Source organism: Polaromonas sp. YR568 (genome assembly GCF_943369415.1).
Taxonomy (GTDB): domain Bacteria; phylum Pseudomonadota; class Gammaproteobacteria; order Burkholderiales; family Burkholderiaceae_C; genus Polaromonas.
This window is the reverse complement of record NZ_CALRNF020000011.1, coordinates 1-53,984: the sequence shown is the minus strand read 5'-3', so window position 1 is coordinate 53,984 and position 53,984 is coordinate 1. Positions and strand designations below refer to the sequence as shown.

General features: G+C 64.7%; 58 protein-coding genes and 1 tRNA gene (1 of these 59 running past the window's edge). 29 read left to right on the top strand and 30 right to left on the bottom strand.

The annotated features are described in order from the left end of the window. On the top strand, nt 1–800 hold the 3' portion of the coding sequence (locus tag ACLV74_RS09345; protein WP_411879114.1) for an L-lactate dehydrogenase. 349 nt of this gene lie to the left of the window's left edge; the window shows 800 of its 1,149 coding nt (coding positions 350–1,149); the start codon falls outside the window, past its left edge; it ends in the stop codon at nt 798–800. Between the two features lie 18 nt (nt 801–818). Here ACLV74_RS09345 and ACLV74_RS09340 read toward each other — a convergent pair whose 3' ends face one another. Beyond that, nucleotides 819–1,826, bottom strand: a complete 1,008-nt coding sequence (locus tag ACLV74_RS09340; RefSeq protein ID WP_411879113.1) for an AraC family transcriptional regulator — start codon at nt 1,824–1,826, stop codon at nt 819–821. Between the two features lie 147 nt (nt 1,827–1,973). On the opposite strand from ACLV74_RS09340, the gene ACLV74_RS09335 reads away from it, so the two are divergent. Next, the gene (locus ACLV74_RS09335; protein ID WP_411879112.1) at nt 1,974–2,819 is read left to right on the top strand and encodes a class I SAM-dependent methyltransferase; all 846 of its coding nucleotides are present in this window, start codon (nt 1,974–1,976) and stop codon (nt 2,817–2,819) included. Between the two features lie 275 nt (nt 2,820–3,094). Here the strand turns inward: ACLV74_RS09335 and ACLV74_RS09330 are convergent, their stop codons facing one another. Further along, a complete protein-coding gene (locus tag ACLV74_RS09330) occupies nt 3,095–3,502 on the bottom strand; it encodes a DUF3224 domain-containing protein (protein ID WP_411879111.1) in 408 nt (135 codons plus the stop codon). 82 nt (nt 3,503–3,584) lie between these two features. Next, nucleotides 3,585–4,487 carry a c-type cytochrome gene (locus tag ACLV74_RS09325; protein WP_411879110.1) on the bottom strand — a complete coding sequence of 301 codons (903 nt, stop codon included), beginning with the start codon at nt 4,485–4,487 and terminating at the stop codon, nt 3,585–3,587. Nucleotides 4,488–4,841: 354 nt separating this feature from the next. Here ACLV74_RS09325 and ACLV74_RS09320 point away from each other — a divergent pair, with 354 nt between their 5' ends. Next, nucleotides 4,842–6,032: a Y-family DNA polymerase gene (locus tag ACLV74_RS09320; RefSeq protein WP_411879168.1), complete on the top strand. Its 1,191-nt coding sequence runs from the start codon at nt 4,842–4,844 to the stop codon at nt 6,030–6,032. 85 nt (nt 6,033–6,117) lie between these two features. Next, nucleotides 6,118–7,449 (top strand): DNA topoisomerase IB, encoded by a 1,332-nt coding sequence (locus tag ACLV74_RS09315; RefSeq protein WP_411879109.1) that lies wholly within the window; start codon nt 6,118–6,120, stop codon nt 7,447–7,449. Between the two features lie 9 nt (nt 7,450–7,458). Here ACLV74_RS09315 and ACLV74_RS09310 read toward each other — a convergent pair whose 3' ends face one another. Then, nucleotides 7,459–8,340, bottom strand: coding sequence for a LysR family transcriptional regulator (locus tag ACLV74_RS09310; RefSeq protein WP_411879108.1), 882 nt, complete (start codon nt 8,338–8,340; stop codon nt 7,459–7,461). 120 nt (nt 8,341–8,460) lie between these two features. Here ACLV74_RS09310 and ACLV74_RS09305 point away from each other — a divergent pair, with 120 nt between their 5' ends. The 5 genes from ACLV74_RS09305 to ACLV74_RS09285 all read left to right on the top strand — a co-directional run bounded on the left by ACLV74_RS09305 (nt 8,461) and on the right by ACLV74_RS09285 (nt 11,538). Then, complete coding sequence (locus ACLV74_RS09305; RefSeq protein WP_411879107.1) at nt 8,461–9,147, top strand: Bax inhibitor-1/YccA family protein; 687 nt, start codon at nt 8,461–8,463, stop codon at nt 9,145–9,147. A 15-nt stretch (nt 9,148–9,162) separates the two neighbouring features. Beyond that, on the top strand, nt 9,163–9,438 hold the full coding sequence (locus tag ACLV74_RS09300) for a zf-TFIIB domain-containing protein (protein WP_411879106.1): 276 nt from the start codon (nt 9,163–9,165) through the stop codon (nt 9,436–9,438). 56 nt (nt 9,439–9,494) lie between these two features. Continuing rightward, nucleotides 9,495–9,923, top strand: a complete 429-nt coding sequence (locus ACLV74_RS09295) for an ABC transporter substrate-binding protein (protein ID WP_411879105.1) — start codon at nt 9,495–9,497, stop codon at nt 9,921–9,923. Nucleotides 9,924–10,107: 184 nt separating this feature from the next. After that, nucleotides 10,108–10,821: a phytanoyl-CoA dioxygenase family protein gene (locus tag ACLV74_RS09290; RefSeq protein ID WP_411879104.1), complete on the top strand. Its 714-nt coding sequence runs from the start codon at nt 10,108–10,110 to the stop codon at nt 10,819–10,821. 21 nt (nt 10,822–10,842) lie between these two features. After that, nucleotides 10,843–11,538 (top strand): class I SAM-dependent methyltransferase, encoded by a 696-nt coding sequence (locus ACLV74_RS09285; RefSeq protein WP_411879103.1) that lies wholly within the window; start codon nt 10,843–10,845, stop codon nt 11,536–11,538. Nucleotides 11,539–11,592: 54 nt separating this feature from the next. Here the strand turns inward: ACLV74_RS09285 and ACLV74_RS09280 are convergent, their stop codons facing one another. Further along, nucleotides 11,593–12,030 (bottom strand): c-type cytochrome, encoded by a 438-nt coding sequence (locus tag ACLV74_RS09280; RefSeq protein WP_411879102.1) that lies wholly within the window; start codon nt 12,028–12,030, stop codon nt 11,593–11,595. A gap of 234 nt (nt 12,031–12,264) precedes the next feature. Here ACLV74_RS09280 and ACLV74_RS09275 point away from each other — a divergent pair, with 234 nt between their 5' ends. Genes ACLV74_RS09275 through ACLV74_RS09265 form a run of 3 tightly spaced genes read left to right on the top strand, consistent with a single transcriptional unit; the run spans nt 12,265 to nt 14,341 of the window. Next, nucleotides 12,265–13,185 carry a DUF3034 family protein gene (locus ACLV74_RS09275; protein ID WP_411879101.1) on the top strand — a complete coding sequence of 307 codons (921 nt, stop codon included), beginning with the start codon at nt 12,265–12,267 and terminating at the stop codon, nt 13,183–13,185. Nucleotides 13,186–13,214: 29 nt separating this feature from the next. Next, nucleotides 13,215–13,676 carry a group I truncated hemoglobin gene (locus tag ACLV74_RS09270; RefSeq protein WP_411879100.1) on the top strand — a complete coding sequence of 154 codons (462 nt, stop codon included), beginning with the start codon at nt 13,215–13,217 and terminating at the stop codon, nt 13,674–13,676. Beyond that, nucleotides 13,673–14,341: a plastocyanin gene (locus ACLV74_RS09265; RefSeq protein ID WP_411879099.1), complete on the top strand. Its 669-nt coding sequence runs from the start codon at nt 13,673–13,675 to the stop codon at nt 14,339–14,341. Before ACLV74_RS09270 ends, ACLV74_RS09265 begins: the two co-directional genes overlap by 4 nt. Nucleotides 14,342–14,362: 21 nt before the next feature. Here the strand turns inward: ACLV74_RS09265 and ACLV74_RS09260 are convergent, their stop codons facing one another. Further along, nucleotides 14,363–14,971: a hypothetical protein gene (locus tag ACLV74_RS09260; protein ID WP_411879098.1), complete on the bottom strand. Its 609-nt coding sequence runs from the start codon at nt 14,969–14,971 to the stop codon at nt 14,363–14,365. Nucleotides 14,972–14,986: 15 nt separating this feature from the next. Next, nucleotides 14,987–15,559 carry a DUF3455 domain-containing protein gene (locus tag ACLV74_RS09255; RefSeq protein WP_411879097.1) on the bottom strand — a complete coding sequence of 191 codons (573 nt, stop codon included), beginning with the start codon at nt 15,557–15,559 and terminating at the stop codon, nt 14,987–14,989. A 285-nt stretch (nt 15,560–15,844) separates the two neighbouring features. Between ACLV74_RS09255 and ACLV74_RS09250 the strand changes: the two genes are divergently transcribed. The 7 genes from ACLV74_RS09250 to ACLV74_RS09220 all read left to right on the top strand — a co-directional run bounded on the left by ACLV74_RS09250 (nt 15,845) and on the right by ACLV74_RS09220 (nt 20,751). Continuing rightward, a complete protein-coding gene (locus ACLV74_RS09250; RefSeq protein ID WP_411879096.1) occupies nt 15,845–16,474 on the top strand; it encodes an RNA polymerase sigma factor in 630 nt (209 codons plus the stop codon). Nucleotides 16,475–16,553: 79 nt separating this feature from the next. Then, nucleotides 16,554–17,297, top strand: coding sequence for an anti-sigma factor domain-containing protein (locus tag ACLV74_RS09245; RefSeq protein ID WP_411879095.1), 744 nt, complete (start codon nt 16,554–16,556; stop codon nt 17,295–17,297). A 37-nt stretch (nt 17,298–17,334) separates the two neighbouring features. Then, nucleotides 17,335–18,087: an alpha/beta hydrolase gene (locus ACLV74_RS09240; RefSeq protein ID WP_411879094.1), complete on the top strand. Its 753-nt coding sequence runs from the start codon at nt 17,335–17,337 to the stop codon at nt 18,085–18,087. A 350-nt stretch (nt 18,088–18,437) separates the two neighbouring features. Beyond that, complete coding sequence (locus ACLV74_RS09235) at nt 18,438–18,908, top strand: tetratricopeptide repeat protein (protein ID WP_411879093.1); 471 nt, start codon at nt 18,438–18,440, stop codon at nt 18,906–18,908. 151 nt (nt 18,909–19,059) lie between these two features. Further along, nucleotides 19,060–19,437: a DUF6632 domain-containing protein gene (locus ACLV74_RS09230; protein ID WP_411879092.1), complete on the top strand. Its 378-nt coding sequence runs from the start codon at nt 19,060–19,062 to the stop codon at nt 19,435–19,437. A 118-nt stretch (nt 19,438–19,555) separates the two neighbouring features. Then, complete coding sequence (locus ACLV74_RS09225) at nt 19,556–19,885, top strand: hypothetical protein (RefSeq protein ID WP_411879091.1); 330 nt, start codon at nt 19,556–19,558, stop codon at nt 19,883–19,885. Between the two features lie 14 nt (nt 19,886–19,899). Then, nucleotides 19,900–20,751 carry an enoyl-CoA hydratase-related protein gene (locus tag ACLV74_RS09220; protein WP_411879090.1) on the top strand — a complete coding sequence of 284 codons (852 nt, stop codon included), beginning with the start codon at nt 19,900–19,902 and terminating at the stop codon, nt 20,749–20,751. 11 nt (nt 20,752–20,762) lie between these two features. On the opposite strand, the gene queF is transcribed toward ACLV74_RS09220, so the two are convergent. The 7 genes from queF to ACLV74_RS09185 all read right to left on the bottom strand — a co-directional run bounded on the left by queF (nt 20,763) and on the right by ACLV74_RS09185 (nt 27,067). After that, nucleotides 20,763–21,590, bottom strand: coding sequence for an NADPH-dependent 7-cyano-7-deazaguanine reductase QueF (gene queF / locus ACLV74_RS09215; RefSeq protein WP_411879089.1), 828 nt, complete (start codon nt 21,588–21,590; stop codon nt 20,763–20,765). A 233-nt stretch (nt 21,591–21,823) separates the two neighbouring features. Beyond that, on the bottom strand, nt 21,824–22,720 hold the full coding sequence (locus ACLV74_RS09210) for an alpha/beta fold hydrolase (protein WP_411879088.1): 897 nt from the start codon (nt 22,718–22,720) through the stop codon (nt 21,824–21,826). A 122-nt stretch (nt 22,721–22,842) separates the two neighbouring features. Continuing rightward, nucleotides 22,843–23,667 carry a 2OG-Fe(II) oxygenase gene (locus tag ACLV74_RS09205; protein WP_411879087.1) on the bottom strand — a complete coding sequence of 275 codons (825 nt, stop codon included), beginning with the start codon at nt 23,665–23,667 and terminating at the stop codon, nt 22,843–22,845. A 22-nt stretch (nt 23,668–23,689) separates the two neighbouring features. Then, complete coding sequence (gene yaaA, locus ACLV74_RS09200) at nt 23,690–24,466, bottom strand: peroxide stress protein YaaA (RefSeq protein WP_411879086.1); 777 nt, start codon at nt 24,464–24,466, stop codon at nt 23,690–23,692. Between the two features lie 78 nt (nt 24,467–24,544). After that, on the bottom strand, nt 24,545–25,135 hold the full coding sequence (locus ACLV74_RS09195; protein WP_411879085.1) for a DUF3501 family protein: 591 nt from the start codon (nt 25,133–25,135) through the stop codon (nt 24,545–24,547). A 17-nt stretch (nt 25,136–25,152) separates the two neighbouring features. Further along, nucleotides 25,153–26,502: a (Fe-S)-binding protein gene (locus tag ACLV74_RS09190; RefSeq protein WP_411879084.1), complete on the bottom strand. Its 1,350-nt coding sequence runs from the start codon at nt 26,500–26,502 to the stop codon at nt 25,153–25,155. Between the two features lie 142 nt (nt 26,503–26,644). Beyond that, nucleotides 26,645–27,067, bottom strand: coding sequence for a rubrerythrin family protein (locus ACLV74_RS09185; RefSeq protein WP_411879083.1), 423 nt, complete (start codon nt 27,065–27,067; stop codon nt 26,645–26,647). 299 nt (nt 27,068–27,366) lie between these two features. Between ACLV74_RS09185 and ACLV74_RS09180 the strand changes: the two genes are divergently transcribed. From ACLV74_RS09180 to ACLV74_RS09170, 3 genes are all read left to right on the top strand, one after another. Next, a complete protein-coding gene (locus ACLV74_RS09180) occupies nt 27,367–29,151 on the top strand; it encodes an FAD-dependent monooxygenase (RefSeq protein WP_411879082.1) in 1,785 nt (594 codons plus the stop codon). Continuing rightward, nucleotides 29,148–29,348, top strand: a complete 201-nt coding sequence (locus ACLV74_RS09175) for a DUF2783 domain-containing protein (protein ID WP_411879081.1) — start codon at nt 29,148–29,150, stop codon at nt 29,346–29,348. The genes ACLV74_RS09180 and ACLV74_RS09175 overlap by 4 nt, the downstream gene beginning before the upstream one ends. A 223-nt stretch (nt 29,349–29,571) precedes the next feature. After that, nucleotides 29,572–32,520 (top strand): valine--tRNA ligase, encoded by a 2,949-nt coding sequence (locus ACLV74_RS09170; protein ID WP_411879080.1) that lies wholly within the window; start codon nt 29,572–29,574, stop codon nt 32,518–32,520. Between the two features lie 58 nt (nt 32,521–32,578). Here the strand turns inward: ACLV74_RS09170 and ACLV74_RS09165 are convergent, their stop codons facing one another. Then, a complete protein-coding gene (locus ACLV74_RS09165) occupies nt 32,579–33,595 on the bottom strand; it encodes an NAD(P)-dependent oxidoreductase (protein WP_411879079.1) in 1,017 nt (338 codons plus the stop codon). 125 nt (nt 33,596–33,720) lie between these two features. Between ACLV74_RS09165 and galU the strand changes: the two genes are divergently transcribed. Continuing rightward, on the top strand, nt 33,721–34,638 hold the full coding sequence (galU, locus tag ACLV74_RS09160; protein WP_411879078.1) for a UTP--glucose-1-phosphate uridylyltransferase GalU: 918 nt from the start codon (nt 33,721–33,723) through the stop codon (nt 34,636–34,638). Between the two features lie 10 nt (nt 34,639–34,648). Here the strand turns inward: galU and ACLV74_RS09155 are convergent, their stop codons facing one another. The 3 genes from ACLV74_RS09155 to cysM form a co-directional block, all read right to left on the bottom strand. After that, nucleotides 34,649–34,876, bottom strand: a complete 228-nt coding sequence (locus ACLV74_RS09155; protein WP_411879077.1) for a sulfurtransferase TusA family protein — start codon at nt 34,874–34,876, stop codon at nt 34,649–34,651. 86 nt (nt 34,877–34,962) lie between these two features. Further along, nucleotides 34,963–35,496, bottom strand: coding sequence for an NUDIX hydrolase (locus ACLV74_RS09150; RefSeq protein WP_411879076.1), 534 nt, complete (start codon nt 35,494–35,496; stop codon nt 34,963–34,965). Nucleotides 35,497–35,584: 88 nt separating this feature from the next. After that, nucleotides 35,585–36,487: a cysteine synthase CysM gene (gene cysM / locus ACLV74_RS09145; RefSeq protein ID WP_411879075.1), complete on the bottom strand. Its 903-nt coding sequence runs from the start codon at nt 36,485–36,487 to the stop codon at nt 35,585–35,587. 39 nt (nt 36,488–36,526) lie between these two features. Between cysM and ACLV74_RS09140 the strand changes: the two genes are divergently transcribed. Together ACLV74_RS09140 and ACLV74_RS09135 are read left to right on the top strand one after the other, a co-directional pair. Further along, nucleotides 36,527–36,611: transfer RNA gene (locus ACLV74_RS09140), tRNA-Leu, on the top strand. Between the two features lie 203 nt (nt 36,612–36,814). Then, nucleotides 36,815–37,861: a S1C family serine protease gene (locus ACLV74_RS09135; protein WP_411879074.1), complete on the top strand. Its 1,047-nt coding sequence runs from the start codon at nt 36,815–36,817 to the stop codon at nt 37,859–37,861. A 6-nt stretch (nt 37,862–37,867) separates the two neighbouring features. Here the strand turns inward: ACLV74_RS09135 and ACLV74_RS09130 are convergent, their stop codons facing one another. Further along, the gene (locus ACLV74_RS09130; RefSeq protein ID WP_411879073.1) at nt 37,868–39,457 is read right to left on the bottom strand and encodes a methyl-accepting chemotaxis protein; all 1,590 of its coding nucleotides are present in this window, start codon (nt 39,455–39,457) and stop codon (nt 37,868–37,870) included. Nucleotides 39,458–39,616: 159 nt separating this feature from the next. Next, nucleotides 39,617–40,543, bottom strand: a complete 927-nt coding sequence (locus ACLV74_RS09125; protein WP_411879072.1) for an NAD-dependent epimerase/dehydratase family protein — start codon at nt 40,541–40,543, stop codon at nt 39,617–39,619. A gap of 60 nt (nt 40,544–40,603) precedes the next feature. Here ACLV74_RS09125 and ACLV74_RS09120 point away from each other — a divergent pair, with 60 nt between their 5' ends. Together ACLV74_RS09120 and ACLV74_RS09115 are read left to right on the top strand one after the other, a co-directional pair. Further along, a complete protein-coding gene (locus ACLV74_RS09120) occupies nt 40,604–41,656 on the top strand; it encodes a CDP-6-deoxy-delta-3,4-glucoseen reductase (protein ID WP_411879071.1) in 1,053 nt (350 codons plus the stop codon). A 159-nt stretch (nt 41,657–41,815) separates the two neighbouring features. After that, nucleotides 41,816–42,823, top strand: a complete 1,008-nt coding sequence (locus ACLV74_RS09115; RefSeq protein WP_411879070.1) for a Bug family tripartite tricarboxylate transporter substrate binding protein — start codon at nt 41,816–41,818, stop codon at nt 42,821–42,823. Between the two features lie 88 nt (nt 42,824–42,911). Here the strand turns inward: ACLV74_RS09115 and ACLV74_RS09110 are convergent, their stop codons facing one another. From ACLV74_RS09110 to ACLV74_RS09090, 5 genes are all read right to left on the bottom strand, one after another. After that, nucleotides 42,912–43,286, bottom strand: coding sequence for a DUF2845 domain-containing protein (locus ACLV74_RS09110; protein ID WP_411879069.1), 375 nt, complete (start codon nt 43,284–43,286; stop codon nt 42,912–42,914). Between the two features lie 164 nt (nt 43,287–43,450). Next, on the bottom strand, nt 43,451–44,170 hold the full coding sequence (locus ACLV74_RS09105) for an ABC transporter ATP-binding protein (RefSeq protein ID WP_411879068.1): 720 nt from the start codon (nt 44,168–44,170) through the stop codon (nt 43,451–43,453). A 14-nt stretch (nt 44,171–44,184) separates the two neighbouring features. After that, complete coding sequence (locus ACLV74_RS09100) at nt 44,185–44,952, bottom strand: ABC transporter ATP-binding protein (protein WP_411879067.1); 768 nt, start codon at nt 44,950–44,952, stop codon at nt 44,185–44,187. A gap of 11 nt (nt 44,953–44,963) precedes the next feature. Continuing rightward, on the bottom strand, nt 44,964–46,082 hold the full coding sequence (locus tag ACLV74_RS09095; protein ID WP_411879066.1) for an ABC transporter permease subunit: 1,119 nt from the start codon (nt 46,080–46,082) through the stop codon (nt 44,964–44,966). Nucleotides 46,083–46,114: 32 nt separating this feature from the next. Further along, nucleotides 46,115–47,044, bottom strand: coding sequence for a branched-chain amino acid ABC transporter permease (locus ACLV74_RS09090; RefSeq protein ID WP_411879065.1), 930 nt, complete (start codon nt 47,042–47,044; stop codon nt 46,115–46,117). Between the two features lie 372 nt (nt 47,045–47,416). On the opposite strand from ACLV74_RS09090, the gene ACLV74_RS09085 reads away from it, so the two are divergent. Beyond that, a complete protein-coding gene (locus tag ACLV74_RS09085; protein WP_411879064.1) occupies nt 47,417–48,310 on the top strand; it encodes a LysR family transcriptional regulator in 894 nt (297 codons plus the stop codon). Between the two features lie 15 nt (nt 48,311–48,325). Here the strand turns inward: ACLV74_RS09085 and ACLV74_RS09080 are convergent, their stop codons facing one another. The 3 genes from ACLV74_RS09080 to ACLV74_RS09070 form a co-directional block, all read right to left on the bottom strand. Next, the gene (locus ACLV74_RS09080; protein WP_411879063.1) at nt 48,326–49,339 is read right to left on the bottom strand and encodes an asparaginase; all 1,014 of its coding nucleotides are present in this window, start codon (nt 49,337–49,339) and stop codon (nt 48,326–48,328) included. Between the two features lie 132 nt (nt 49,340–49,471). Beyond that, complete coding sequence (locus ACLV74_RS09075; RefSeq protein ID WP_411879062.1) at nt 49,472–50,611, bottom strand: branched-chain amino acid ABC transporter substrate-binding protein; 1,140 nt, start codon at nt 50,609–50,611, stop codon at nt 49,472–49,474. Between the two features lie 182 nt (nt 50,612–50,793). Continuing rightward, nucleotides 50,794–52,095: a replication-associated recombination protein A gene (locus ACLV74_RS09070; protein ID WP_411879061.1), complete on the bottom strand. Its 1,302-nt coding sequence runs from the start codon at nt 52,093–52,095 to the stop codon at nt 50,794–50,796. Between the two features lie 132 nt (nt 52,096–52,227). Here ACLV74_RS09070 and ACLV74_RS09065 point away from each other — a divergent pair, with 132 nt between their 5' ends. Continuing rightward, nucleotides 52,228–52,608 (top strand): nuclear transport factor 2 family protein, encoded by a 381-nt coding sequence (locus tag ACLV74_RS09065; RefSeq protein WP_411879060.1) that lies wholly within the window; start codon nt 52,228–52,230, stop codon nt 52,606–52,608. Nucleotides 52,609–52,615: 7 nt separating this feature from the next. Here the strand turns inward: ACLV74_RS09065 and lolA are convergent, their stop codons facing one another. Together lolA and ACLV74_RS09055 are read right to left on the bottom strand one after the other, a co-directional pair. Beyond that, entirely contained in the window at nt 52,616–53,269 is a 654-nt protein-coding gene (gene lolA / locus ACLV74_RS09060; RefSeq protein WP_411879059.1) for an outer membrane lipoprotein chaperone LolA, read from the bottom strand. A gap of 5 nt (nt 53,270–53,274) precedes the next feature. After that, nucleotides 53,275–53,984, bottom strand: a 710-nt coding sequence (locus ACLV74_RS09055) for a DNA translocase FtsK (protein WP_411879058.1), incomplete at its 5' end; no start/stop codon positions are given.

The window sequence follows — 53,984 nt, the reverse complement described above, 5'->3', positions numbered from 1 at the left end:
TGGCCGCCGGCACGGACCGCCACCCCTTCTGGTTCCAGCTCTATGTGATGAAGGACCGCGCCTTCATTGAAGCCCTGATAGAGCGCGCGAGGGCGGCCAATTGCTCGGCGCTGGTGCTCACGCTGGATTTGCAGATCCTCGGCCAGCGCCACAAGGACCTCAAAAACGGCCTGAGCGCACCGCCCAAGCCCACGCTGGCCACCATCCTCAATCTCATGACCAAACCGCGCTGGGGCCTGGGCATGCTTGCTACCCGCCGCCACGGCTTCGGCAACATCGTCGGCCACGTCAAGGGCGTGGAGAACATGGGCTCGCTCTCCGAATGGACGGCCAAGCAGTTCGACCCGGCGCTCAGCTGGGGCGACGTGGAATGGATCAAGAAGCGCTGGGGCGGCAAGCTGATCCTCAAGGGCATCCAGGACGTGGAAGACGCCAAACTCGCCGTCAATTCAGGCGCGGATGCGCTGGTCGTCTCCAACCACGGCGGCCGCCAGCTCGACGGCGCGATGTCCTCCATTTCGTCCCTGCCCGGGATCGTCGCGGCCGTCGGCAACCAGATCGAGGTGCACATGGACGGCGGCATACGCTCCGGCCAGGATGCGCTCAAAGCCGTGGCCCTGGGCGCCAAAGGCACTTACATAGGCCGCGCCTTCCTCTATGGCCTGGGCGCCATGGGCGAACAAGGCGTGACCAAGGCGCTGGAGATCATCCACAAGGAGCTGGACCTGACCATGGCCTTTTGCGGGCGCACCGACATCAAGTCGGTGGATACCAGTATTTTTGTGCCGGGGACTTACTGAGCCTCAACAGGCAGCCTCTCAGGCCGCCTGCAGCTGCGCCCGCCGCCAGGCCCCGGGCGGCATCTCCGTCGCGCGTTTGAAGGCGCGTGAGAACGCCGCCTCCGAGTCGTAACCCACTTCAAGCGCCACCGCCGCTACGCTCAGGCGGCCTTCGCGCAGCAGGCGGGCGCCGCACTGCATGCGCCAGTTGGTCAGGTACTGCATGGGTGCCAGGCCGGTCAGCGTGACGAAGCGTTCGTGCAGGGCCGAACGTGACAGTCCCACGCGGCTGCCCAGTTCTTCCAGCGTCCAGGCCTGGGCGGGGTCACCGTGCATCAGCGTGATCGCGCGGCCGACCTGGCGGTCGCGCAGCGCGCCCAGCCAGCCTTGCGCATCGGGCGGCAACGATTCCAGGTAGCGGCGCGCGCCGTCGACGAAGACCATCTCGCTGACCCGCTGCAACAGCGCCGCGCCGCCGGCACGCCGTTCACCGGATTCGAAAGCCGCCTGTTCCAGCATGGGCGCCACCCAGGCGCCGACGCCGCCTGCCGGCAAGTGCAGCAGCCTGGGCAGCGCGTTGATCAGCGGGTTGAAGGGCTTCAAATCGCAGGCGATGAAGCCGCACAGGATCACCGTGGTGGCGTCCTCGGGCGGCAGGCCCAGGCCCGCCTCGAACATGCCGCCGCGGTAGGTGATGGGGATGGGCTTGGGGTCGTCACGCATGCGAAACAGCCAGTCGCCGCCATCGTCGATGGGAGCCAGGCCCGGCGCGCTGGACACCACGTGCGCATCGCCGTGGGGCAGCATCACGATGTCGCCTTCTTTCAGCCGCAGCGGTGCTTCGCCGTCAACGGCGACCCAGCCCTCGCCTTTGGCGAACAGGTGGTACTCGATGACGTGCTCGGCGCCCGGCATCACGGCGGGCGCCAGCTCGCTTGAATGCGGCGCCTGCGCCGCCCATTGGTCGCGGCAGCTCACGTGAAAGAAAACCGAGCCGCGCAACCGCACGCTGCGCAGCACGTCGGAAAGGGGGTCAAGCCGGCTCATGGCGTTGCCTGAACCGCCCGGGCCGCAACGGCGGACTTTCGGTCAAGCCACGGCGACAGCGGGTAAAGCGCCAAAAAGCGCGAGTCGCGACCATTGGGATACCGGCAAACGCTATGCCGGCATTCACTCCATCCAAAGGTATCCAACATGACATCCATCACCGCCACCCCTGAAAAAACAGCAGCCGCCGCGCCGGACTATGCCGCGATCAAACAGCGCCAGCAGGCCACCTGGGCCAGCGGCGACTACACCATCGTCGGCACCACGCTGCAAATTGTCGGCGAGACGCTTGCCGAAGCCGTCGACCTGCGCTCCGGCGAACGCGTGCTCGACGTCGCCGCAGGCAATGGTAACGCCACGCTGGCCGCGGCGCGCCGCTTCGCCGAGGTGACCTCGACCGACTACGTGCAGGCCCTGCTGGACAAGGGCTGCGGCCGCGCCGCCGCCGAAGGCCTGGACGTGCGCTTCGAGGTCGCCGACGCCGAGGCCCTGCCCTACGAGGCCGGCAGCTTTGACGTCGCGCTGTCGACTTTCGGCGTGATGTTCGCGCCCGACCACGCCAGCGCCGCGCGCGAGATGCTGCGCGTGGTGCGCCCGGGCGGGCGCATCGGTATGGCCAACTGGACGCCGGAAGGTTTTATCGGCCGCCTGTTCAAGATCATCGGCACGCACGTGGCGCCGCCGGCGGGTGTGCGCTCACCGGCGCTGTGGGGCACCGAGGCCCACCTGGTCTCGCTGTTCGGCCCGAGGGCCGGCAACATCAAGGTGGAGCGCAAGCTGTTCTCCTTCCGCTACCGCTCGGCCGCACACTTCTTGCAGGTGTTCCGCGACTTCTACGGCCCGACGCACAAGGCCTTCGGCGCACTGGATGCGGGCGGGCAGGCGGCGCTCGAGCGCGACATCCTGGCGCTGCTCAATGAACTGGACATCGGCAAGGGCCGCGGCCTCGTTGTGCCCAGCGAGTACGCCGAAACCGTGATCACCGTGGGCTGAGCGGGAAGGAGCGCCCGTGCCGACCGAAGCCGAAGCCAACAGGCGGCCGGTGCAGGCGATCTTCACCGGGCTGGAAGCCGGCCAGGGCGCCCTCTTCGCGGCCACCCTGGCCGGCGAGGTCGTCATGCGCGTCACGGGGAACTACAGCAGGTCACACACTTTCACAGCCAAGGAGGCCGTGATGCGTGAGCTTTACGGACCGATTTGCGCGGCAGGATTGTCGAGATGCGCGAGTATTGCGACTCGGTGCTCTGCGAGCCGCGGCTGGGGTTGTTTCAGGCGGGCGGGGACGCAATCTCGTAGTCCATCACATACGAATGCTTGCCATCGGCGATCTGGATGCCCAGCGTGCCGGTCAGGCCCGTCAATTCACCCGTGCCTGAATCGGGCACCACGCTGACGCTCAGCTGCGGCACGCCGCGGTTCATGGTGCCGCTGTGCTGCAGCACAAAGCTGCCGCTTTTGCCGTGCAGCGTGCCGGTCACGCGTTCCATCGCGACGTAGCCGGCCGAGCCTTTGACGGCGGTGCCGGCACTGAGCATTTCGCCCTTGCTGGTGGCCTGCAGGCCGCCGCTGAAGGTCTTGTTGATGGTGAGGCGGCCCATCAGCGGGCCGGCGTCCCTGTCGGCCAGGGGCAGGGGCTGTGGATTGACTTCGAAAGTTCCGGTTGCGCGGGATGGCATGACGTCACCTTTCAATCAGTTGGGGGACCAAGCCGGCCATGATGCCAGAGCGCGGGCACCCCGGGGCGCCGTTCACGCCCGCTTAGCGCTGCCCGAAAGGCCGGGCCGGCACCGTCTGCAGATACGCGTGCAGCGCCTGCGCATCGACGTCGTTGAGCGCGCGCAGCGACTCGAAAGGCATCACGCTGATCGCCGTGCCGTCGGGGCGCTTGCCGCTGCGCAGCATGGCGACAAAAGCACTCGCGTCCTTGTAGCGCGGCATGACGCTGCCCTCGCCCGGGGTCAGGTTGGCGGCGGGCGCCCAGTCGGGCGGGCCGCCGGGGATCTTGCCGCCGGCCAGGCCCGCGCCGTGGCAGCCTATGCACATGTTGGCCACGTAAGCGCCGTGCGCCGCCGTCACGCCTTCGGCAATCGGTTTGGCGGGCGGCAGCGTGTGGTCGATTTTTTGCGCGGCGTCCTTGATCGCATCAAAGGCATAGAGCACCTTCACCGGCACCGGCAAATCCAGCACGGCGGCGCCGCCCATTTTGGGCGGCAGGGCCTTGACGTAGGCGACAAGCGCGCCCAGGTCTTCGTCGGTCAGGCGGTTGTAGTCCTCGCTGGGCATGATGAACACCGGCCGGGCGTCAGGCTTGACGCCGTGACGCACCGTGCGTACCCAGTCTTCGGGCGTGTAGCGCGCCACCACATTGCCTTCACCTGGGGTAATGTTGGGGCCGGCCAGGCGCATGCCTTTGCCGTCGTTCATGAATTCGCGGCCGGCGCCGTTGGCGCCATGGCAGTCGGCACAGCCGCGCGAGTTGTAGAGGTAGGCGCCGCGCTCCAGCGCCTGGGCCGTAGCCGGGATGGCCACCGGCTGCACGCTGAGCCTGATCTGCCGCTGGCCTTTGCGCTCGGCCATCTGGCTGCCGATCACGGCCGTGGCTGCCAGCAGCAGCGCCAATGCGCCCGCCGCGCCGGCGCTCCATTTCACCCATCGCTTCATGGCATCTTTCCTTGTGATTGATTCAGGGGACTGCCCGCCTGCAAGGGTCCGCGCGGACGTGCTTTTGGGGCAAGGCGAAATTCTAGAAGTGCCGGGCCAGTTTGGCCGCCGCCTTTCGGGTGAATAGTTCACAAGGGGCCCCGCAAACGGCGTGAATATTTCCGTCCAGCACCTCGAACACCGGAGCGTCCGTCAGGCCTTGTTTTCAATCTGCGTACATCCGCGCCATCTGCGGATAAATCCAAATAGGGCCAAATCGGGTCTAGGCGGTGTGTTGCGAATTGCTATGCTTGCCGGGTGAGCGCCCCGCCCCTTTCCCCAGCCCCCAAAATCCGCCGCATTGCCCACCTCGACATGGACGCGTTCTTCGCGTCGGTTGAGTTGCTGCGCTATCCACAGCTCAAGGGCCTGCCCGTAGTCATAGGCGGCGGCTGGCGCAAGGTCGATGAGGAGTTGCGGGCAGCCCAGGGCGAACGCGCGCTGCGCTTCATCCCGGTCGAAAGTTTTCCGCTGCTGAAAGACTATGTGGGCCGCGGCGTGATCACCACGGCCACCTATGCGGCGCGGCAGTTCGGCGTGGGTTCGGCCATGGGCATGATGAAGGCCGCCAAACTCTGCCCGCAGGCCATCGTGCTGCCGGTGGATTTTTCGGAAATCCGCAAATACTCGCAGCTCTTCAAAAGCACCATCACCGACATCGCGCCGCTGATGCAGGACCGCGGCGTGGACGAGGTCTACATCGATTTCACCGACGTGCCCGGCGGCCAGCGCGAAGGCGGGCGCGTGCTGGCGCGGCTGATCCAGAAGGCGATTTTTGACAAGACCGGCCTGACCTGCTCGGTCGGCGTGGCGCCCAACAAGCTGCTGGCCAAGATGGCCAGCGAGTTCAACAAGCCCAACGGGATTTCCATCGTCCACGAATCCGACCTGCAGGAAAAAATCTGGCCGCTGCATGTGCGCAAGATCAACGGCATAGGCCCCAAGGCCGGCGAGAAACTCGCGAAGCTGCATGTGCACACGATAGGCGAGCTGGCCGCGCAGGACCCGGGCTGGCTGGTGGACAACTTCGGCAAGGCCACGGGCGCCTGGATGCATGAGGCCGCCTGGGGCCGCGACGACAGGCCGGTGGTGACCGAGAGCGAGCCCGTCAGCATGAGCCGTGAAACCACCTTTGACCGCGACCTGCACGCGGTGCGCCACAAGGCCGAACTGGGCGCCATCTTCACCGACCTGTGCGTGCGGCTGGGCGAAGACCTGCAGCGCAAGGGCTACGTCGCCAAAACCATAGGCATCAAGCTGCGCTACGACGACTTCAAGATCGCCACGCGCGACCAGACCTCGGACAGCTACACCGACGACGGCGCCACCATACGCCGCGTGGCCGGCCAATGCCTCAAGCGCGTGCCGCTGGACAAAAAGCTGCGCCTGCTGGGCGTGCGCGCGGCCACACTGGCGCGGGCTGATGAAGTGCCGCTGCCTGATGAGAAACGGGCCTCGAGCTCGCCTGAGAACGCCGAGCCGAACACCACCGACCAGTTGTTCTAGAAAACGCGCGGCACGACATGCGCCCGCCGCGCAAAGCGGCAGGGTCCTACAGACCCGCCGGCTCGGCCTTCGCACAATGCAAGCCATGTTTTCAGGCCCAACGCCCTCTTCGTCAGAGACCACCAGCGCCCGCACATCCGCGCGCAGCGGCAAACCCCCGGTCATCAAAGCCGATGCGGCGCCCGACCTGAAAGGCTCAGGCCTGGTCTATGTCAGCGACGACACGCCGGGCCTCACGCGCGTCAAAAGCGGCAGCGGCTTTCGCTACCGCGACGCTTCGGGCAAGCCGATCAAGGACCCCGACGAAATCCGCCGCATCAACAAGCTCGCGATTCCACCGGCCTATACGCGGGTCTGGATCTGCCCCCGGGCCAACGGCCACCTGCAGGCCACGGGCTACGACGCGCGCGGCCGCAAGCAATACCGCTACCACGCCGATTGGCAGGCGCTGCGCGGCGACAGCAAGTTCGAAAGGCTGCAGGCCTTCGGCAAGGCCTTGCCGCGCATACGCGCCCGCGTGGCGCGCGACCTGGCGCCGCATCGCAACAAGCCCGTCAGCCGCAGCCTGGTGCTGGCCACGCTGGTACGCCTGCTGGACACGACCTTTGTGCGTGTCGGCAATGACGAGTACGCGCGCGACAACGGCTCCTACGGCCTGACCACGCTGCGCAACCCGCACGCCGGCGTGCGCGGCAAAACCCTGCAGCTGCGCTTTCGCGGAAAAAGCGGCGTGATGCAGGACCTCAAAGTCGACGACCCGAAAGTGGCGGCCGTGGTGCGGCGCTGCCAGCAGTTGCCGGGGCAGTTGCTGTTCCAGTATGAAGACGAGGCCGGCGGGCTGCGCGCGGTGGGTTCGGGCGACGTCAACGACTATCTTGCAGAGATAACGGCTCCATCCACAAGAAGCAGACATGCGTCGACACAAGTTCCCCATCAAACAGGGGCCGCGGAACTGGCTTTGCCAGGCCGCAGGCGCGGCGGCCCCCTCGGGGGGCAGGACGCTACACGCAGTGAGCAACCGTGGGGGCAACATTTCACCGCCAAGGACTTCCGCACCTGGCACGGCACGGTGCAGGCGCTGGAGCTTACGCGCCTGGCCTGCGGCGGCAATGGCGATACGGCTGTAGCCGCAAGCGGCTACAGCGCCAAGGCGGTGCTGCAGGAAGTCGCGCGGCTGCTGGGCAACACGCCGGCCGTCTGCAAAAAATCCTATATCCACCCCGCCGTGCTGGAACTGGGCGGCCACCTGGCGCAAGACGCGCAGGCCATGGCGGCGCTGTGGCCGCAGCTCGAATCAGGCAAAAAACTGCGCCGCCTGTATGCCGCCGAGCACCGGTTGCTGGTTTTGCTGGAGAGCCGGCGCCGCGCGCTGAAGGCCGGGAAAAACCCGCCGAAGAAGCCGCGCAAGAAGGACTGATCCCGAAGTTCAGCGCTGGTTTAGCAGGCTCTGGACGACCAGGTGTTTGACTTTGCGCTCCGTGCTGATGGCGAAGTAGTGCTCGTCCACCCCTTCACAGGCGCCCAGCAGCCTGACCTGATGGCGCTGCAGCAGGTCGTCCTGCACCGACAGCGCGGCGGGAAACACACCCAGGCCGCTGCCGCCGAAGGTTTCCAGCAGGGCGCTGTCTTCAAATTCACCGACCACCCGCGGGTGCAGCCCATGCTGGATCAGCCACTGGTCCAGGGGCCCGCGAACGATGGAGTGGGTGGTGGGCAGCAGCACCGGCACCTTGTCCAGCGACGCCGGGAAACCTTTGCGCGCCGCCGCCCACCAGTGCTGCGAGGCATACCAGCCCATTCCTGAAGCACCCAAAGAATGGTTGTGCACCTTCAGGTGCGGATTGAACGGCGCGGGGTGGTCGGAAAGCACGACATCCAGCTTGTGTATGGCCAGATCGGCCAGCAGGTCGGCCATTTCACCTTCGTGGCACACGAGCCTGAGGTCGGGCGTTCCCAGCACCGGCTGGAGCAGGCGCTGCACCACCAGCTTGGGCAGGCCGTCCGCAATACCCACCGTCAACCGGACCGATTTGGCCTGGGCGGCGCCGCGCGCCAGTTCGGGAAGCGCCTCGCCCAGCTGGAAGATGTGTTCCGCTTCTTGCAGCGCAATCACCCCGGCTTCGGTCAGCGCCAGCCCGCGCCCGGCGGGCTTGAGGAGCTGGCACCCTAGATCCCGCTCCAGTTCCCGGACTTGCGCGCTCACGGTCTGGACCGCCATGCCCAGCCGCGCGGCGGCGTGCGACATGCCGCCTTCTTTCGCAACCACCCAGAAGTAGTAGAGGTGCCGGTAGTTGAATGCGAGGCTCATGGTCAGGTTTTACGGGATGATTATTCATCCATTGTCTGCTTTTTTATTCAGCATTGAAGCCCTATTCTTTGTAGTCATTGCGTGCAGGGCTCCTCCTTCCGCATTCCCGAAAGGCAAACCATGAACCGACCTCTTGTTGTTCCCTCTCCCTCGTCCTCCGGCGGCCCAGGCTGGGCCGCCGGCATTGCACAGCACAAGGTGCTTCGCAACACCTATGCCTTGCTGTCCATGACGCTGCTGTTCAGCGCCGCCATGGCCGCGCTGGGCGTCATGCTCAAGCTGCCTGCGCCGGGATTCATCATTACTTTGGCCGGCTATTTTGGTTTGCTGTTCCTCATCCACAAGGTGCAGAACAGCGGATGGGCTGTCCCGGCGGTCTTCGCCCTCACCGGCTTCATGGGTTACACGCTGGGCCCCTTGCTGTCCCTGCACCTGTCCCTGCCGGGCGGCGCGCAGGCCATCACGCTGGCACTGGGCACGACGGGCGTGACCTTCCTGGCTCTGTCGGGCTGGGTATTGGCAACGCGGCGCGACTTCAGTTTTATGGGCGGCTTCCTGTTCGCCGGCATGGTGATCGCGATTCTGGCCGGCGTGGCGGCGATGTTCCTGCAACTGCCCGCGCTGGCGCTGGCCGTGTCTGCCATGGTCGCCTTGCTGTCGGCGGGAATGATCCTGTTCGAAACCAGCCGCATCGTGAACGGCGGTGAAACCAACTACGTGATGGCCACGGTGAGCCTCTTTGTTTCGCTGTTCAACCTGTTCACCAGCCTGCTGAGCCTGTTCGGCTTTGGCGGCAGCAACGACTAAGCCAGGGAGAAACCCATGAAGTGTCCCCATTGCAATGACGTCACCCTGGTCATGACCGAACGCCAGGGCGTCGAAATCGACTACTGCCCCCAATGCCGCGGTGTGTGGCTGGACCGCGGCGAGCTGGACAAGCTCATCGCGCGCGACGCGGCCCCCGCGCCGGCACCGGCACCACAGCCCGTGTACCCGCAAGCCGCGCGCCGTCCCGATTTTGAGGATTCGGACTACCGCCACAACACGGGCCACGGCAGGCGCAAGCCCAAATCGTGGCTCAGCGAGATATTCGACTGAGGCAGGCATCCACCCCGGGCCACCCACTTTTATCCATTTTTATTGCAAGGAATTCCATGAGCACTTCTTTTCGTACCTCCGCCGCCGCCGTGATCGCCGTGACCATCGCCTCCATGACCGCACCTTCGCTGGTACACGCCAAGCGCATGGGCGGGGGCGGCAGGTCCATGCCTCCGGCCCGAACCAGCACGGCTCCAGCCGCGCCGCCAGCGGCCAAGGCGCCGGCCGCACCCGCAACCAGCGCGGCGCCTGCCGCAACCGCGCCCGCGGCTCGCGGCCCCGGCTTGATGGGCACCATGGGCGCCGTAGCCGTGGGTGCCGTCGCAGGCACCATGGCAGGCAATGCGCTGGCTGGCAACCCGTCTTCGGAGAAGGAAACCAAGGCCAAGGAAGCGGAGAAAGCGGAAAAGGAAGCCCAGGAACTGCAACACAAAGCCGACGAGGCCAAGCGCAAGGCAGAAGCCGCACGCGCGGCGGCGAAGTAGTTACACGGCCCCGCCAACAAGGCCCTGGTCCAGCGCCTCACCCGCGGTGAGATACCAGCCCTTGTTGCAGACCCTGTTGCCGACGTCCTGCGCTGTCAACACTGTACCTTGCAGGAGGACGATGGCTTGCGGGCTGGATTTTCTCTGTCTGCGGACACCGCCACGATCTGGAATACTGCCAGCCATGCACCACCCGCCCCTGCAATCGTCCCAGGTCGACTTGTTCCATACGCAAGGCTGCCTGCAACTGAAAGGGTTTCATCCCCGGGGGCGGATGGGCGAGATTGAAAAAGCGGTGCTCGATGAGCTGAAGCGCCTGAGGATCTGGGTGTCCGGAAAAAGCCTGTCCAGTTCCGTGCGTGAGCTCCCGCCCTTCCAGCAAATTGCCAGGCTTTCCACGCTGGTGAAGGTCCCGGGTTTGCACGCCGCAGTGATGACACCCCAGCTTTCTTCCATCATCGCCTTTCTGGCCGGCCGCGCGCCTTCCCCTGTCCTCGCCACCCAGGGCAGCCAGTTCCTGCTGTCTCTTCCGCACCAGGGCCGCTGGGCACTGGAGGGCTTGAACTGGCATGTGGACGTCGCTTCCGGGGCGCACGACCAACTTCCGGGCATCCAGGCCTTCGTCCTGGTCGCGGACGTCGCGCCCCGCGGCGGCGCAACGCTGGCCCTGGCGGGCTCACACCGCGCCGGCACGCGGCTGGCGCCGCTTCGCGGGTTGCTGAAAAAATCGGGCAACCTGGAAGCCGGCCTTGGCGCACTGGGCATCAGCGTTGTCGAGATGTCGGGCCAGGCCGGAGACGTCTTCCTGATGGACATGCGGCTCCTGCATACGCCGTCCATCAACGCCACGAAGCACATCCGGATGATGGCGACGGCCCGCTTCTTTTTGCGGTCCTGAAAGCCGGCGTAGACTGCCCGCATGCCTGAATCCAGCGAAGACTTCTCAGCCCCTTTCCACGATCCCGCCGCGGTTGCGGCTTATGCCGACAGGGCCAGCCGCCTGGTCCCGGGCCTGGCGGACCTGCAGAGGATGGCGGCCTTGCTGGTCGCTGAGCGGGCGCCGGAACAGGCGGAGGTTCTTGTCATCGGCGCGGGCGGCGGTGTCGAGTTGAAAGTGTTCGCGCAGCGGTATCCGCAATGGCGCTTTGTCGGTGTCGACCCTTCAAAGGAAATGTTGGACCTGGCGCAGGCGACGCTGGGCCCGCTGGCCTCGCGCGCGCAGCTTCACCACGGCTACGTCGACACGGCGCCCGACCGGCCTTTCGATGCGGCGACCTGCCTGCTGACCATGCACTTCCTGACCCCGGCGGAACGGCGGCACACCCTGGCGGAAATCCGCCGCCGCCTGAAACCCGGCGCGCCCTTTGTGATGGCCCACCTGAGTTTTCCGCAGGCCGCGGAAGAGCGGGAGGCCTGGCTCTCACGTTACGCGGCGTTTGCCGTTTCTTCGGGTGTCGATGCCGCGGACGCGCGCAACGCGGCCACGATGATAGGCTCGCGCCTGCCGCTGCTGGGGCCCGAGGAAGAGGAAGCCCTGCTGAAGGAGGCCGGCTTCACGCATGTGGGCGTGTTCTACACCGGCCTGGCGTTCCGGGGCTGGGTGGCACGCGCCTGATGCCAAAACCCGGCACGGCCCGACGGACATTCCGGGCAAGCGGCCGGGAACGGCCTACTTGAGCGTGGCCAGGTAGGCGATCAGGTCCGCCCGCTCCTGCGCGTCATCCACCTGGAAACCCATGCGCTGGCCGGCCACCAGCTCTTCCGGGTCCTGCAGCCAGGCATTGAGGGTTTGCGGCGTCCAGCGCAGGCGCGAGCGCGCCAGCTCGTCCGAATACTTGTAGCCCGGCAGGCTGCCGACGCGCCGGCCCATCACGCCGCGGTGGGCCGGGCCGATCTTGTTGCCGTCGACCGCGTGGCAGGCGGTGCAGCGGGCCTGGTACAGGGCGGCGCCGCGCGCCGTGTCGCCCGGCGGCGGGCTGGTCCATTCGCGCGCCGGCGCGGCCTGGGCCTGCGCGGCGCAAGCGCCTGCACCGGCCGCGGCCACGACGAGCGCCGCCACCATGTTCAAAACCATTGCGCGGCGCGCGGCCGGGGGGTGATGAGGCATTCGGCAATCCTGACTTGGGGGTTGATGGGGGCCGGATGCACAAGCCATCCGTCTTTGCCGTGATACGCCCCAGGACCGGATCCGGATTCAATTTCCCGCTTTTGTGTGCGATTTGCCCGCTAGCGCCGCGATTTTTTCAAAGAGTTGAATCCACTGCGCACCAGGCCGGCGTATTTCACACCGGTAGCCGCCGATTTCACGGCGCGCCTTTTTTCCGCAACCCACAGGAACACCATGCGCAACATCCTCTCCACCCCGCTGGCCGCAGGCGCCCTCGCCCTGTTGTGCGCGGGCGCACAGGCCGACACCGGCAAGCTGCTGCTCACGGGCGGCGTCAGCAGCATAGAAGGCGCGGCCGGCGGCGGCCTGACGCCCTGGGCCGTCATCGGCAGCAACGCCACTGCGGACGAAATCGGCGGCTCCGCTTACCTGACGAACGCCGGCACCCGCGACTACGGCCTGAACATCTACGGCGCCGCGCTGGGCATCCATGACCGCTACGAGCTGTCCATCGCGCAGCAGGACTTCAACACGCGGGACACCGGCACGGCGCTGGGCCTGCCGGGCCTGCACCTGAAGCAGACCATCGTGGGCGCCAAGGTTCGCGTGCTCGGCGATGCCGTGCTCGACAGCGACACGCTGATGCCGCAAGTGGCCGTCGGCGTGCAGTACAAGACGCTGGGCTCGACGGGCCTTGACGGTACGCTGGCCGCGCTGGGCGCCAAGCGCAAGGGCGTGGACGTGTATGTGAGCGCCACCAAACTCTTCCTGGGGCAGAGCCTGCTGGTCAACGCCACGCTGCGCGCGACCAAGGCCAACCAGAACGGCCTGCTGGGCTACGGCGCCACGCTGGGCGGCAATGAAAACCGCTACAGCCTGCAGCCGGAGTTTTCGGTGGCTTACCTGCTCAGCAAGAACGTCGCCGTGGGCGCCGAATACCGCTTCATGCGCAACAAGCTGGAAGGCGCCGGCCGCGCCGCGGGCCTGGGCAACGGCCTGCGCTCGGAAGACTGGAAGGACATCTTCATCGCCTGGGCGCCGACCAAGAACGTCTCGCTGACGCTGGCCTATGTGGACCTGGGCGTGATCGTGCCCGCCACCACGGCAAGCCGCAAGCAGACCGGTTATTACGTTTCGGCCCAGGTGGCTTTCTGAAATTTCCCTTTTTCATCCAAGGAACACCCATGAACAAAATACTGATGCGCCTGTTGCTGGCCGGCTGCGGCCTGCTGGCAGGCAACGCCTTCGCGCAAAGCGCGGCCCCGCAAAACGACCAGCTCTACAAGGCCTTCGGCGAAAAGCCCGGCTTGGTGGCGCTGATGGACGACTTCATGGTCCGCCTGCTGGCCGACCCGCGCACCGGCCCGCACTTCAAACCCTCCAACCAGCAGCGCGTGAAGGAGCAACTGGTGGAGCAGCTTTGCGCCCTGAGCGGCGGCCCCTGCGTCTACAAGGGCGCGGACATGAAGAGCGCGCACGCCAACCTGGAGATCAAGAAGTCCGACTTCCATGCGCTGGTGGAAGTGCTGCAGCAAAGCATGGACGCCAAGGGCATCCCCTTTCGCAAGCAGAACGAGATGCTGGCGCTGCTGGCGCCCATGAACCGCGACATCGTCACGCCCCCGGAAAGCGCGGCCAAACCATGAGCAAACTCGCACAACATCTCGCCCTGCCCGCGCTGCTGGCCTTCTGTGCCGCGGCGCAGGCCGGCAACCTGGTGGTGTCGGTGCTCGACAAGGACGGCAAGCCGGTGCAGGACGCCGTGGTGGTGGTGACGCCGGCCAGCAAGGGCGCCACACCCCGGAATCCGCTGCCCATGCAAGCCACCATCAACCAGGAAAAGATGCAGTTCATCCCGGCCGTGACGGTGGTGCCCGTGGGCGCGAAGCTGAGCTTCATCAACAACGACCCCTGGGACCACCACGTGCGCAGCTCGCCGGCCGGCATGGGCCAGTTCAGCGCGACGAACGCCGGCTTCGAGCTGCGGCTGGAAGGCAAACCCGAGGGCAAACCGGGCAAGGCCAGCGAGGTGACGCTGGACAAGGCCGGCGTGCTGGGCGCGACCCTGCTGGGCTGCTTTATCCACGGCTCGATGCGCGGCTACATCTACGCCAGCGAATCGCCCTGGGCCGCCAAAACCGGTTCGGAAGGCATCGCGACCTTTGAAGACCTGCCCGAGGGCGCGGCGCAGGTGAAGGTCTGGCAGGCGGACCAGCTGATCGACATCGCGCCGCAGCAGGTTACGGTGGGCGCGGTGCTGGCGAAGAACGTGATGCAGCTGACGGTGGTGCCGCGGCGGCGCCGGTCTTGAGCACGCGGCCGGCGCCCGCTCTCAGCGCCGGCTGTCGTCTTTGAGCGAATCAGCTTCCAGCGGTGCGAGGTCCGATGAATAGACACGGTCGCCGACCCGCATCGCCTGGCCTTTTTCCCAGGCGGCCTCAAACGCGGCGAGTTCTTCGGCGGTCGCGCGCTCGTGGCGGCGGCGCGGCGGCTCGGGGGGCGGCGCCATGCTGTCGCCCTCGCTGCCAGGGCCGGGCACGGAATCAGGCCGGCTGACCTCGAAGCCGCGTATCTGTTCGTTGACCTGCCAATACACACCGCCCACCAGGAGGTGGTAGCGCACGGCGGCATTTTTCGCGATGGCCGCGCCCAACACGGCGAGCTGCTCGGGCCGGCCTTCGCGGTTATGCAGGAAGTCCGTGGAAAGGTCCATCAGCACCAGGTAGCGGTGGCCGCGTTTGTCGCTGCGCACCACGCGGAATTTGTAGCTCGCCGACAAAATGCCGTGGGCCTGCATGGTGACCTTGATGGCCTCGAACAGCATTTCGCGCCTGAACTCCATGCGCTCGTCGAGGTTCATCTTGACCGGGCCCGTCTCAGGCCCCGTCGCATCGTGCCTGGGGCTCTTGCTGGTGTTGAAAAGGTTTTTGAGCACGGACATCTCGGGCCTCGCTTTTCAGCCTTTGTTGGCGGTGAAGAACACGTAGTCGGCGGTATAGCCTTCCTTGACGCGTTTGCCGGCATCGGCCCGCACTGCGCAACCGGCGGCGGGCGCATTGCCGCCTTCGGTGTTCAGGCGCTGCACGCTGGTGACGGCGGCCATCCTGCCGGGCGCGCCGGCGGATTTGGCCGTCAGCAGCAGCAGCGGGATATCGGCGGGGCGTTCGCCGTCGGCGCGGGCCTTCACGGTGCCCACGGTGCGGCTGCCGTCCAGCGCCGCCCAATGCGGGCCGGCGCCGTGCGTGCCGACTTTTTCGTTCCGCGGGTTGAACAGGTCCGCCTCGGGCGCGACAAACACCCAGGCCCAGCCGCCCTTGTCGGCGGCGCGGCATTCATAAATCTGCGAGCCGACGGCATGCCAGGTGAAGGCCACGCCTTCGCTGTCGGCGGGCTTGAGATTGGCGGGCACGGGTTTGGCATTGACAGGCGCCGTGGGGCCGGAAGCACAGGCGCCCAGCAGCGCGGCGCACAGGACGGCGGCAAGGCCGGTGTGGGCCCGTGGTGAGATGGTGCGTGCAGTGGGTGTCATGGAGATCTCCTGGGGAGGAGCCCTGCAAATATTGACAGGGCTGCGGGTTAAAAGAAAGTAAAAATGTCCCAAGCGGGTGTAGGCCGGCGCGGCGTGAGGCCTGCCTGGGACAAACGCCTCGGGTTTCAAATCGGATGCAGGCCAGTCAAAAAAACGGCCTGTCCGGCATGCCCGCCGAGGGCCCATAAACGCCGCAAACGGAAAATCGGATGCAGGTTTTTTGGGAAAAAATGCCATTCCCGCGATGGTTTGCCGCCCGGGCGTTACTCCCTATACTCAGCCGCTATGAAGCCGGCCCCCGATACGGACAACCACAGCCTGCAAGCCCTTATCACCGGCGCGGCGCGGGGCGACCACGCCTGCTTTGCCGATATCTATGAACGCACCCACACGCATCTGTTTGGCGTCGCCGTTCGTATATTGGGACAAGGACAGGCGGCCGAAGACGTGCTGCAAGAGGCGTATGTGAGTATCTGGAAAAACGCAGCCGGCTACCGCAGCGAGGTGGACGGCCAATCCATTCAAGCCATGACGTGGCTGATCGCCATCGTCCGCAACAAGGCGCTGGACGCCTACCGCGCGCGCGCGCGCCGCAAGGAAAGCGGGTTGCCCAATTCAGGTGAACTCGGCGAGATCGGCGGGGTGGACGAAGAAGACACAGAAAGCAGCGCCGCGCCCGCGCCCAGCGCCATGCAGATGCTGGAGCAGGCCACCCAGGCCCTGCATATAGAAGGCTGCATGAACACACTGGACGGCAGCTACCGGCAAAGCCTGGCGCTGGCCTATTACCAGGGCCTCTCGCACACCGAGGTGGCCGCTCAGATGGGCGCGCCGCTGGGTTCGGTGAAAGCCTGGATACGCCGGGGGCTCGAAAAGCTCAAGGGCTGCCTGGCCGCGCAAGGGGTGGTGGCATGAGCGCCGCCGGACCGCTCCAAGGCGCGAAGGCCCCCCGGGGGGGCAGCGCAGCGGCTTTGCCGCAAGCGTGGGGGCAGTCATGAGGTATACCAGTCCCGACCTGCTGGAGCACCTGGCCTCCGCTTACGTACTGGGCACGCTGGGAAACGGCGCGCGCCGCCGCTTTGAACGCCTGCAGCGCGACCGCGCCGACGTGCGCGCGCGCGTCGCGCAGTGGGAGGCGCGCCTGGGCCAGCTGGCCGTGTCGGTGCCCGCGCACAAGCCTTCGCCCAGAGTGTGGGCCGCGATTGCGGCGCGCACGCAGCCCTCGGGGATGCAGCATCCGCAGCAGGCAAGAGCCGCTTGGCTGGGTTGGCTCAAGCCGGCGGGTTTTGGGTTTGGCGGCGTGGCGGCGGGTGTGGTCGCGGCGAGCGCCCTGTTTGTCGCCCTGCCCACCCTGTTCATGTCGAGCGACCAGATCGCGATGCGCTCGGGCGAAAGGCTGCCGCAAAGTTATGTGGGCCTGCTTACAGACGCCCAGGGCAACGGCAAGCTGCTGGTCAGCTCGCTGCGCCACGGCAAGACCATGACGGTCAAGGTCATAGGGCCGATCACGCCGCCCGCCACCGGACAGCTGGTGCTGTGGGCCGTGCCGGCCAACGGCCCGGCCTTCCCGTTGGGCGCGGTGCCCACCAGCGGCTCGGCGGTCTCCATGCTGCCCGACACCTCGGAAAAACTGCTGTCCAAAGTCACCAAACTGGTGGTGACGCTGGAAACCGAAGCCAACCCCGCCAAGCCCGGTGAGACCGTGGTGTTCAGCGGCAACTGTGCCAAGCTGTGGTGAACCTTCTCCTTATGTCTATCCATCCATGGCGCGTACCGTGACGGTTTTTCTGGCGGTCCTGCTGCTGGCCTACCTGGCCCTCTGCGCGGCGCTGTTTGCCTGGCAACGTTCGATGATTTATTTTCCCCAACCACGCCTCGAAGGCGGCCCGGCCAGCACGCTGAACCTCAAAGTCGGCGACGCGGAACTTGTGCTCACCGCGCGGCAGACAGCCGGGCCCAAAGCCATCATTTATTTCGGCGGAAATGCCGAGGATGTCTCGGCCAACCTGCCGTCTTTCTCGCAAGCCTTTCCGGGCCATGCCATTTACCTGCTTCACTACCGAGGCTACGGCGGCAGCACCGGCAGCCCCACCGAAGCGGCGCTGCACAGCGACGCACTGGCTGTGTTCGACCACGTCAGCAAAACCCATTCGGACATCGCCGTGGTCGGAAAAAGCCTGGGCTCGGGCGTGGCTGTCCGGGTGGCCAGCCAGCGGCCGGTGTCGCGCCTGATCCTGGTAACGCCCTACAACAGCATCCAGGACCTGGCAGCCCAGCGCTTTCCTTACTTCCCGGTTTCATGGCTGCTGGTCGACAAGTTCGAATCCTGGAAATACGCGTCCCAGGTCACAGCGCTCACGCTGCTGATCGCCGCCGAGCACGACGAGGTCATCCCGGCGGCCAGCACCGGCCAGTTGTATGCGCGCTTCAAGCCCGGCACGGCCGCGCTCAAGATGCTGCCGGGGACTTCCCACAACACGGTGTCGCAGCACCCGCAGTACCTGGCGCTGTTTCAAGCGGTGCTGTGAGTTGTCCATTACAAATAAAAACGAATTCCCCCGCATCCGGTTTCCCTGTCACGCCGTTTGTATAGAACCTGTTCACGACCTAAATGGAGCCGCGCAAGCCCCGTCTCGGGATGGGATGCTAGGCGCGGTGCGCCAGCCCATAGCACCGCTATGGGCCAGCATCGCAACACCGCAGACCGCCCGAGAAGGCGCTTGCCCTCCGGGTTGGGGTGAAATCGGGCGATTAAGCCACCCAGGCCCACTCATCCCGATTGCACCCCAACGCGGCCCCGTTTAGGCCGTGGACAGGTTCTCAGTGCTGATCTGCAGCGCATCCACTCAGCAAGCACGCAACATTCAAGGAGTCCGACATGAACGCTTTTTCGATCCGCAATTTCATCGCACTGCCTGTCGTCGCCCTGGCCTTGGCCGGCGCCGCACTGGCAGCCGACATCCAGACCACGCCGGTGCAGAACGCCCAGGTCGACGACTTCGCCGCCGGCAAAAAAGCCATTGACGCCAAGAACTGGTCCGAGGCCGTGAGCAGCTTCAACAAGGTGGTCGCCAAAAACCCGAAGAACGCCGACGCCTACAACTACCTCGGTTATTCCAACCGCTGGCTGGGCCGCTACGACGAGGCCTTTGCCGCCTACGACAAGGCGCTGGCGCTGGACCCCAAACACAAAGGCGCGCTGGAGTATTCGGGCGTCGCCTATCTCAAGACCAACCAAAAGGCCAAGGCCGAGGCCCAGCTGGTGAAGCTGCAGGCGATTTGCGCCGGCTGTGAAGAAACGCGCGACCTGGCCAAGGCCGTGGCCGAGTACAAGCCGGCCGCGAAGTAAGCCCTGCCGATTTCGCCATTGCGGCGCCGCGTGCGCCGCAACGGCTTTCCGTTTGCCGTTCACCCTCAGCGCAAGCCTCAAGCACTCTCGCCTTCCCGCACTCGCAAGCGGGTTGCGGGGGCGCGACGCCTGATGATTCGAAAGAAAATCAATGACCAAAACCGACCGCATCAAATACCTGCGCATCGCCCTCGTGGTGACAGGGCTGGTTTTCACCTTCGGCCTGTGGCCGCTCACGGTGCTCTGGCCTTCGGGCTGGGCTTGGCACACGGAGGGCCGCTCGCATTACCTGGAGATGATCATCGGCCTTTACGCAACGCTGGGCATCTTCCTGATGCTGGCGGCCCGCAACCCCCTGGTGCACGGCAGCCTGATCTGGTTCACCGTCTGGTCCAGCGTCGTGCACGGCGGGATCATGGCGGTGCAGTCGTTCAGCAGCCATCACAACATGGGCCATCTCTGGGGCGACGTCCTGGCGCTGTTCCTGGTGGCGGCAGTGCTGGCCTGGCTGATGCCTTCCGACGCCTAGGCCGGGCGCCGCTTACCAAGGCTTGCAAAAAAAGGCGGGCCGACCCCGTCGTGAAGGCCCGGCACCGTTGACAGGGCCTTTCACGAAACTTACATTGAAGTTTCCGCACGGAGGCTTTATGGCCGATCCCTCTGACCCGTCCAAGCCCTCAACACCTGCCCGGTCGCCGTACTGGCACCACATCACCCTGGCCCAGTTCAAGCGCCTGAAGGAGTGGCGCGAACTCCAGCGCGCGGCGCACCCTGTGGAATGCCAGATCTGGGAGGCGGTGCTGACGGCCTGGATGATGGGCTGGATAGGCTGGCTGCCGGCCTATGTCTTTGAGGCGCCCTGGGCCTATCCGCTGTGTGTGCTGGGCCTCCTGGCGCCCCGGCTCTATGTCTATGCCAGGGCACGGGCGCATGTCTCGCGGCGTCTCAGGTGTGACTGGCTGGATCTGGTCGCCTGACTTAGAGTGTGGGCATGAACGCACCCACCCTCTCCTGTTTTACCCTCACCACCACCGGCCACGTCGCCCACCTGGTGCTCAACCGCCCCGAGGCGATGAACACCATGCACCCGACATTCTGGCGCGAGCTGGACGCGGCGCTCACCCACATCCATAAAACAGGCGAGGCGCGCGTGCTGGTGATTTCCAGCACCGGCAAACACTTCAGTGCCGGCATGGCGCTGGAAACCTTCGGCAGCGACATCGCGCTGGACGACCGGAGCCCCGAAGGCCGCGCCGCCATCTTCGACATGCTGGGCGACATGCAGGCGACCTTCACCAAACTGGAGACCCTGCGCATCCCGGTGATCGCGGCCATCCAGGGCGGCTGCATAGGCGGCGCGGTCGACATGGTTACGGCCTGCTGCCTGCGTTACGCCACGGCCGACGCGTTTTTCTGCATCCAGGAAATCAACATCGGCATGGTGGCCGACGTGGGCACCTTGCAGCGCCTGCCCAAGCTGGTGCCGCTGGCCGTCGTCAAGGAACTGGCCTACACCGGGCGCCGCCTGCCGGCCGCCAAAGCGCTGGGCTACGGACTGGTCAACGAGGTCTTCGATTCAGCCGATGCCATGCTTGCGGCCGCGATGCAGTGTGCGAACGAAATCGCCACCAAGCCGCCGGTGGCGATCTGGGGCACCAAGCAGGCCATCCACTACACACGCGACCATTCGGTGGACGACGCGCTCAAGCAGATGGGCTGGCTGCAGGGCGCGATCTGGAGCAACGCGCATGTGCGCGAGTCCGTGACGGCCATGAGGGAAAAGCGCGCGGGGCAGTTCCCGGGGCTTGCGCCCATCAAGAACTTCGGCGAGTTCGGCCAGTAAGCGAAAGAGGCTTACTGGCGCGCGGTGCGGATGCTGGGCGGCAGCGCTTGCGGATGGCTGGTGCGAAACGGATTGATGTCCAGCCCGCCGCGGCGCGTGTAGCGCGCGTAGACCGAGAGCTTCATGGGTTTGCAGCGCGTCCAGATGTCCATGAAGATGCGCTCCACGCACTGCTCATGGAACTCGTTGTGGTTGCGAAAACTCACCAGGTATTGCAGCAGGCCTTCCTGGTTGATCTGCGGGCCTGAATAACGGATCTGCACGCTGCCCCAGTCGGGCTGGCCGGTGACCAGGCAATTGCTTTTGAGCAGGTTGCTGGTCAGCGTCTCCTCAATCGGCGGCTCGTCGAACTCCGCGAACAGCAGCTCGGGCGCGGGCGTGAAGTGGATGCACTCGACGTCGAGGCGGTCCAGGTTCAGGCCGTCGAGTTCATGGATGGGCTCGCGGTCGAACAGCTCGGGCCCCAGGGTCTTGATGCCCACGCCGCTGCCGACGACGGCGTTGAGGTCGGCGCGTATGCGTTCGCGCACGTCGCGTGCGTCGGCGAACCGCGTGTTGTTGAAGCTGTTGAGGTAAAGCTTGAAGGACTTGCTCTCGACGATGTTGGGCGACTCGCAGGGCACGGTGACCTGCGCCAGCGCCACCTGCGGCTTGCCGCGCAGGTTGAGCCAGCTCAGTTCATAGGCCGTCCACAGGTCGGCGCCGAAAAAAGGCGGCGTGCCGGTGACGCCGATTTCGGCGCGCTTGCCTTCACGCGGGATGGGAAACAGCAGCGAGGCGTCGTACTGGTCGATATAGGCCGAGGTTTTGCCGAGCTGGGATTGTTGAGGGGTGTTCATGGGCCCATTTTCACCGCTAAGTGCAGGAAGCCGGCAATTCACTGACCCAAACCCCAAGACCGCAAAGGGCAGCGTCCGGGCTGCCGCCATCGGGTATTGCTCCTTCCCCCGCTGGGGGAAGGTTGGGATGGGGGGCCACCCCGCGCCTGATGGAATGGCCGGCTTCAGATCGCAGGCCGACTAGCCCCCATCCCTGCCTTCCCCCAGCGGGGGAAGGAGAAAGGGATTGCCTTCTACGTAGCGGCTGTGGCCGTGAAGTGGGGAATCAGGAATGCCAGCAAGCGCTCCACAACCCCCGGCGGCAAATCATGGCCCATGCCCTCGATGCTTTCAAAACGCGCGCCGGGAATGCGTTTGGCCGTGTCCTGGCCGCAGGCCATGGGCACCAGCGGGTCGGCCTTGCCGTGCAGCACCAGCGTGGGCGCCGTCACCTGGGCCAGCGCCGCGGCGCGTGTGCTGTCGGCGGCTATGGCCACCATCTGGCGCAGCACGCCTTGCGGATGGAAGCTGCGCTGCGCCGCAGCGGCGACTTTCCCGCGCAGTTCGGCCTCGGGCGTGGGAAAGCCGGGGCTGCCTATGGCCTTGAGCAGCCGCGCCGTGTGGTCCACAGCAGCCTGCACGCCCTTGCCGGGGCGGTTGAGCAGCACGCGCGTGACGGCCGGGCTGGCTTCGGGCAGGCCGCGCGCGCCGCTGGAACTCATGATGCTGGACAGGCTGAGCAGCCGCCCGGGCGCCAGCACCGCCACGCGCTGCGCGACCATGCCGCCCATGCTGACGCCCACGACGTGGGCTTGGGCTATCTTCAGCGCATCCAGCACGCCCACGGTGTCGGCGGCCATGTCTTCAAGGCTGTAAGGCGGGCGTATGCGCCAGCCCAGGCGGAACTTGAGTCCTTCCCAGAGCAGGCTGGGCTTGCCCAGGTGGTCAAAGTGTTGCGACAGGCCGATGTCGCGGTTGTCAAAGCGCACGACACGAAAGCCCGCGTCGGCAATCGACTGCACCATGGCCGGCGGCCAGGCAATGAGCTGCATGCCCAGGCCCATGATGAGCAGCACCACGGGGCGGCCCGTGGTGTCGCCGGGATGGGTGTCTTCAACCTCGATGTCAATGTTGTTGGCTTTGATCTTCATAAAGCATTATGTACACGCGGCCGCAGCTCCAGTAGGGGAGCGGAACCGGCCTTGCCAGGCCGCAGGCGCCTGTCCCCTGCAAGGGGAGAGGCGGCTACACGCAGTGAGCCTCAACAGGGGTGTTAAATGAACTCCCGCTCCCGCAACCACTTGGTGGCGATCCATTTTTCGCCGACTGTGACCGGTTCACCGCCATGCAGCGTCAGGCTGGTGGGATGCGCCACTGCGTAGCTGAAAAACACCGCGCTGCCGCGCTGCGGACGCACCTTGAGGCCGATGTCGGGGAATACCGTGGCGCCGCCCTCGTCGGGTTCCTGCAGATACATGATGAGGCTGGCCACACGCTGGCCGCCGCGCCGCAGGATGGCGGCGGTGCCGGGCTCACCGGGATCGAAGTAGTCGTAATGCGGTTTGTACTGCGCGCCGCGCCGGTAGCGCAGCACCTGCAGGCCCTCGCCGTTTTGCTGCGGCCAGTTCAGCAATCTGGCAATGCGCGCCTCGACGCGGCGCACCACCTCGGTTTCGCCGCGTGTGTAGAACATGCCGTGGCTGGTGCGGTCGTGATTGAGTTCTTCGCCGCCGGTGCGGGTGTCCACGGTCAGCGAGCGTTCCAGGCGCGGCCCGGCCGTTTCAATGAGCGCTTCGCATTCGGCGGCGCTGAGCAGGTTGCTGAAGACCCAGAGGTCGGGCGCGTCGCGGTGTTCGCGCACCTCCACCCATTTGTCGCCCGCGTCCACCATGGTGCCGGAGGCATCGGCTTTGACCCGGGGCACGGCCAGCGCCGGCGCCGGCGCGCCGGCGGGCGGCAGGCCCAATGCCTGGCCGGCGGCGGCCGCCTGCCAGCCGGCTTCGAGCAGCGCCTGGAAAATCTCGTCCCGCGTGCGGCCGGCCGCGAGCTGCTGCGCCACCCAGTCCTGCATCTCGCGCGTGATGAGCTGGGCAGGCATGGCGTGGGGCTTAAGTGGCCGCTCAGGCGGCCTGTTTGCGCCGGAACACGAGCCGGTCGGGCCCGGAAACCTTGGGATCGAAGCGGTAGCCTTCGACATCAAAGCTCTCAAGTTTTTTGACCGTGGCCAGCTTCTTCTCGATCGCGTAGCGCGCCATGAGACCGCGGGCGCGCTTGGCGAAAAAGCTGATGACCTTGTAGTGGCCGCCCTTGAACTCTTCAAACACGCAGTTCACCACGCGGGCTTTCAGCGCCTTGCGGTCCACGGCCTTGAAGTATTCCTCGCTGGCCAGGTTGACGATGACGGGCGAGGTGTCGGCGGCGGCGCGCTCGTTGAGGTAGGCCGAGATTTGCGAGCCCCAGAACTGGTAGAGGTTTTTGCCATGGGGAGTGGCCAGCGCGGTACCCATTTCCAGCCGGTAGGGTTGCATGCGGTCCAGCGGCCGCAGCACGCCGTAGAGGCCGCTCAGGATGCAGAGATGCTCTTGCGCCCAGTCAAGCTGCGCCGCGCTCAGGGTCTTTGCGGCGAGCCCGCCGTAGACGTCGCCGTCAAAGGCCAGCGCGGCCTGCTTGGAGTTCTTCGCGGTGAACCTGGGGGACCAGGCCTGGTAGCGCGCGACGTTCAGGCCCGCCAGCGCGTCCGACAGCTTCATCAGGGTGCTGATCTGCTGCGGGGTCTGGGTTTTGAGCACTTCGATCAGCTGCGCCGACTGGCGCGTGAACAGGGGTTGGGTGTGGGTGTCTACGTGCGGCGGCGTGTCGTAGTCCAGCGACTTGGCCGGCGAGAGGAGGAACAGCATGCTTGGAGTTGTTGGTAAGGCGAAAACCCCCACTTTACGACAGCCAGGCTACAGCACAGGCATCTGCCGCGAAAAGCCTTAGTGCAGGTCGCTAGCCAGGGAGGCGAGCGTTTCCGCCGGAATGCTTGTATGCGCCGGGTAATGCGTATGGTCGCAGCCCAGCTTGACACCGGCGCCGGCCTTGACCGCCGCGCACATGGCCGGATCGAGCTCGAAGCGCACAAAATGCACGGCCGAGGTTTTTTCGTCGTTTTCGCGGTCCATGTCCTCGTCGGCAATCGCATAAACGCGGGCATGGCCTTCGACCTCCACGAACATGCGGTCTTCCACGCCTATGAGCCGGGCCAGTTCGCGCTTGCGTTCGTTGACGTCCGGGTACTCCAGCATCAGCGTGCCTTTCCAGTTGCTGCCGTCGGGCATCAGGGGCGCGTAGGCCTCTATCTCCTGCTCTATGCCCTCTTCCTCGAAGATTTTCTCGATGCGCAGCATTTCCTGGATCTGGTAGCGGATGCTGGTCTCGCTTTCAAACTGCAGGTTGATGTGCTCTCCCAGGCGTACGCTGCGCAGCTTGCGGTGGGCGATGATGGCCGGCTTGTTCTCCTTGCGGTATTGGCTGTAGGCCTCCAGCGTCATCAGGGATTCGCGGGTGATCTTTCCGGTGGGCTTCATGGCGGAGTCCTGGTTTCTTACTTGAGGCCGTAAGCCGTGCGTATCAGCGTGAGCGGGTGCTTCTGCGGCGGCGCGCCCAGGCTGTTGACCTCAAAGCCCTGGGCGATGTGGTGGCCGCCCAGTGGGCAATCGCTGCTGATGACGTCGGGCAGGCCGCCGTCCTTGTGGCTGGCCATGGCCTTGAACAGCGGCTTGCCGATTTTCATGGCCTGCTGGTGGTAGGGCACCTTGACGCCGAAAGTGCCGGCATGGCCCGAGCAGCGCTCATGCGTGTGCACGCTGGTGCCGGGCACCATCTTGAGCATTTCCTCGGTCTTCTTGCCGATGTTCTGCACCCGGCCGTGGCAGGGGATCTGGTAGCTGATTTTGCCCAGCGGCGTGCTGAATTCGGTCTTGAGCAGGCCGTCGCGTTTGCGCGCCATCAGGTATTCAAACGGGTCCCACATGTGCTCCTTGACGAGCTGTACGTCGGCGTCACCGGGGTACATCAAGGGTAGTTCCTGCTTGAACATCAATGTGCAGCTGGGCACGGCGCTCAGGATGGCGTAGCCGTCTTTCGCGTACTTCACCAGCACCGGGATGTTGGCCTCCTTGCTGTTGTTCACCGAGGCCAGGTCGCCCAGCTCCAGCTTGGGCATGCCGCAGCATTTTTCCTTTTCGACCAGCACGTAAGGCACTTCGTTGTGGTCCAGCACCTTGAGCAGGTCGTGGCCTATGCCGGGCTCGTTGTAGTTGATATAGCAGGTCGAATAAATCACCACCTTGCCGGGTGTCTTGGCGCCGTCCTTGACGGCATGCGGCGGCGATTCGGGCGCGCCGGAGCGGAATTTCTTTGTGGCGAGATCCGGCAGCCAGGCGTTTTTATCAACGCCCAGCACCTTCTGCATCACGGCGCGCGCCGGTTGGGTCTTGTTGACCGCATTGGCCACCTGGACCACGATGGGGATGCCGGCGAACTGGCCGTGCACGTCGGTGGAGGACAGAAACCTCTCACCCGCGCCGACTTCGCCCTTCTTGAACTTGATGGCCTTGGCGCGCAGCATGGTGTGCGGGAAGTCGAGGTTGAACTCGTGCGGCGGCACATAAGGGCACTTGGTCATGTAGCAGAGATCGCACATATAGCACTGGTCGACCACCTTCATGTAGTCCCTCTTGTCCACGCCGTCGACTTCGCCGGTCCTGCTTTCGTCGACAAGGTCGAACAGCGTGGGGAATGCCCCGCACAGGCTCACACAGCGGCGGCAGCCGTGGCAGATGTCGAAGATGCGCTCCATCTCGTGAAGCGCCGCGTCCTCGTTGTAGAAGTCCGGGTTTCGCCAGTCGATCGCATGGCGCGTGGGCGCCTGGAGGTTGCCTTCTGTGGCCATGGTCTTGTCTCTTCCATTGCTCTCCGCCCCGCCGGGGAGTGGGTTGGGGTGAGGGGGTCCAGCCAAGATGAAGGCAAGGCGCAATTTATCGCCGCTCACCCTCACCCTAACCCTCTCCCAGGGGGAGAGGGAACCAGCAGCCTTAATCGACCAGTTCGGCCAAAGCCTTGGTGTAGCGATTGGCGTGTGAGCGTTCCGCCTTGGCCAGGGTTTCAAACCAGTCGGCCACTTCGTCATGGCCTTCGTCGCGCGCGGTCTTGGCCATGCCGGGGTACATGTCGGTGTACTCGTGGGTTTCGCCGGCCACGGCGGACGCGAGGTTGTCGCGCGTGGCGCCGAAGGGCATGCCGGTGGCGGGGTCGCCGCACTGTTCCAGCCATTCGAGGTGGCCGTGGGCATGGCCGGTTTCACCTTCGGCGGTGGAGCGGAACAGCGCCGCCACATCGGGCTGGCCTTCAACGTCGGCCTTGTTCGCGAAATAGAGGTAGCGGCGGTTGGCCTGTGATTCGCCGGCGAATGCGGCCTTCAGGTTCTCTTCCGTCCTGGAGCCTTTGAGAGCAGCCATGGAAATCTCCTTCGTGGGTTGATGGATGAACAAATCACCAATGCTTCAAGCCAGGCTGCGGATGTCCAGCGCGAGGACTGAAGACTGGAACACCTTAGACCTGTTCGGCCGCTTCGTCTAATTGCCGAAATCAATGCGGTGAATTAACAAAGACTATTTAACTAGCCTTCCTAATAAAGAATTCCAATTGAATGCGAAAGCGTCATAGCCTTCACGGCATGGTCGGCGGGCGGTTTCGCTGCAATTACGTTATGGTAAATTGATTACGAATAGGTAAATACAAGCCGCAGGAAGCATCCATGCCGGAGACAAACACCCTTCGCGACAAGCGGGCGCCCCCCGCGCTGGCCGCCGCCTTCACCAACGGCTACGAGTTCGCACAAGGCGCGGGCTACACCCTGCCCGAGTACCCCTTTGTAGCGCCGCCCGAACTGCGCACGGGCGAAGTCAAACGCCACGCCGTCGTCATCGTGGGGGGCGGCATCACGGGGCTGACGCTGGCCTGCGCATTGGCGTACTACGGCGTGAAAGCCGTGCTGCTGGACGAAGACAACACGGTGGGCGTCAAGGGCGCCTCGTCGCGCGGTATCTGCTATGCGCAGAAAACGCTGGAAATCTTCAAGCGCCTGGGCATTTACGAACGCATCGCGGCCAAGGGCGTGCAGTGGAGCGTGGGCCGCACTTTCGCGGGAAGCGACGAGGTCTACGCCTTCGACCTGCGCCAGCAGCAAACGCATTCGCTGAGCCGGCAGCCGCCCTTCATCAACATCCAGCAGTTTTATGTTGAAGGCTTTCTGGTCGAGGAACTGTGCCGGCCCGCGCCGGAAGACCGCCTGGCCGACATCCGCTGGAGCCACCGCGTGACCGGCTTCGCACAGAACGAGGATTTCGCGACGCTGCAACTGGAAACACCGGCGGGCCGGTACACCCTGGAGGCGGAGCACGTGATCGACTGCAGCGGCTCGCGCAGCCCGTTTCGCGCCTGGTGCGGCGCCACGGTAACAGCGCAGCAGGGCGACGACCGCTGGTGCATCGCCGACGTGCGCTTCAAGAACCCGCCGCCGGTGGAGCGCCACACCTGGATAGAAGCGCCCTTTAACGAGGGCCGCGCCGTCTGGCAGCACCTGATGGCTGACGGTGTCTGGCGCATCGACTACCAGATGCCGCCGCACGCCAAACCTGAAGAAATCAGCCGCGAGGACGTGGTGCGCGCCCGCCTGAAGGCGCAGTTCAAAAGCCAGTCGGGCCAACTGCTGGACGACGCCGACTACGAGATCGTCTGGGTCGGCCCCTATGCCTACCGCAGCGAATGCATGGACGGCCTGCGCCACGGCCGCGTGTTCTTCGCTGGCGACGCGGCCCATGTCATGAGCCCCTTCGGCGCGCGCGGCGGCAACTCGGGCGTGCAGGACGCCGACAACCTGGCCTGGAAGCTGGCCGCCGTGCTGCAGGGCCGCGCCGCGCCCGCCCTGCTGGACAGCTACCACCACGAACGCCACGAGGCGGCCGCGCACAACGTCCTGGTGACCAACCGCACGGCGCGCTTTCTGCGGCCGGCCGAGGGCGCGGAGCGGCTGTTCCGCAACGCGGCGCTGGGCCTGGCGCGCGAGCATGTCTTTGCCCGGCAACTCGTCAACACCGGCCGCATGTCGACGCCCAACCACTACACACGCTCGGGCGCCTGCGGGCCGTCGGGCGGGCGCGCGACGCAGAACGTGGGTTTCAGCTGGCCCGGCGGCCGCCCCGGTGAGTTGCTGGACCTGCTGGCCTGGGCTGAGGGCCGCTTGCTGCTGCTGGCCTTTGGCGACGTCTCCACCGCCGCGCTGGCGCGCCTGGCGGCGCTGTCCACCGAGACCGGCGTGCGCTGCGTGCAGGTGGTCGGCCCCGGCGAGAAGGCCTCGGCCGTGGAGCACGTGGTCGACGGCCAGGGCCACCTGCAGGCCACCTGCCATGTCTTCGGCCACGCCTGGGCATTGCTGCGGCCAGACGGCCACATCGCCGCCACCGGCGAGAGCGTGGACGCCTCGCTGGTCCACGCTGTGGCCGCCGCACTGGGCGCGCCCACCGCAAAGGACACCGCATGAAACCCGACACCCCTTTGAACACGCGCCTGCATTTCCAGGACGCCGACGCCTTCTACGAATGCCTGCTGGACGCCCACCAGGGCCTGAGCCGCGAGGAATCCGAGCTGCTCAATGCCCGGCTGATCCTGCTGATGGCCAACCAGCTGGGCGACACCGCGGTGCTGCGGGCCTGCGTGGCGGCGGCGTGCAAGACCTGAAAACTTATTCACACCACGCAAGACCCCTCTCGGAATGAACCCTTGCCCTCCCCGTTGGGGTGCAATCGGGATGAGTGGGCCGCCCGGGAACGCCGCATGGGCTAACGCCCATGCAAGGGCCTGGGTGGCTCAATCGCCCGGTTTCACCCCAACGGGGAGGCAAGGGCGGCCCAGTCGAATAAAATCAGGGTAGTTTCACCCAACCCAAGGCGGCATCCCCTCGATGCCGTTTTTCATTGCCCCCATGACCAACGCTGCCGCCCCCGCCCTTGCCGATACCGCCCCCCCCGCCGCGGAGGCCGTCAAAGTCCCGACACCGGGACTGGACAGCCTGGCCAAATCCTTCGAGCCGGCCGCCATTGAACGCCGCTGGGGCCCCGAGTGGGAGCAAAGCGGCCAGTACGAGCCCACGCTGGACGCGGCCAAGCCCTCGTTCTCCATCCAGTTGCCGCCGCCCAACGTGACGGGCACGCTGCACATGGGCCACGCCTTCAACCAGACCATCATGGATTCGCTCACGCGCTACCACCGCATGCGCGGCCACAACACGCTGTGGGTGCCCGGCACCGACCACGCCGGCATCGCCACGCAGATCGTGGTGGAGCGCAAGCTGCAGGGCGAAGGCAAAAGCCGCCACGACCTGGGCCGCAAGAATTTCGTCGCCAAGGTCTGGGAGTGGAAGGAAGAGTCCGGCACCACCATCACGCGCCAGATGCGCCGCATGGGCGACTCGGTGGCCTGGAAGCACGAGTACTTCACCATGGACCCGAAGATGTCCACGGTGGTGACCTCGACCTTTGTGAAGCTGTATGAGCAGGGCCTGATCTACCGCGGCAAACGCCTCGTGAACTGGGACCCTATCCTGAAGTCCGCCGTGTCCGACCTGGAAGTCGAGAACGAAGAGCGCGACAGCTTCATGTGGCACATCGAATACCCCTTCAGCGACGGCCCGCAGAAAGCCGCCGACGGCTCGCCGCTGCGCGGCATGCACATCGCCACCACGCGGCCCGAAACCATGCTGGCCGACGGCGCGCTGGCGGTGCACCCTGACGACGAGCGCTACAAGCACCTGGTCGGCAAGATGGTCGACCTGCCGCTGTGCGACCGCAAGATTCCGGTGATCACCGACGACTACGTCGACCCGGAATTCGGCAGCGGCGTGGTGAAGATCACCGGCGCCCACGACTTCAACGACTACCAGGTCGCCCTGCGCCACAACCTGCCGCTGATCACCATCTTCACGCTGGACGCGAAGATCAACGAAAACGGCCCGGCGCAATACCAGGGCCTGGACCGCTACGACTGCCGCAAGGCCGTGCTCAAAGACCTGGAGGAACAAGGCTTCCTCGAAAAAGCCGTGCCGCACAAAAACATGGTGCCGATTTGCGCGCGCACCGGCGCGGTGGTCGAGCCCATGTTGACCGACCAGTGGTTCGTCGCGCTCAGCAAGGTCAGCGACCAGGACCCGACCGGCAAGTCGATCGCGCAGAAGGCGCGCGACGCCGTGAGCAGCGGCGAAGTGAAGTTCGTGCCCGAGCAGTGGGTCAACACCTACAACCAGTGGATGAACAACATCCAGGACTGGTGCATCTCGCGCCAGCTCTGGTGGGGCCACCAGATCCCGGCCTGGTACGACGAAGACGGCAAGGTCTATGTCGCCACCAACGAAGAAGAAGCACAGAAGCAGGCGCCCGGCAAAAAGCTCACGCGCGACGAAGACGTGCTGGACACCTGGTACTCGTCGGCGCTGGTGCCTTTCTCGTCGCTCGGCTGGCCCGAGAAGACCCAAGAGCTGTCGCTCTTCCTGCCGTCCAGCGTGCTGGTCACCGGCTACGACATCATCTTCTTCTGGGTCGCCCGGATGATCATGATGACCACGCATTTCACCGGCCAGGTGCCTTTCAAGGACGTGTACATCCACGGCCTGGTGAAGGACGCCCAGGGCAAGAAGATGAGCAAGTCCGAAGGCAATGTGCTGGACCCGGTCGACCTGATCGACGGCATAGAGCTCGCGCCGCTGCTCGAAAAACGCTCGCAAGGGCTGCGCAAGCCCGAGACCGCGCCGCAGGTGCGCAAGAACACCGAAAAAGAATTCCCCACGGGCATTCCGGGCTACGGCGCCGACGCGCTGCGCTTTACCTTCGCCGCGCTGGCCAGCCTGGGCCGCAGCATCAACTTCGACAGCAAGCGCTGCGAGGGCTACCGCAACTTCTGCAACAAGCTCTGGAACGCCACGCGCTTCACCCTGATGAACTGCGAAGGCCAGGACTGCGGGCTTGAAGAGCACAGCAAGGAACAATGCGCGCCCGGCGGCGAGTTCCACGGCTACCTGAGCTTCTCGCAGGCCGACCGCTGGATTTCATCGACCATGCAGCGCGTGGAAGCCGACGTGGCCAAGGGCTTTGCCGACTACCGCCTGGACAACGTCGCCGGCAGCATCTACCAGTTCGTCTGGGACGAGTTCTGCGACTGGTACCTGGAAATCGCCAAGGTGCAGATACAGACCGGCAACGACGCGCAAAAGCGCGCCACGCGCCGCACGCTGATCCGCACGCTGGAAGCCATCCTGCGCCTGGCGCACCCGGTAATTCCCTTCATCACCGAAGAGCTGTGGCAGACGGTGGCGCCCATCGCCGGCAAGACCGGCAAGTTCATCGGCGTCGCGCCTTATCCGCAAAGCCAGCCCGAAAAGATCGACGAAAAGGCCGAGGCCCACGTCGCCAAACTCAAGACCCTGGTCGACGCCTGCCGCAACCTGCGTGGCGAGATGAAGGTCTCGCCGGCCACGCGCCTGCCGCTCTTCGTGGTGGGCGACAGCGCCTTCATGACGGGTGTCGCACCCTTGCTCAAGTCGCTCGCCAAGCTCAGCGAAGTCAGGGTGTTTGAAAGCGAAACCGAATGGGCCGCGGCCGCGCAGTCCGCGCCCGTCGCCATCGTGGGCGAAGCCCGCGTCTGCCTGTACATGGAAGTCGACCTGGCCGCGGAAAAAATTCGCCTGCAAAAGGAAGAAGCCCGCCTGACCGTGGAGATCGCCAAGTCCGAGGCCAAGCTTGCCAACGAAGCGTTCGTCAGCAAGGTGCCGCCCGCGGTGCTGGAACAGGAGCGCAAGCGTCTGGCCGACAACCAGGCAGCCCTGGACAAGATCCGCGAGCAGCTGGCCCGGTTGAAGTAAGCGCAAACGCCGCCCGTAAAAAAGCCCCGTTCAACGGGGCTTTTTTATGGCTGCGTGGTCACCGGATCATGAATTCGGGCTCGGACCATTGGGAGGGGGAGACCCCGCCCGGCTCCAGGTCCATGGGCCCGCTGGGCAGCTGGTCCATGCCGCTGTGCTGCGCCGCGCCTATGGCTTCATGCATGCGGTGCGCCACATACCAGCTCGAGCGCAGGCGCGCCTCGCGCGTGTGCGAGCCCAGGCGCGGCGTGACGAACAAGTTCTTCAGGCCCTTGAGCGGGGAGGTGTCGCCCAGGAAGCTGGCCTCGGCGCCGTCGAGGATGCAGGCCTCGATACGGCCGTCGCACAGCGCCGCCGCCAGCGCGGTTTCGTCAAACAGTTCGCTGCGGCTGATGCCCACCCACAGCTGGTTGCGCTTGCAGCCCGCCAGCAGTTTTTCATTCACAAAGCCGCGAAAGCGTGTGGCATACAGCATCTGCACCGACACCGCGTCGGCCTGGGCCACAAGCTCGGGCAACGACACCGGCTGTATGCGCAGGCGCTCCCAGATAGGCGCCGTGTGGTGCACCGCCGGGTCGTAGCCGATCAGGCGCACGCCGAGGCCGCTCAGCATGCCGGCCAGCGTGTGCGCGGTCGGAGCCAGGCCCAGGATGCCTACGGTGCTGCCGTGCAGCTCGCGGCCCATCTGCGTCGTCGGGTGGCGGCGTCCCATCAGGGCCGACACCAGGCCGCGGCGATACAGCAGCAGCAGGCTGCTCAAAAGGTATTCGGCATTGGAACGGACGTTGGCGCTGCTGGCATGCACGACCTTGATGTCGCGCTCCTTGCAGGCTTCGAGGTCGGTGTTGTCCGTGCCCACGTGCAGGCGGCCCACGGCCCTGAGTTTGGGCAGGAAGTCGAGGAATTCGCGCGTGACGACGGTCTGGCGCGGAAAGACGATGCCCTTGGTTTTATAGGCAATCTTGCGCAGGGAAATCAGGTCATCGGCAAGCTCCGGATGGTAGCCCACGCTGTGCCGGGTTTCGAGCCACGCCATAGCCTCGGGCACGAGTGCGTCAAGAAGTAAGATGTCCACCCAGTGAGTCCTTTTTCCTGCAGACTGCAGATTGCGCCGTGGGACCACGTCAAGTCGAGCGCTTGTCCGACCCGCGCGATTGTCTCAACAACGCAACACTCTAGTCTTTTCCCCGATCAAAGTCGATGCAAAAATTTACATTACACAAAGCAGTGTTCCCGGTGGCCGGTCTCGGCACCCGGTTTCTACCGGCCACCAAGGCCCAGCCCAAGGAAATGCTCCCCGTCGTCGACAAGCCGCTGATCCAGTACGCGGTGGAAGAGGCTTACGCGGCAGGCATCCGTCACATGATTTTTGTGACAGGACGCAATAAACGGGCCATCGAAGATCACTTTGATACTGCCTACGAGCTTGAGAACGAGCTGGAAGTAGCCCAAAAGCACGCCTTATTGGCCCTCGTGCGATCCGTCCAGCCCGACGACATGAATTTTTCCTACGTTCGCCAGCCCCGCTCCCTGGGTTTGGGCCATGCGGTGCTGTGCGCTGAACACCTGGTCGGCCAGGAAGCTTTCGCGGTCTTGCTGGCCGATGACCTGATGGTCGGACCCAAAGGCGGCAAGCCGGTGCTGGCCCAGATGGCCGAACAGTTCGCCGAAGTCCAGCAATCCATCCTGGCGGTGCAGGAAGTGCCGCAGGACCAGACCCGCCGTTACGGCATCGTCGCCACCGAAGGCGCCAGCACGGGCCTGATGAAAGTCCGGAAAATCGTGGAAAAACCGGCGCCCGACGTGGCACCGTCGCGCATGGGCGTGGCCGGGCGTTACATCCTGACGCCGGCGATTTTTGACCATATCCGCAGCCAGAAGGCCGGCGTGGGCGGTGAACTGCAGCTCACCGACGGCATTTCAAGCCTGCTGGCCAAGGAAACGGTCTACGCCCTGCAATACGAAGGCAAACGCTACGACTGCGGCAGCAAAGAGGGCTTCCTGGAGGCCACGGTCGAGCTGGCGCTGGAGCACCCCGAAGTGGGTGCTCATTTCAGGAACTACCTGGAAAACCTGCAGATCGGCTGGTCGGGCCGGGAACGTCGCAAGCAGGCCTGAACGATGCGCCTCAGCGGCGCTTGAGCACGTGGATGAAGTCGCTGCCGGCAACCTGCTGCTCGACGAGTTCATTGCCGGTTTGCTTGGCAAAGGCCTGGAAATCCCGGGTCGAGCCCGAATCGGTGGACACCACCCGCAACAACTGGCCGCTGGCCATTTCGGTCAGCGCTTTTTTCGCTTTCAGGATGGGCAGCGGGCAGTTCAGGCCGCGGGTGTCGAGTTCTTTGTCGATGTTCATGGAAATCCTTGGGTTGCTGCGATTTTAAGCAAAGCGCAAAGCCCCTTCAGCGGGACAACCCCAGTCCGGCAAGCCAATCCGGTCTGCTATTCCGTCCGTTTGGCCCATTCCACAAACTCCGGCTCATGCCCGCGCGTGCGCAGCCAGTCGGCCAGCGCGTAGCCCGTGCCCGCGGGCCAGCATTTGATCTTGTCGAGGTCATAAAGCCGGTAATCCACCAACTCCGGCGACAGGCTGACCTCGCCCGTGCACACCGCGTGGTAGGCGATGATCACCTGGTTCATGCGCTGAAAGTCGTAGACGCCGATCAGGTCCAGCGAGCTGGTTTCCAGGTTGGTTTCTTCCTTGATTTCCCGCTCGATGCCGCCCTGCGGCGTCTCGCCGGCTTCCATGAAGCCGGTGATCAGCGCGTACATCTTGCCCGTCCAGGCCGCGTTGCGGGCCAGCAGCACCTGGCCGTGGTATTCGATCACGGCGGCCAGCACGGGCGTGGGATTGTTCCAGTGGGTGAAGCCGCAAGCCGGGCAGCGAAGCCGCGCCTTTTCGCCGCCGTCTTCCATCTGCGACACCATGGCCAGAGGGGTCGCGCAGTTCGGGCAAAACCGGAATTCGTGGGTCATGGTGAGGGGAATAAAGGTGGAAAAGAAGGGATTCAGGCGCGCCGCCCGCTATATTTTCAATAGCTGCCGGTACACACCTGGAAAGGCCTCAAGCCGGAAACACGCCGGTGGACAGGTAACGGTCGCCGCGGTCGCAGACCACAAAGACGATGACCGCGTCTTTCACGGTCCTGGCGATCTCCTGCGCCACCCAGAGCGCCCCAGCGGCCGAGATGCCGGCAAAAATCCCCTCTTCGCGCGCCATGCGCCGGCACATGTCTTCAGCATCGGCCTGGCTGACGAGCACCAGCTCGTCGACCTTGCTGGCGTCGTAAATCTTCGGCAGGTATTCCTGTGGCCATTTGCGGATGCCGGGGATGCGTGAACCCTCGCTGGGTTGCGCGCCGATGATCTTGATGGCCGGATTTTTCTCTTTCAGGTAGCGCGAAACCCCGGTGATCGTGCCAGTCGTGCCCATCGCACTGACAAAATGTGTCACCTTGCCTGACGTATCTGTCCATATTTCGGGGCCGGTGGTCTCGTAATGGATGCGCGGATTGTCGGCATTGGCGAACTGGTCCAGCACCCGGCCCTTGCCCTCTTTCTGCATCTGGTCGGCCAGGTCGCGCGAATATTCGATGCCGGCGCTTTTCGGCGTCAGGATCAGCTCGGCGCCAAAGGCCTTCATGGTCTGGGCGCGTTCGATGCTCAGGTCCTCGGGCATGATCAGGACCATCTTGTAGCCCTTGATCGCGGCGGCCATGGCCAGGGCAATACCCGTGTTGCCCGAAGTGGCTTCGATCAGCGTGTCGCCCGGCTTGATGTCGCCGCGCTCCTCGGCGCGCTTGATCATGGACAGCGCCGGCCGGTCTTTCACCGAACCGGCGGGGTTGTTGCCTTCAAGCTTTCCCAGGATGACGTTGCCTCGTGCGGCGTTCTCTGCGGCGTAAATTCTTTGCAGCGCGACCAATGGCGTTTTGCCAATCGCGTCTTCAATGGTTGGATAGTTCATGACCACACTGTGCCATAATTTGAGGCTTCGCTCATTCCAGCCCGGGTGGTGAAATTGGTAGACGCAGGGGACTCAAAATCCCCCGCCGCAAGGCGTGCCGGTTCGATTCCGGCCCCGGGCACCACATCCCGAAAGCCGTCTCATGACCTTGTTCATGGACGGCTTTTTTGTTTTTTCCTCCGAGACGGTAGGCAGCACAAGGCTGTTACTTTTACCCCCGGATTTTTTGACCCTGCCGCTTGCAACGCCATTTAATAAAGCGCATTCTTGAGGCGCGGCTGGCCTGTCCTCTTTGCCCGCGCCCTCTTGCCGCGTCTGGAGTCCGTCATGTGCAGCTTGCGTTTGCGTCATTGGCTCTGTCTCCTCCTCTCCGGCACCCTGCTGCTGGGCGCGGCCCACGCGGCCACGCCGCCGCCGCCGGCCCAAGCCATGATCGATGCGCTGACGCGGGCCACGACGGCCGTGGTCGGGGTCAAGGTCACGGCGACGGAAGGCGCGCGGTCCGCCGAAACTTTGGGCCTGCGGCGCGCGGGCTCGGGCGTGCTGATCAGCCAGGACGGGCTGATCCTGACCATCGGCTACCTGATGCTGGAGGCCGAGCAGATCGAGATCGTCACCCAGGACAACAAGACACTGCCGGCCCGTGCCGTCGCCTACGACCTGGCTACCGGCTTCGGGCTGGTGCGCCCGCTGCTGCCGCTGCGCAACGTGGCCGTGGCGGCCCTGGGCAGCAGCCGGGACCTGCAGCCGGGCGAGCCGCTGATGGCGGTGACCGGCCCGCAGGGCGACGACGACGGCGACGTGAGCATGACGCGGCTGGTCAGCCGGCGCGCGTTCTCGGGCAGTTGGGAATACCACATCGAGTCCGCGCTGTTCACCAGCCCGCCGGTGATGGCCAGCGGCGGCAACCACAGCGGCGCGCCGCTGTTCAACCAGCGGGGCGAGCTGATGGGCATAGGCTCGCTGTTCGTGTCGGATGCGACGGGCGAAAACCGCCGCCTGCCGGGCAACATGTTTGTGCCCATAGACCTGCTGCGCCCCATCCTCGCGGAACTGCAGCGCGCGGGCTATAGCGCCAAGAGCCGCAGGCCGTGGCTGGGCATCACCTCCAACGACCAGGGCGGGCGCATCCAGATCCTGCGTGTCAGCAAGGAAAGCCCTGCGGACCTGGCCGGGCTGGAGGCGGGCGACGTGGTGCTGGCGGTGGACGACGCGAAGGTCGCGACGCTGGAGGCCTTCTACAAAAAGCTCTGGGACCACGCCGCGCCCGACGCGGAAATCCGGCTCACGGTGCTGCAGGGCGCGGAGATCAAGACCATCGTGCTGCGCGGCCAGGACCGCATGCTGACGCTGAAAAAACCGCCGGGTATCTGAACGAACTTACGCGGGGACGGGCGCCGTGCGGTGCAGGTCCCTGCCTATGGCCTGGAAGTGCAGCGCGGCCGACGGCGCGGCTTCCGGCTCGTCATCCAGCTTGAACTCATCCACCGCGGCCTGAAGCTGCAGCGTCTGCTCGGCCAGCGAGGCCGCCGCCGTGGAGGCCTGCTCGACCAGCGCGGCGTTCTGCTGCGTCGCCTGGTCCATCAGCACCATGGCCTTGTTCACATGCTCGATGCCGTTGCTCTGCTCCACCGACGCGGCGGATATCTGCTCAAGCAGGCTGCTCACGCGTTTGACGGCCTGCACGATGTCCTGCATGGTGCGGCCGGCCTGGCCGACCAGTTCAGAGCCGTTCTCGACGTGGGCCACGGAGTCGGCGATCAGCGTCTTGATCTCGCGCGCCGCCTCCGCGCTGCGTTGCGCGAGGCCCCGCACTTCGGTCGCCACGACCGCGAAACCGCGGCCCTGCTCGCCGGCGCGCGCGGCTTCGACCGCCGCGTTGAGCGCCAGGATGTTGGTCTGGAAGGCGATGCCTTCAATGACGGCGATGATGTCCACGATTTTTTTGGAACTGCCGCTGATGGCCGCCATGGTGTCCACCACCTGGGCCACCACCGCGCCGCCGCGTTCGGCGGTGCCGGACGCATTGGCCGCCAGACCACTGGCCGAGCGCGCATGCTCGGCATTGAGCTTCACGGTGGAGGTCAACTCTTCCATGCTGGAGACGGTTTCTTCGAGCGAAGCCGCCTGCTCTTCGGTGCGGCGCGACAAATCGGCATTGCCGGCGGCGATGTCGCGCGACGCCAGGGTGATCGAATCGGTCGAGCCCTTGATGCGGCTGACCAGGTCGGTCAGCGTGTCTTCCATGCCGCCGAGTGCGCCCAGCAGACGGCCGAAGTCGCCTCCGCGCTCGGTGGCGAATTCCTGGCTCAGGTCGCCGGCCGCCACGGTTTCGGCGATGTAGATGGCTTCCTTGAGCGGCTGCGCAATGCTGCGGCTCAAGCGCCAGGCCACCAGGCAGCCCACCAGCAGGGCGGCCAGGCCGAGCGCTACCATCCAGCGCTGCGCCGATGCGATGCCGGCCCTGGCCTGCCGCGCCTGCAGTTCCGTCAACGCGGCCAGTTCCAGTTGCAGCCGGTCCAGCGTGGGGCGCGCTTCGCCCATCCATGCGCGGGCGGCGCCCCCGCGGTCACCCGCTTCGGATTGTTTGTTGATCTTGCCCAGGGCCTGTGCATGGGCCGACTGCGCGCTGCGCGCGCGCGCGAGCAAGGCTTTTTCTTCGGCAGGCGGCGCGCCATCGTCGAGTGCCGCCAGCGCATCCGCTGCGGTTTTTTCGCCGGCCGCGAGTTGCTGGCGCGCGGCGGCCGCCTGGGCGGCATCGCTCGCCAGGGCCAGTTCCAGGGTCGCGCGCGCGCTGGCCTGCGACCAGGCGCTGAGCGCCGCAGTGGCCCCAGCGCGCGAGCCGCCTTCGCCGTTCCCGGCGCCGGCCATGTGGGTCAAGCCCACCGCCATCAGGCTGGCCGTCAGCAGCAATACCAGGCCGAAGCCCATCCCAAGCCGCGTGCTGACCTTCAAGTTGTCCAATTGCATGGTGTTGTCTCCTGCAAGCCTCTCCCGTCTCAAGATGCGGGAGAGCCCAACTCAGGCACGGTATCAAGAAAGGCGCAGGCCGATGCCGATGAAGAGCACGGGAAAAAGGCCTCTATTCAGCGAATTGCCGGCCTTCAACCCGGTTAGCCGGCCGGAGGCTTATTCCGCCACCAGCCCCTCGGCCACCGTGGGATAGCACAGCCGCACGCGCAGCTCTTTTTTGAGGCGGCTGTTGTCCAGCCGGCGCGACTCGCTCATGAAGCTCAGCAGCATCAGGGGCAGCTCGTCCTGCGCCGTATCGCGCGCCAGGCGCGGCGGCCGCGGCAGGCCGTAAAGGTCTGCCGCCAGGTCGAAGTAGTCGCCCATCTTGAGCCGCGTGTCGTCGCTGGCGTTGCTGGCGCGCTGCGGTTTGCCGCGCCACAACGCCGCCAGGCAGGCGCGGGCCAGGTCGTCGGCGTGGATGTGGTTGGTGTAAACGTCGTCTTCGGCGCGCAGCACCGGCGTGCCCTTGAGCAGCCGGCCGCGCGGCGTGCCGCCTTCGCGGTCGGGTGCGTAAATGCCGGGGATGCGCAGCAGGTGCACGCGCGTGCCGGTGGCGCGGCCGAAGACCCGCAGGTGCGCCTCGGCATGCACGCGGCGCCAGGCGCGCGGCGTATGGGGGTTCAGCGGCCGGGTTTCGCGCACCCAATCGCCGCCGCAGTCGCCGTACACCCCGCTGGTGGAGGCGTAGACCAGGGAGCGCGGCAGGCTGCGCAGGCGCAGGGCGCGCAGCAGGGCCAGGGTACGCGGGTCGTAGCGCCAGTCGGGCTTGTCGCTGGGGGGCGGAGCCAGGTGCAGCACCCGCGTGGCCAGCCCGGCCAGGCGGCGCAGCGAGGCGCCGTCGTCCAGGTTGCCCTGCAGCGGCGTGATGCGTTGAGTCCGCAATTCGGGCACGCGCGCGGCCGACGAGGTGAGTGCCATGAGCCTGGCGTTGCGCGGCAGTTGCCGGGCCGCGCGCAGGCCCACGTCGCCGCAGCCGACGATCAAAATCCGCTCCCGGCGGAAGCGAAAAGGCAGTGCGCCTAAGGGATTCGAGTTTGAGGGCAAAATTGGGGGTTGCCGGGGAAACCGGCCAGGTCGAGAACAGATACCGCAAGGATACCGAATATGAGCTTTAACGTGACCGTGCAGCCCAGCGGCCGGACTTTCATTGCCCAGGTGGACGAGCCCCTGCTGGCAGCCGCCATCCGCCAGGGCATAGGCCTGCCCTACGGCTGCAAGGACGGTGCCTGCGGCTCCTGCAAGTCGAAAAAGCTGGAGGGTACGGTGACCCACGGCGCCCACCAGGTCAAGGCCCTGTCGCCCGAGGAAGAAGCCGCCGGTTTCATCCTGACCTGCTGCGCCACGGCCCATTCCGACGTTGTCATCGAATCGCGCCACGTCACCGATGAAAGCGCCTTCCCGGTCAAGAAGATGCCGGTGCGCATCAATAGCCTGGCCAAGGCTTCGCACGACGTGATGCTGGTGCGCCTGCAGCTGCCGGCCAGCGACGTTTTCAAGTACCACGCCGGCCAGTATGTGGAGTTTTTGCTGCGCGACGGCGACCGCCGCGCCTATTCCATGGGCAATGCGCCGCACACCCAGGCCGAAAACCCGGGCGTGGAACTGCACATCCGCCACATGCCGGGCGGCAAGTTTACCGAGCACGTCTTCGGCCCGATGAAGGAAAAGGAAATCCTGCGCATCGAGGGCCCCTTCGGCAGCTTCTACCTGCGCGAAGACAGCGACAAGCCCATGGTGCTGCTGGCCTCGGGCACCGGCTTCGCGCCCATCAAGGCGCTGATCGAGCACCTGCAATTCAAGGGCATCACGCGCCCGGCCGTGCTGTACTGGGGCGGCCGCCGCCCGGCCGATTTGTACATGGACGAGTGGGTCAAGACCAAGACGGCTGAAATGCCGAACCTGCGTTATGTGCCGGTGGTCTCCAACGCCCTGCCCGAAGACAACTGGACGGGCCGAACCGGCTTTGTCCACCAGGCTGTGCTGGAAGACTTTTCTGACCTGTCGGGCCACCAGGTCTATGCCTGCGGCGCGCCCATCGTGGTGGATTCGGCCCAGGCCGCCTACATCGCGGCCGGCTTGCCGGAGGACGAGTTTTACGCCGACTCTTTTGTGACCGAGAAGGAAAAGGCCCAGGCAACCGTTCCCGCCGAAACCTGAGATCTCAAAACTCAGCGGCATCCCTGACAAACAAGAAGAATAAAGAAGAAGAAAAAGAAACGCCCCGGCTGATGCATCAGCCGGGGCTTTTTTATGGGCCACTGAACCGTGAACCCAACCCCGCAGCGGCGGCGCGCGGTTTTTTGCAACAATAGGGCCATGAACACCCGCCCCACCCCCACCCTCACCCTGCCCACCCTGCTCGCCAGAAGCCTGGCTGTACTTTTTTTGGCCGGCGCGGCCCTCTCGTCGCCCGCGGCGCTGGCCCAGTCCAGGGTCATGCGCATCATCGTGCCGTATGCCGCCGGCGGCCCCATCGACGTGACGGCACGCCTGATGGCCGAGCGTGTGAAGGACTCGCTGGGCACCGTCATCATTGAAAACAAGCCGGGCGGCGGCGGCAACATCGGCGTCGATGCGATCGCCAAGGCGCCGCCCGACGGCCTCACGATAGGCATTTCCGCGGTGGCCACGCACGCCATCAACCCCTGGCTCTACAGCAAGATGCCTTACAACGCCGCCACCGATTTCGCGCCCATCACGCAGATGGTGCGCGTGCCCAATGTGCTGGTGATCAACGCCGACACCGCGCAGCGCCTGAACATCCACACGCTGGCCGACCTCATCAAGTACGCCAAGGCCAACCCGGCCAAGCTCAACTACGCCAGCGGCGGCAACGGCAGCGCGGGCCACCTGGCCGGCGAAATGTTCAAGGCGCGCGCCGGCATCTTCGCGCTGCACATTCCCTACAACGGCGGCAATCCGGCGCAGCTGGCGCTGCTCAGCGGCCAGGTGGATTTCAACTTCGACAACCTCGCCACGGCCTCTGCCAACATCAAGGCCGGCAAGCTCAAGGCGCTGGCGGTGACGACTGCCCAGCGCAGCGCCCTCCTGCCCGACGTGCCCACGGTCGCCGAAACACTCAAGGGCTTCGAGATCGACACCTGGTGGGGCCTGGTGGCGCCCGCCGGCACGCCGAAAGATGTGGTGACCAAACTCAACCAGGCCTTTGTCGCCGCGCTGAATTCCCCCGAAGCCAAAACCCGCTTCGCCACGCTGATGGCCGAACCCGTGGCCAGCACGCCCGAGCAGTTCGGCGCCTTCATGAAAAGCGAACTCGCCAAGTATGAAAAAGTGGTGAAGGCTTCCGGCGCGAAGGTGGACTGAACAGGCCCGAATCAAATCCAGCGCCCATGAAAAAAGGCCGGCACCCGCAAGGGGGCCGGTCTTTTTATTTGTCCATCGCCGTGATGGCTCAGCGGGTTACGCGCTCTCCGTAGCGAATGCTCGTCAGGGACCCTCCCTCAAACAGCAGCATGGTCATGAACTGCCCGTAGCCGGGGTTGTAAGTCCACTCTTCGACCTGCACACAGCTATTGACGGTGATGTTGGTGACGTTGGTGCTGTTGCCGGAGACGACGGGCGCGCCGGCCACCGTTTCCTGCGTGGGTTTGCAGAAGCTGTCTTTCATGACGGGCTCGCCGCATTTTTGCAGGATGGTCCCTTTGGAGTTGCCGATCTGCGCCAGGTCGCCCTTGCAGCGCAGCGACTGGGCGGAGGCGCCCGTGGACAGGGACGAGGCCAGGAAGGCCAGGATCACGGCGGCGGTACGGACAATGGATGGGTTCATGTTCAACTCCCCGGAGTTCGAAAAAAGGTGCGCCTGGTGCGCACCTTTTGAACTCTATGCCCAAAGATTTGGCGCCGCAAGGGATTTGTACCCCGCGCCGCTTCGCTCAAGTTACGGCTGTAATGCGCACCCCGCAACGCCGTCCGGCATGCGGGGTTTTCAGTTTATTCGCCGAGGTAGGCGGCCCGCACGCGCGGGTCGTTGAGCAGCTCTTTCGCGTCGCCGTTCATGGTGACGTTGCCCGACTCCATGACGTAGCCGCGGTTGGCGATGCCCAGCGCGCGGCTGGCGTTCTGCTCGACCAGCAGCACCGTCACGCCGCGGGCGGAGACGTCTTTCACGACCTCGAAAATCTTGTCGACCATGATGGGCGACAGGCCCATGGACGGCTCGTCCAGCAGCAGCACCTTGGGACGGCTCATCAGCGCGCGGCCCATGGCCAGCATCTGCTGCTCGCCGCCGGACATGGTGCCGGCCAGCTGGTCCTTGCGCTCGCGCAGGCGCGGGAAGAGCACGAACATCTTCTCGATGTCTTCGGCGATGCCGGCCTTGTCGCTGCGGATGTAGGCGCCCATCTGCAGGTTCTCGGTGATGGTCATGCGGGTGAACACGCCGCGGCCTTCCGGCACCATGGCCAGGCCTTCCTTGACCAGGTCCCAGGCGCCGCGGCCCTTGATGCTTTTGCCGAGGTATTCGATGTCGCCGTCCAGCATCGGCAAGGTGCCGGTGATGGCTTTCATGGTGGTGGTTTTGCCGGCGCCGTTGGAGCCGATCAGGGTCACCAGTTCGCCGTCGTGGACTTCGAAGTCAACGCCCTTGACCGCCTGGATGCCGCCGTAGGCGACCTTCAGGCCGGTCACTTTGAGGAGTGTGTTTGCTGCCATGTTCTTGCTTTCCTTCAATGACCGGTGCCCAGATAGGCGGTGATCACTTTTTCGTCTTTTTGTACATCGGCGGGCGCGCCTTCGGCGATCTGCTTGCCGTAGTCGAGCACGGTGACGCGGTCGCACAGGCCCATGACCAGCTTGACGTCATGCTCGATCAGCAGGATGGTGCGGTTGTCCTTGCGGATGCGGTCTATCAGTTCGCGCAGTTGCACTTTTTCGGTGGCGTTCATGCCGGCGGCCGGCTCGTCGAGCGCGATCAGTTGCGGGTCGGTGGCCAGAGCCCGGGCGATTTCCAGGCGGCGCTGGTCGCCGTAGCTCAGGGTGCGCGCCTTGAAGTCGGCGTACTTGCCGATGCCGACATAGTCGAGCAGTTCCTGCGAACGCTTGGCAATCGCGGCCTCCTCCTGCTTGAAGCCCGGCGTGCGGAGCACGGCCCCGATGAGGCCGGAGTTGGTGCGGATGTGGCGGCCGACCATCACGTTCTCGAGCGCCGTCATGTCGGCGAAGAGGCGGATGTTCTGGAAGGTGCGGGCAATGCCGGCCTTGGCCACTTCGTGCACGGCGGTCGGCTTGTAAGCCTTGCCGGCGAGCTCGAAGGTGCCGCTGTCGGGCGTGTAAAGGCCGGTCAGCACGTTGAAGAAGGTGGTCTTTCCGGCGCCGTTTGGGCCGATCAGGCCGTAGACCTGGCCGCGCTCGATGTGGATGCCGACGTCGCTCAGGGCCTGCAAACCGCCGAAGCGCTTGGAGACACCGGAGACTTTAAGAATGGTTTCGCTCATGTCCATTCTCCTTAGGGGTTGATTGACTGGATGGGGTCTTTGCCGGGGACCTTGTTGAGCGACTTGCCGTGCTCAGCGGAAGGCCAGAGGCCGCGCGGCCGCATCAGCATGATGGTGATCATGGCCAGGGCGATGAGCAGCTGGCGCAGGATGGCGGAATCGAGGCGGCCGTCGGTCATGGCCTGCAGCGGGCCGGCCACGTGGCGCAGCACTTCGGGCAGTGCGGCCAGCAGCAAGGCGCCCAGGATGACGCCCGGCAGGTGGCCGATGCCGCCCAGCACCACCATGGCGACGATCATCACCGACTCCATCAGGCTGAAGGATTCGGGCGAGACAAAACCCTGGAAGGCGGCGAACATCGAGCCGGACACGCCGCCGAAGGTGGCGCCCATGCCGAAAGCCAGCAGCTTCAGGTTGCGGGTGTTGATGCCCATGGCCTTGGCGGCGATTTCGTCTTCGCGGATCGCCATCCAGGCGCGGCCTATGCGGGAGTTTTCCAGGCGGTGGCAAATGACGACCGAGACGATCACCAGCACCAGGAACAGGTAGTAGTACATCGACACCGAGTTGACCTCGAAGCCGAAGAACTCATGCGGCTTGCCCAGGTCGAAGCCGAAGAACTTCATCGAGTCGATCTGGTTGATGCCCTTGGGTCCGTTGGTCAGGTTGATGGGGCGGTCCAGGTTGTTCAGGAACACACGGATGATTTCACCGAAGCCCAGCGTCACGATGGCCAGGTAGTCGCCGCGCAGCTTGAGCGTCGGGGCGCCCAGCATCACGCCGAAGAAACCGGCGAGCGCCGCGGCGGCCGGAATGATGGCCCAGATCGGCAGGTGCAGCCCGTTCGGGAAGTCCTTGGCGATCCAGGGGAAGGCTTCGGCCAGGTGGGGCGAACCCAGCAGCGCGAACAGGTAGGCGCCGACGGCGAAGAAGGCGACGTAGCCGAGGTCCAGCAGGCCGGCGTAGCCGACCACGATGTTCAGGCCCAGGGCCAGCAGCACGTAGAGCAGTGCCATGTCGACGATGCGCACCCAGGCGTTGCCGCCCTGTTGCAGGATCAGGGGCAGCACCAGCAGCGCCGCCGCGACGACCAGGAAGGTCACCAGTTTTTTGGATTGCGTGGTATTCATGAATGTTCTCCTTGTGTACGGATGGACAGGCCTTACGCCCGGTCCGCTACACGCTCACCGAGCAGGCCTGAAGGCCGCAGCGTGAGGACAAAAATCAGCACGATAAAGGCGAAGATGTCGGAGTACTGGCTACCCAGCACGCCGCCCGTCAGCGGACCGATGTAGCCCGCGCCAATCGATTCGATGAGGCCCAGCAGGATGCCACCCAGCACCGCGCCGCCCAGGTTGCCGATGCCGCCGAAAACGGCCGCCGTGAAGGCCTTGAGGCCCGGCAAAAAGCCCATGGTGTGCTGCACCGTGCCGTAGTTGGAGGCGTACATGACGCCGGCCAGCGCCGCCAGGACGGCGCCGATGATGAAGGTGGCCGAGATGACGGTGTCGGGCTTGACGCCCATGAGCGCCGCCACACGCGGGTTCTCGGCGGTGGCCCGCATGGCGCGGCCCAGCTTGGTGTAATGGACCAGCCACATCAGGATGGAAAGGGAAACAACCGTGGCACCCAGGATAAAGAGCTGGGTCACCGTGATGACGGCGCCGGCGACCTGGAAGGGCTCGCTCGGCAGCAGGGTGGGATAGGGCTTGTAATTGGGCTTCCAGATCATCATGGCCAGCGTCTGCAGCAGCAGCGACATGCCGATGGCGGTGATCAGCGGGGCCAGTTTGGGAGAATTTCGCAGCGGCCGATAGGCGATTTTCTCAATCGCGAAATTCAGGGCGCCGCAGACGACAAAGGCGATCAGCAGCGATATCAGCAGGATCAGCCAGCCCGGCGTGCCCGGCATGGAGCTCTGCATCAGGCCGATGATGGTCCAGCTGGTGAGCGCGCCCACCATCAAAACCTCGCCGTGCGCAAAATTGATCAGGTTGATGATGCCGTACACCATCGTGTAGCCCAGGGCGATCAGGGCATACATGCTGCCCAGGACCAGACCGTTGATGATCTGCTGTAGCAATACTTCCATAACTCACTCTCCCGTCCGATTGATTGAAATTGTGAACTCCGCCTGGCGGCCGCCCTACGCCGGGATCACCGGCGGCTGGCGCGAGTTAACAAAAAGCCCGCCTATCAAAACCAGGTAACTGGGTTGGGTGGCGAGCTAATCCGCGAATTGTAGCCATCGGCCTTAAGCGAGAATCGGGCCAAGTGGGCGGTTTTCGCGGGGTTTACCCTTAACATTCAGTGAAACATCGAATTTTAATTTTTCATTAGTTTCTCTTATGCGAGTTGTTCTTGAAAATCAAGCCTAATGGGACACCAAGTGGGATACCAGCCTCGCAGGCTTCGCCAAACCGCTTGAATAAATAAGTCAATTTCTCCATTCTTGGATTGCGACATGCGGTTTCATAAATACGAGGCTATCAACGCGGTATTCCTTTGCGGCACCGTCACAGGCGCGGCAAAGATGCTCAACCTTTCGCAGCCGGCCGTGTCCCGCCTTATCTCAAGCGCGGAAAATGAACTCGGCTTCCTCCTGTTTCATCGCCAGCAAGGGCGAATGGCGCCGACAGACGAAGCCCAGCAGCTGCGTCCGGCGATTCTGAAAATCATGGAATCGATGAGCCACGCCGCCTCGCTGGCCGCGGGCTTGCGCAACGGCGGTACCAGGCAATTAAGGATCGCAGCCGTCCCTTCCCTGGCCACAGCCGTATTGCCGCGAGCGGTTAAATCATTCATTGGGCAATATCCCAAATGCAAGCTGACACTGGAAACCTACCATTACGACTCCCTTGTTGATGCGCTTCTGGCCGGGCACGTCGATATCGGATTTGTTTATGAACCGGTAGCGCATGCGGCGCTGGCGACCACAGACCTGCTGCAGGCCTTTTTCTGTTCGGTGTCGACATCCGGCTATTTTTCGAAAGCCAAAAAAACCATCTCCGTCCAGGACCTTGCTTCCTGCAACATCATCGGATTGAGCAAGGATGACCTTGTTGCGTCGCTGATCGCCCAGACGGACGGGATGGCGGACATTGCGCTCACCCGCAATGTTTCGGTCGAAACCAGCGTAGTGGCCATGCATCTGGCCGCACAGGGGATGGGCGTCGCGCTGGTTGACTCCCTGACGGGTGCACTGGGAAAGCTGCACGGCGCGCAGGTCTTGCCCTTTAGCCCCGAAGTGCCCATACGGGTGGCCGCAATGCGCCTGGTTACACACCAGGCCACACTTCCTGAGAAAAAGTTTATTGAGCATTTCGCGGCCCAGGCCCGCCTGATTCAAGCTGGTTGACATCGCAAATCGGGCTCAGTAGTTGTCAAAGTAGCGCTGCAGTTCCGGCGCGTCCTGCTTCAGGGTCAGTGCGAGACTGAGCAGCACACGGGCTTTTTGGGGGCTGAGCGTGTCGGAGCTTATGCTGCCGAAAGCGTCGTCGTCTACCGCGCCGTTGCGCGACACAAGCCCGCTTCCGGTGCGGGAGCTCCTGACGACCGCGACGCCACGGAGAATCGCCTCACGATAAGCCATCTGGTGAACGCTGGAAATCGACCCGTTTCCGGTGCCCGCATGGACAAGGCCGCGTGTGCCACCGTCCAGGAAAGCCCGAATACTTTCGCTACCCGCGCCGGCGTAGGCATAAACAATATCCACCTTGGGCAGGCTTTGGAGGCCCGACACACTGAAAGGCGAATTAATCGTATGGTGGCGCGACGGCATCCGATGAAGTTTGACATCGCCGTTTTGCATATAGCCGACGCATCCGAATTCCGGACTGCAAAAACTGTCGATTGACGACGTATGGGATTTGGTCACCTCCCGGGCCGAAAAGATCCGTTCATTTGCCACGACCATCACACCAAATCCTCGCACCTGGGGGCTGGCCGCGAGTTGCACCGCCCGCAGGAGATTCAAAGGTCCATCCGCACTGATGGCGGTTGCGGGCCGCATGGCCCCCACCACCACGACCGGCTTGGCCGTCTTCAAAGCCAGGTGCAGAAAGTAGGCGGTTTCCTCCAGCGTATCGGTTCCCTGCGTCAGCACAAAGCCGTCCGGCTCTTCGGTCTGGTCGAGCCGGGAAATCGCATGGGCCAGGAGAAGCCAGGTATCGGTGGAGAAGTTTTCGCTGCCCAACTGGCTGATCTGCAGCGCGAGCAATTCGACCTCCCTGGGCAGGTAAGGGGCCAACGGCGCCAAAGTGTCGGCCGCGGAAAGCTGCGAATCCTGGTAGCTGAGTACGTCGGATGCGGAACTGGCTTCGCCCGCGATGGTGCCCCCGGTGCCCAGGACGGCAATCCTTGTTTTTCGCATCAATGTTTCAACCATTGCGTTAAAGATGGAGGAACCGCCCCGCTGACGATCGCACTATGGGTCGCGTTGCGGGACGGGTACCAGGAGGGCAGCAGCGGGAATCAACGCCGCTGTCTTTTCGCCTGGCGCCTGGCTGGGCAGGCGCTGTCACTTCATGGTGACAAGCGTGGTTTTGACACCCTGCGGATAGGTGGACAGCGTGACGGCCGCGTTCTTGCGCTGGCCCGTTCCGTCAAATTCAATATGCCCGGTGATGCCTTCATACTTTGTCTTGCCGACATAGGCCAGGTATTTGGCGGGCTCCGCAGAACCGGCAGCCCGCATGGCATTGGCCAATATCATGACGTTGTCGTAGGCATAAGGTGCGTAAACCACGACATCGGTGCTGTAGGCGGCTTTGTAGCGTTGAGCAAAACCGGGGCCTCCCTTCATATCCATCAAGGCTTCGCCGCCGTCGCCGCAAATCACGTTTTTTCCGACCGCCTGCGCACCAAGCTTGGGCAGATCACCGGTGCAGACACCGTCACCGCCCATGAAGGGAAGCTGTCCAATCCCCAACTGGGCCATTTGGCGAAGCATGGAACCGGCCTGCCCATCCAGGCCGCCAAAAAAGACGGCCTGCGCCTTTTTGCCCTTGATCGTCGTCAGGATGGGAGAAAAATCAGTGGCCTTGTCACTGGTAAATTCACGCGCGACGACTGTTCCGCCCAACGATTTGAAGGTTTTTTCAAACTCGTCCGCCAGGCCCTGGCCATATGCCGTACGGTCGTCAATCAAGGCGACGCTGTGAATCTTGAGCTTGGTGGCCGCAAAAACAGCCAATGCGCTACCTATCATTCCGTCGTGGGCAATGGTGCGGAACGTGGTTTTGTAGCCCAGTTGGGTGAGTTTCGGATTGGAAGCCGCAGGCGTGATATGCGGAAGGCCTGCCTCGCTGTAAATCCGGGCAGCGGGAATGGTGGTGCCGCTGTTGTTATGCCCCACGACACCATTGACACCGCTATCGACCAATTTTTGCGCAACGGCGGTCCCCTGTTTCGGGTCGGCCTGATCGTCTTCTGAAATCAGCTCGAACTTCACGGCCTTGCCGCCAATCCTGAACTGGCTGGCATTGAGGTCTTCAATGGCAAGCTGCGCGCCGCGCTCGTTGTCCTTGCCGTAATTTGCGGCGGGGCCGGACAGCGGGCCGACGACGGCTATTCTTACTTTGTCCTGGGCGAAAGCCGAAGCTGCCGAAACAACGAGCAGTACGGAAAGAGCGCTTTTTACGCAATAACTTGACGACATGACGACTCCTGATGAATTGAGGAGTCGGTAGTATCAAGCGGAGGTTTCCCCTTGAGGCATGCGCAGACGGGGCATGCCATGCAGAAAGCGTATGCGCCGTTTTGGGGAGCACCGGCCCGGACCATGGCAGGCCTGTTTCATGGCCCGCCGACGGCAATCCACGCGGGCTGCCTGCGTGGGGTTCATTTCTTCCCGTCGTTTTTTACGCGCAGTTGCTCGAGCTTTTCAGCAATTTTCATTTCCAGCCCTCTGTTGACCGGCCGATAAAAGCCCGGGGCCCGCATGCCTTCGGGGAAGTAGTTCTCGCCTGCCGCGAAGCCGTCTTCCTCGTCGTGGGCATAACGGTAGTTTTTGCCGTAGTCGAGCTGCTTCATGAGCTTTGTTGGTGCATTGCGCAAATGCAAAGGCACCGGGCGGGTGCCGTCCTTGCTGATGAAGGCCTTGGCTTCGTTGAAGGCCTTGTAGACCGCGTTGGACTTGGGCGCCACCGCCAGGTAAATCACGCACTGGGCCAGCGCGAGCTCGCCCTCGGGGGAGCCCAGGCGCTCATAGACCTCGGCGGCGTCCAGCGCCATGCGCAGGGCGCGCGGGTCGGCCAGGCCTATGTCTTCGCTGGCCATGCGGACCAGCCGGCGCGCCATGTAACGCGGCTCGGCGCCGCCGTCCAGCATGCGCATGAACCAGTAGAGCGCGGCGTCGGGGTCTGAGCCGCGCACCGACTTGTGCAGCGCCGAGATGGTGTCGTAGAACTGTTCGCCGCCCTTGTCGTAGCGGCGCAGGCGCTCGCCCAGCACCTTGAGCAGCCAGGCGTCGCTGACCTCGGTGACCTTTTCGGCCTTGGCCGCGACGCTGAGGGACTCCAGCGTGTTGAGCAGGCGCCTGGCGTCGCCGTCGGCATAGGCCACCAGGCGGTCGGCGGCGTCATCCGCAATGGTTTCGATAGCCGGCAGCGCTTTTTCCGCGAGGACCTTGGCCACGATCTGCTTCAGGTCCGCCTCACCCAGCGGCTGCAGCACGTAGACCACGGCGCGCGACAGCAGGGCCGAGTTCACCTCGAACGAGGGGTTTTCGGTGGTCGCGCCTATGAAGGTGAAAAGGCCGCTTTCCACATGCGGCAAAAAAGCATCCTGCTGGCTCTTGTTGAAGCGGTGCACCTCGTCGACGAACACGATGGTGCGGCGACCGCTTTGCGCCTGCCAGATGCTGGCCTGCTCCACCGCCTCGCGTATGTCCTTGACGCCGCCCAGCACGGCCGAGATGGTGATGAAGTGCGCGTCAAAACTGCTGGCCATGAGCCGCGCGATGGTGGTCTTGCCCACGCCGGGCGGCCCCCAAAGGATGCAACTGTGCGGCTGGCCGGACTCGAAGGCGATGCGCAGCGGCATGCCCTCGCCCAGCAAATGCTGCTGGCCTATGACTTCGCCCAGGTTTTGCGGGCGCAGGCGTTCGGCCAGGGGCTGGTGGTTGGAGGAGGCGGCTTTCACGGGGAGGCTGGAAAACGGAAGGTCAAGGGGATGATGAGGGGCAATGACACGAGTCTAAGCCACGGAGCCCGACCCGCCGGCAGGGTTGCGGCAAGTCCTGTACAACAGCAGGAAGCTCCGAAGGAACATCTCATGCCAAGCCCCGAAACCCTGGAACGATTTATTGCCCGCGTGGAACAAAACGCCCATGCCGAAGCCATTGAAGAGTTCTACACCGAGAACGCGTCCATGCAGGAAAACCAGGCCTCGCCGCGCGTGGGACGCGACAAGCTGGTGCTGGGCGAGCAGAAGGTAATGGAGAGAGCGAAGTCACTGACCTCGACCTGCGTGCGCCCTGCACTCCTCCAGGGCGATAACGTGGTGATCCGGTGGATCTTCCGCTTTGAGTGGCAGGACGGCAGCCGCACCGAGATGGAAGAGCTCGCCTGGCAGCGCTGGGAGGGCGAGCGCATCGCGGAGGAAACCTTTTTCTACGATCCTGCGCAGCGGCTTCCCAAGCCTCCCGTGGCCTAAAACCTGTTTACTGCCGGATCACGTCCGCACCCTTGGGCGGCGTGAAGCGGAAGGTGTCGGCCGGCAGGTTGGGATTAACCTCGACCTTGCTGAAGCTCAGCACGGAGCGCTGGCCGAAACTGTCGATGATCTCGAGCGCGGCCAGGCCCGAGGATTTTTCACCAGGGCGAAAACCCACGCGTACGGCCTGCAACTGGCCGTCCTTGGCCTTGGGCGTGGCCACCACCCATTGCAGGCCGTCGGCGTCGGGCGCCGACGCCAGGGTGAAGTCGGCCTGTAGCGCGCGCAAATCAGGCGCTGCCGCAATCAGGGCTGCAGGGGTGGAGCCCAGCGCGCTGGACTGCTTGCGCGAGGTGACCTGGTTCAGGTCCGCGTCGTAGAGCCACAGCGTCTGGCCGTCGGCCACGATGCTTTGCTCGAAGGGCTTCTTGTAAATAAAGCGAAAGCGGTTGGGCCGGGAAAACTCGAAGGTGCCGGTGGAGGTTTTGCTGCGCGCGGCCTGCCCGTCCCTGGCCGGCGCGGTGACGACCTGGGTGAAGTCGGCGCGGCCGCTGCTCACGGTCTTCACGAAGGCCTCCAGGCTTTCCAGGCCGTTGGCCCAGGCGGAATGCGCGCAAGCCGCCGTCAGAACAATTGCGATTGCAAAATACTTTTTCATCATGATCGTCACTCCGCCCTTGCGGGCACCAGGATTTCGCGCTGGCCGCTGCCGCTCATGGCACTGACCAGCCCGGCTTTTTCCATATCTTCGACCAGCCGCGCCGCGCGGTTGTAGCCGATCTTCAGGTGACGCTGCACCAGTGAAATGCTGGCCTTGCGGTTCTTCAGCACGACTTCCACAGCCTGGTCGTACATCGGGTCTTTCTCGCCGCCGCCGTTGCCGCCGTCGCCCAGCAGGTCCCCGTCTTCGCCGTCGACGGTGCCGCCCTCGAGCACGCCGTCGATGTAATTGGGTTCGCCCTGCTGCTTCAGGTAAGCCACCACGCGGTGCACTTCGTCATCACTCACAAACGCACCATGCACCCGGATTGGAAAGCCTGTACCACTCGGCATGTAAAGCATGTCACCCATTCCCAGCAAAGCCTCCGCGCCCATCTGGTCCAGGATGGTGCGGCTGTCGATCTTGCTGCTGACCTGGAAGGACAGGCGGGTCGGGATGTTGGCTTTGATCAGGCCGGTGATCACGTCGACACTGGGGCGCTGGGTGGCCAGCACCAGGTGGATGCCGGCGGCGCGGGCTTTTTGCGCCAGGCGGGCGATCAGTTCCTCGATCTTCTTGCCGACCACCATCATCAGGTCGGCCAGTTCGTCGATCACCACAACGATGTAAGGCAGGCGCTCCAGCGGCTCGGGCTGCTCGGGCGTGAGGCTGAAGG

Excerpts from the sequence above, each read along its gene's own strand:
- ACLV74_RS09225 (WP_411879091.1), top strand. The coding sequence starts at position 19,556 with ATGGCCGATCCCTCTGACCCGTCCAAGCCCTCAACACCTGCCCGGTCG.
- ACLV74_RS09185 (WP_411879083.1), bottom strand. The coding sequence starts at position 27,067 with ATGGCTGCTCTCAAAGGCTCCAGGACGGAAGAGAACCTGAAGGCCGCA.
- ACLV74_RS09335 (WP_411879112.1), top strand. The coding sequence starts at position 1,974 with ATGACATCCATCACCGCCACCCCTGAAAAAACAGCAGCCGCCGCGCCG.
- ACLV74_RS09210 (WP_411879088.1), bottom strand. The coding sequence starts at position 22,720 with ATGAAGATCAAAGCCAACAACATTGACATCGAGGTTGAAGACACCCAT.
- ACLV74_RS09330 (WP_411879111.1), bottom strand. The coding sequence starts at position 3,502 with ATGCCATCCCGCGCAACCGGAACTTTCGAAGTCAATCCACAGCCCCTG.
- ACLV74_RS09155 (WP_411879077.1), bottom strand. The coding sequence starts at position 34,876 with ATGAACATCGACAAAGAACTCGACACCCGCGGCCTGAACTGCCCGCTG.
- ACLV74_RS09180 (WP_411879082.1), top strand. The coding sequence starts at position 27,367 with ATGCCGGAGACAAACACCCTTCGCGACAAGCGGGCGCCCCCCGCGCTG.
- ACLV74_RS09270 (WP_411879100.1), top strand. The coding sequence starts at position 13,215 with ATGAACAAAATACTGATGCGCCTGTTGCTGGCCGGCTGCGGCCTGCTG.
- galU (WP_411879078.1), top strand. The coding sequence starts at position 33,721 with ATGCAAAAATTTACATTACACAAAGCAGTGTTCCCGGTGGCCGGTCTC.
- ACLV74_RS09080 (WP_411879063.1), bottom strand. The coding sequence starts at position 49,339 with ATGGTTGAAACATTGATGCGAAAAACAAGGATTGCCGTCCTGGGCACC.
- ACLV74_RS09315 (WP_411879109.1), top strand. The coding sequence starts at position 6,118 with ATGTTTTCAGGCCCAACGCCCTCTTCGTCAGAGACCACCAGCGCCCGC.
- lolA (WP_411879059.1), bottom strand. The coding sequence starts at position 53,269 with ATGATGAAAAAGTATTTTGCAATCGCAATTGTTCTGACGGCGGCTTGC.
- ACLV74_RS09230 (WP_411879092.1), top strand. The coding sequence starts at position 19,060 with ATGACCAAAACCGACCGCATCAAATACCTGCGCATCGCCCTCGTGGTG.
- ACLV74_RS09075 (WP_411879062.1), bottom strand. The coding sequence starts at position 50,611 with ATGTCGTCAAGTTATTGCGTAAAAAGCGCTCTTTCCGTACTGCTCGTT.
- ACLV74_RS09130 (WP_411879073.1), bottom strand. The coding sequence starts at position 39,457 with ATGCAATTGGACAACTTGAAGGTCAGCACGCGGCTTGGGATGGGCTTC.
- ACLV74_RS09115 (WP_411879070.1), top strand. The coding sequence starts at position 41,816 with ATGAACACCCGCCCCACCCCCACCCTCACCCTGCCCACCCTGCTCGCC.
- ACLV74_RS09100 (WP_411879067.1), bottom strand. The coding sequence starts at position 44,952 with ATGAGCGAAACCATTCTTAAAGTCTCCGGTGTCTCCAAGCGCTTCGGC.
- ACLV74_RS09190 (WP_411879084.1), bottom strand. The coding sequence starts at position 26,502 with ATGGCCACAGAAGGCAACCTCCAGGCGCCCACGCGCCATGCGATCGAC.
- ACLV74_RS09305 (WP_411879107.1), top strand. The coding sequence starts at position 8,461 with ATGAACCGACCTCTTGTTGTTCCCTCTCCCTCGTCCTCCGGCGGCCCA.
- ACLV74_RS09340 (WP_411879113.1), bottom strand. The coding sequence starts at position 1,826 with ATGAGCCGGCTTGACCCCCTTTCCGACGTGCTGCGCAGCGTGCGGTTG.
- queF (WP_411879089.1), bottom strand. The coding sequence starts at position 21,590 with ATGAACACCCCTCAACAATCCCAGCTCGGCAAAACCTCGGCCTATATC.
- ACLV74_RS09260 (WP_411879098.1), bottom strand. The coding sequence starts at position 14,971 with ATGTCCGTGCTCAAAAACCTTTTCAACACCAGCAAGAGCCCCAGGCAC.
- ACLV74_RS09095 (WP_411879066.1), bottom strand. The coding sequence starts at position 46,082 with ATGAATACCACGCAATCCAAAAAACTGGTGACCTTCCTGGTCGTCGCG.
- ACLV74_RS09250 (WP_411879096.1), top strand. The coding sequence starts at position 15,845 with ATGAAGCCGGCCCCCGATACGGACAACCACAGCCTGCAAGCCCTTATC.
- ACLV74_RS09295 (WP_411879105.1), top strand. The coding sequence starts at position 9,495 with ATGAGCACTTCTTTTCGTACCTCCGCCGCCGCCGTGATCGCCGTGACC.
- ACLV74_RS09280 (WP_411879102.1), bottom strand. The coding sequence starts at position 12,030 with ATGCCTCATCACCCCCCGGCCGCGCGCCGCGCAATGGTTTTGAACATG.
- ACLV74_RS09325 (WP_411879110.1), bottom strand. The coding sequence starts at position 4,487 with ATGAAGCGATGGGTGAAATGGAGCGCCGGCGCGGCGGGCGCATTGGCG.
- ACLV74_RS09175 (WP_411879081.1), top strand. The coding sequence starts at position 29,148 with ATGAAACCCGACACCCCTTTGAACACGCGCCTGCATTTCCAGGACGCC.
- ACLV74_RS09110 (WP_411879069.1), bottom strand. The coding sequence starts at position 43,286 with ATGAACCCATCCATTGTCCGTACCGCCGCCGTGATCCTGGCCTTCCTG.
- ACLV74_RS09150 (WP_411879076.1), bottom strand. The coding sequence starts at position 35,496 with ATGACCCACGAATTCCGGTTTTGCCCGAACTGCGCGACCCCTCTGGCC.
- ACLV74_RS09195 (WP_411879085.1), bottom strand. The coding sequence starts at position 25,135 with ATGAAGCCCACCGGAAAGATCACCCGCGAATCCCTGATGACGCTGGAG.
- ACLV74_RS09105 (WP_411879068.1), bottom strand. The coding sequence starts at position 44,170 with ATGGCAGCAAACACACTCCTCAAAGTGACCGGCCTGAAGGTCGCCTAC.
- yaaA (WP_411879086.1), bottom strand. The coding sequence starts at position 24,466 with ATGCTGTTCCTCCTCTCGCCGGCCAAGTCGCTGGACTACGACACGCCG.
- ACLV74_RS09255 (WP_411879097.1), bottom strand. The coding sequence starts at position 15,559 with ATGACACCCACTGCACGCACCATCTCACCACGGGCCCACACCGGCCTT.
- ACLV74_RS09265 (WP_411879099.1), top strand. The coding sequence starts at position 13,673 with ATGAGCAAACTCGCACAACATCTCGCCCTGCCCGCGCTGCTGGCCTTC.
- ACLV74_RS09170 (WP_411879080.1), top strand. The coding sequence starts at position 29,572 with ATGCCGTTTTTCATTGCCCCCATGACCAACGCTGCCGCCCCCGCCCTT.
- ACLV74_RS09065 (WP_411879060.1), top strand. The coding sequence starts at position 52,228 with ATGCCAAGCCCCGAAACCCTGGAACGATTTATTGCCCGCGTGGAACAA.
- ACLV74_RS09300 (WP_411879106.1), top strand. The coding sequence starts at position 9,163 with ATGAAGTGTCCCCATTGCAATGACGTCACCCTGGTCATGACCGAACGC.
- cysM (WP_411879075.1), bottom strand. The coding sequence starts at position 36,487 with ATGAACTATCCAACCATTGAAGACGCGATTGGCAAAACGCCATTGGTC.
- ACLV74_RS09120 (WP_411879071.1), top strand. The coding sequence starts at position 40,604 with ATGAGCTTTAACGTGACCGTGCAGCCCAGCGGCCGGACTTTCATTGCC.
- ACLV74_RS09090 (WP_411879065.1), bottom strand. The coding sequence starts at position 47,044 with ATGGAAGTATTGCTACAGCAGATCATCAACGGTCTGGTCCTGGGCAGC.
- ACLV74_RS09290 (WP_411879104.1), top strand. The coding sequence starts at position 10,108 with ATGCACCACCCGCCCCTGCAATCGTCCCAGGTCGACTTGTTCCATACG.
- ACLV74_RS09310 (WP_411879108.1), bottom strand. The coding sequence starts at position 8,340 with ATGAGCCTCGCATTCAACTACCGGCACCTCTACTACTTCTGGGTGGTT.
- ACLV74_RS09085 (WP_411879064.1), top strand. The coding sequence starts at position 47,417 with ATGCGGTTTCATAAATACGAGGCTATCAACGCGGTATTCCTTTGCGGC.
- ACLV74_RS09275 (WP_411879101.1), top strand. The coding sequence starts at position 12,265 with ATGCGCAACATCCTCTCCACCCCGCTGGCCGCAGGCGCCCTCGCCCTG.
- ACLV74_RS09235 (WP_411879093.1), top strand. The coding sequence starts at position 18,438 with ATGAACGCTTTTTCGATCCGCAATTTCATCGCACTGCCTGTCGTCGCC.
- ACLV74_RS09205 (WP_411879087.1), bottom strand. The coding sequence starts at position 23,667 with ATGCCTGCCCAGCTCATCACGCGCGAGATGCAGGACTGGGTGGCGCAG.
- ACLV74_RS09285 (WP_411879103.1), top strand. The coding sequence starts at position 10,843 with ATGCCTGAATCCAGCGAAGACTTCTCAGCCCCTTTCCACGATCCCGCC.
- ACLV74_RS09320 (WP_411879168.1), top strand. The coding sequence starts at position 4,842 with ATGGACGCGTTCTTCGCGTCGGTTGAGTTGCTGCGCTATCCACAGCTC.
- ACLV74_RS09135 (WP_411879074.1), top strand. The coding sequence starts at position 36,815 with ATGTGCAGCTTGCGTTTGCGTCATTGGCTCTGTCTCCTCCTCTCCGGC.
- ACLV74_RS09245 (WP_411879095.1), top strand. The coding sequence starts at position 16,554 with ATGAGGTATACCAGTCCCGACCTGCTGGAGCACCTGGCCTCCGCTTAC.
- ACLV74_RS09220 (WP_411879090.1), top strand. The coding sequence starts at position 19,900 with ATGAACGCACCCACCCTCTCCTGTTTTACCCTCACCACCACCGGCCAC.